50 protein-coding genes and 1 pseudogene (1 of these 51 only partly in view) are annotated in these 56,818 nt (G+C 73.7%); 24 read left to right on the plus strand and 27 right to left on the minus strand.

What is annotated here, in order from left to right:
- Positions 1–2,275, minus strand: the 5' portion of a protein-coding gene (locus ACN267_RS15775) for a glycoside hydrolase family 9 protein (protein ID WP_421489013.1). It extends 698 nt beyond the left edge of the window; 2,275 of the gene's 2,973 nt are visible here — the first part of the coding sequence; its start codon is at positions 2,273–2,275; its stop codon lies off the left edge, out of view.
- Between the two features lie 238 nt (positions 2,276–2,513).
- Here ACN267_RS15775 and ACN267_RS15780 point away from each other — a divergent pair, with 238 nt between their 5' ends.
- Positions 2,514–2,918: a VOC family protein gene (locus ACN267_RS15780; RefSeq protein WP_421489014.1), complete on the plus strand. Its 405-nt coding sequence runs from the start codon at positions 2,514–2,516 to the stop codon at positions 2,916–2,918.
- Positions 2,919–3,173: 255 nt separating this feature from the next.
- On the opposite strand, the gene ACN267_RS15785 is transcribed toward ACN267_RS15780, so the two are convergent.
- Together ACN267_RS15785 and ACN267_RS15790 are read right to left on the minus strand one after the other, a co-directional pair.
- Entirely contained in the window at positions 3,174–4,298 is a 1,125-nt protein-coding gene (locus ACN267_RS15785; protein WP_204957101.1) for a GNAT family N-acetyltransferase, read from the minus strand.
- An 89-nt stretch (positions 4,299–4,387) separates the two neighbouring features.
- Complete coding sequence (locus ACN267_RS15790) at positions 4,388–5,089, minus strand: amino acid-binding protein (protein WP_204957099.1); 702 nt, start codon at positions 5,087–5,089, stop codon at positions 4,388–4,390.
- A 152-nt stretch (positions 5,090–5,241) separates the two neighbouring features.
- Between ACN267_RS15790 and ACN267_RS15795 the strand changes: the two genes are divergently transcribed.
- Both ACN267_RS15795 and ACN267_RS15800 read left to right on the plus strand, forming a co-directional pair.
- Positions 5,242–6,327, plus strand: coding sequence for a phosphotransferase family protein (locus tag ACN267_RS15795; protein ID WP_204957097.1), 1,086 nt, complete (start codon positions 5,242–5,244; stop codon positions 6,325–6,327).
- Positions 6,327–7,538 carry an acyl-CoA dehydrogenase family protein gene (locus ACN267_RS15800; protein ID WP_281899475.1) on the plus strand — a complete coding sequence of 404 codons (1,212 nt, stop codon included), beginning with the start codon at positions 6,327–6,329 and terminating at the stop codon, positions 7,536–7,538. The genes ACN267_RS15795 and ACN267_RS15800 overlap by 1 nt, the downstream gene beginning before the upstream one ends.
- Positions 7,539–7,628: 90 nt before the next feature.
- Here the strand turns inward: ACN267_RS15800 and ACN267_RS15805 are convergent, their stop codons facing one another.
- The 6 genes from ACN267_RS15805 to ACN267_RS15830 form a co-directional block, all read right to left on the minus strand.
- Positions 7,629–8,675 (minus strand): LacI family DNA-binding transcriptional regulator, encoded by a 1,047-nt coding sequence (locus ACN267_RS15805; protein ID WP_145918565.1) that lies wholly within the window; start codon positions 8,673–8,675, stop codon positions 7,629–7,631.
- Between the two features lie 91 nt (positions 8,676–8,766).
- Positions 8,767–10,200, minus strand: a complete 1,434-nt coding sequence (locus tag ACN267_RS15810; protein WP_204957094.1) for a GH1 family beta-glucosidase — start codon at positions 10,198–10,200, stop codon at positions 8,767–8,769.
- A complete protein-coding gene (locus ACN267_RS15815) occupies positions 10,197–11,039 on the minus strand; it encodes a carbohydrate ABC transporter permease (protein WP_204924033.1) in 843 nt (280 codons plus the stop codon). The genes ACN267_RS15810 and ACN267_RS15815 overlap by 4 nt, the downstream gene beginning before the upstream one ends.
- Before the next feature lie 10 nt (positions 11,040–11,049).
- Positions 11,050–12,018, minus strand: coding sequence for a carbohydrate ABC transporter permease (locus tag ACN267_RS15820; RefSeq protein WP_204924032.1), 969 nt, complete (start codon positions 12,016–12,018; stop codon positions 11,050–11,052).
- Positions 12,019–12,136: 118 nt separating this feature from the next.
- Positions 12,137–13,429: an ABC transporter substrate-binding protein gene (locus ACN267_RS15825; protein ID WP_204957093.1), complete on the minus strand. Its 1,293-nt coding sequence runs from the start codon at positions 13,427–13,429 to the stop codon at positions 12,137–12,139.
- Between the two features lie 250 nt (positions 13,430–13,679).
- Positions 13,680–14,225, minus strand: a complete 546-nt coding sequence (locus ACN267_RS15830) for a plasmid pRiA4b ORF-3 family protein (RefSeq protein WP_281899483.1) — start codon at positions 14,223–14,225, stop codon at positions 13,680–13,682.
- A gap of 150 nt (positions 14,226–14,375) precedes the next feature.
- Between ACN267_RS15830 and ACN267_RS15835 the strand changes: the two genes are divergently transcribed.
- Positions 14,376–15,161: a pyrimidine reductase family protein gene (locus ACN267_RS15835; protein WP_421489015.1), complete on the plus strand. Its 786-nt coding sequence runs from the start codon at positions 14,376–14,378 to the stop codon at positions 15,159–15,161.
- Positions 15,162–15,268: 107 nt separating this feature from the next.
- On the opposite strand, the gene ACN267_RS15840 is transcribed toward ACN267_RS15835, so the two are convergent.
- Complete coding sequence (locus ACN267_RS15840) at positions 15,269–16,804, minus strand: M4 family metallopeptidase (RefSeq protein ID WP_204957088.1); 1,536 nt, start codon at positions 16,802–16,804, stop codon at positions 15,269–15,271.
- Positions 16,805–17,247: 443 nt separating this feature from the next.
- On the opposite strand from ACN267_RS15840, the gene ACN267_RS15845 reads away from it, so the two are divergent.
- The 9 genes from ACN267_RS15845 to ACN267_RS15885 all read left to right on the plus strand — a co-directional run bounded on the left by ACN267_RS15845 (position 17,248) and on the right by ACN267_RS15885 (position 28,293).
- Positions 17,248–19,008 (plus strand): ATP-binding protein, encoded by a 1,761-nt coding sequence (locus ACN267_RS15845; RefSeq protein WP_281899487.1) that lies wholly within the window; start codon positions 17,248–17,250, stop codon positions 19,006–19,008.
- 13 nt (positions 19,009–19,021) lie between these two features.
- The gene (locus ACN267_RS15850) at positions 19,022–20,170 is read left to right on the plus strand and encodes an exonuclease SbcCD subunit D (protein ID WP_421489016.1); all 1,149 of its coding nucleotides are present in this window, start codon (positions 19,022–19,024) and stop codon (positions 20,168–20,170) included.
- Positions 20,170–22,644 carry an AAA family ATPase gene (locus ACN267_RS15855; protein WP_421489017.1) on the plus strand — a complete coding sequence of 825 codons (2,475 nt, stop codon included), beginning with the start codon at positions 20,170–20,172 and terminating at the stop codon, positions 22,642–22,644. Before ACN267_RS15850 ends, ACN267_RS15855 begins: the two co-directional genes overlap by 1 nt.
- Before the next feature lie 66 nt (positions 22,645–22,710).
- The gene (locus ACN267_RS15860; protein WP_204957082.1) at positions 22,711–23,676 is read left to right on the plus strand and encodes a hypothetical protein; all 966 of its coding nucleotides are present in this window, start codon (positions 22,711–22,713) and stop codon (positions 23,674–23,676) included.
- A complete protein-coding gene (locus tag ACN267_RS15865) occupies positions 23,676–24,533 on the plus strand; it encodes a spermidine synthase (protein ID WP_204957079.1) in 858 nt (285 codons plus the stop codon). The genes ACN267_RS15860 and ACN267_RS15865 overlap by 1 nt, the downstream gene beginning before the upstream one ends.
- A gap of 82 nt (positions 24,534–24,615) precedes the next feature.
- Positions 24,616–25,320 carry a sigma-70 family RNA polymerase sigma factor gene (locus tag ACN267_RS15870; RefSeq protein WP_088645463.1) on the plus strand — a complete coding sequence of 235 codons (705 nt, stop codon included), beginning with the start codon at positions 24,616–24,618 and terminating at the stop codon, positions 25,318–25,320.
- A complete protein-coding gene (locus ACN267_RS15875; RefSeq protein WP_204957077.1) occupies positions 25,317–26,099 on the plus strand; it encodes an anti-sigma factor family protein in 783 nt (260 codons plus the stop codon). The genes ACN267_RS15870 and ACN267_RS15875 overlap by 4 nt, the downstream gene beginning before the upstream one ends.
- Positions 26,100–26,305: 206 nt before the next feature.
- Positions 26,306–26,977 carry a hypothetical protein gene (locus ACN267_RS15880; RefSeq protein WP_204957074.1) on the plus strand — a complete coding sequence of 224 codons (672 nt, stop codon included), beginning with the start codon at positions 26,306–26,308 and terminating at the stop codon, positions 26,975–26,977.
- Between the two features lie 395 nt (positions 26,978–27,372).
- Positions 27,373–28,293 (plus strand): DNA-3-methyladenine glycosylase family protein, encoded by a 921-nt coding sequence (locus ACN267_RS15885; protein WP_204957072.1) that lies wholly within the window; start codon positions 27,373–27,375, stop codon positions 28,291–28,293.
- Between the two features lie 162 nt (positions 28,294–28,455).
- Here ACN267_RS15885 and ACN267_RS15890 read toward each other — a convergent pair whose 3' ends face one another.
- The 3 genes from ACN267_RS15890 to ACN267_RS15900 form a co-directional block, all read right to left on the minus strand.
- Positions 28,456–28,953 carry a DUF1990 family protein gene (locus ACN267_RS15890; RefSeq protein WP_281899499.1) on the minus strand — a complete coding sequence of 166 codons (498 nt, stop codon included), beginning with the start codon at positions 28,951–28,953 and terminating at the stop codon, positions 28,456–28,458.
- A gap of 167 nt (positions 28,954–29,120) precedes the next feature.
- Positions 29,121–29,543 (minus strand): SRPBCC family protein, encoded by a 423-nt coding sequence (locus tag ACN267_RS15895; RefSeq protein WP_204957071.1) that lies wholly within the window; start codon positions 29,541–29,543, stop codon positions 29,121–29,123.
- A gap of 214 nt (positions 29,544–29,757) precedes the next feature.
- Complete coding sequence (locus ACN267_RS15900) at positions 29,758–29,967, minus strand: hypothetical protein (RefSeq protein WP_204957070.1); 210 nt, start codon at positions 29,965–29,967, stop codon at positions 29,758–29,760.
- Positions 29,968–30,102: 135 nt separating this feature from the next.
- Here ACN267_RS15900 and ACN267_RS15905 point away from each other — a divergent pair, with 135 nt between their 5' ends.
- Positions 30,103–31,218 (plus strand): ATP-dependent DNA ligase, encoded by a 1,116-nt coding sequence (locus ACN267_RS15905; RefSeq protein WP_281903155.1) that lies wholly within the window; start codon positions 30,103–30,105, stop codon positions 31,216–31,218.
- A 33-nt stretch (positions 31,219–31,251) separates the two neighbouring features.
- Complete coding sequence (locus ACN267_RS15910) at positions 31,252–32,832, plus strand: alpha/beta hydrolase (RefSeq protein WP_421489018.1); 1,581 nt, start codon at positions 31,252–31,254, stop codon at positions 32,830–32,832.
- A gap of 53 nt (positions 32,833–32,885) precedes the next feature.
- Here ACN267_RS15910 and ACN267_RS15915 read toward each other — a convergent pair whose 3' ends face one another.
- The gene (locus tag ACN267_RS15915; RefSeq protein ID WP_421489019.1) at positions 32,886–33,383 is read right to left on the minus strand and encodes a potassium channel family protein; all 498 of its coding nucleotides are present in this window, start codon (positions 33,381–33,383) and stop codon (positions 32,886–32,888) included.
- A gap of 83 nt (positions 33,384–33,466) precedes the next feature.
- Between ACN267_RS15915 and ACN267_RS15920 the strand changes: the two genes are divergently transcribed.
- A complete protein-coding gene (locus ACN267_RS15920) occupies positions 33,467–33,910 on the plus strand; it encodes a GNAT family N-acetyltransferase (protein ID WP_421490429.1) in 444 nt (147 codons plus the stop codon).
- 5 nt (positions 33,911–33,915) lie between these two features.
- On the opposite strand, the gene ACN267_RS15925 is transcribed toward ACN267_RS15920, so the two are convergent.
- The 4 genes from ACN267_RS15925 to ACN267_RS15940 are packed head-to-tail and all read right to left on the minus strand — an operon-like array spanning position 33,916 to position 41,551.
- The gene (locus tag ACN267_RS15925) at positions 33,916–34,635 is read right to left on the minus strand and encodes an ABC transporter ATP-binding protein (RefSeq protein ID WP_204957065.1); all 720 of its coding nucleotides are present in this window, start codon (positions 34,633–34,635) and stop codon (positions 33,916–33,918) included.
- Positions 34,632–35,630, minus strand: coding sequence for an ABC transporter ATP-binding protein (locus ACN267_RS15930; RefSeq protein WP_204957064.1), 999 nt, complete (start codon positions 35,628–35,630; stop codon positions 34,632–34,634). The genes ACN267_RS15925 and ACN267_RS15930 overlap by 4 nt, the downstream gene beginning before the upstream one ends.
- A gap of 1 nt (position 35,631) precedes the next feature.
- Positions 35,632–38,322: an FtsX-like permease family protein gene (locus ACN267_RS15935; protein ID WP_281899504.1), complete on the minus strand. Its 2,691-nt coding sequence runs from the start codon at positions 38,320–38,322 to the stop codon at positions 35,632–35,634.
- A 43-nt stretch (positions 38,323–38,365) separates the two neighbouring features.
- Positions 38,366–41,551: an FtsX-like permease family protein gene (locus ACN267_RS15940; RefSeq protein ID WP_421489020.1), complete on the minus strand. Its 3,186-nt coding sequence runs from the start codon at positions 41,549–41,551 to the stop codon at positions 38,366–38,368.
- Positions 41,552–41,691: 140 nt separating this feature from the next.
- Between ACN267_RS15940 and ACN267_RS15945 the strand changes: the two genes are divergently transcribed.
- The gene (locus tag ACN267_RS15945) at positions 41,692–41,985 is read left to right on the plus strand and encodes a hypothetical protein (RefSeq protein ID WP_421489021.1); all 294 of its coding nucleotides are present in this window, start codon (positions 41,692–41,694) and stop codon (positions 41,983–41,985) included.
- 151 nt (positions 41,986–42,136) lie between these two features.
- On the opposite strand, the gene ACN267_RS15950 is transcribed toward ACN267_RS15945, so the two are convergent.
- Positions 42,137–42,325: a hypothetical protein gene (locus ACN267_RS15950; protein WP_204957060.1), complete on the minus strand. Its 189-nt coding sequence runs from the start codon at positions 42,323–42,325 to the stop codon at positions 42,137–42,139.
- A gap of 154 nt (positions 42,326–42,479) precedes the next feature.
- Between ACN267_RS15950 and ACN267_RS15955 the strand changes: the two are divergent.
- Positions 42,480–42,692 (plus strand): annotated as a pseudogene (locus ACN267_RS15955) (hypothetical protein); the annotation flags it as partial.
- A gap of 112 nt (positions 42,693–42,804) precedes the next feature.
- On the opposite strand, the gene ACN267_RS15960 reads toward ACN267_RS15955, so the two are convergent.
- Both ACN267_RS15960 and ligD read right to left on the minus strand, forming a co-directional pair.
- Positions 42,805–42,960, minus strand: coding sequence for a hypothetical protein (locus ACN267_RS15960; protein ID WP_158224222.1), 156 nt, complete (start codon positions 42,958–42,960; stop codon positions 42,805–42,807).
- 320 nt (positions 42,961–43,280) lie between these two features.
- The gene (gene ligD / locus ACN267_RS15965; protein WP_204957059.1) at positions 43,281–44,321 is read right to left on the minus strand and encodes a non-homologous end-joining DNA ligase; all 1,041 of its coding nucleotides are present in this window, start codon (positions 44,319–44,321) and stop codon (positions 43,281–43,283) included.
- A gap of 47 nt (positions 44,322–44,368) precedes the next feature.
- Here ligD and msrB point away from each other — a divergent pair, with 47 nt between their 5' ends.
- From msrB to ACN267_RS15985, 4 genes are all read left to right on the plus strand, one after another.
- Entirely contained in the window at positions 44,369–44,779 is a 411-nt protein-coding gene (msrB, locus tag ACN267_RS15970; protein WP_204957058.1) for a peptide-methionine (R)-S-oxide reductase MsrB, read from the plus strand.
- A 234-nt stretch (positions 44,780–45,013) separates the two neighbouring features.
- Positions 45,014–45,271: a Prokaryotic metallothionein gene (locus ACN267_RS15975; protein ID WP_204957057.1), complete on the plus strand. Its 258-nt coding sequence runs from the start codon at positions 45,014–45,016 to the stop codon at positions 45,269–45,271.
- Between the two features lie 118 nt (positions 45,272–45,389).
- Complete coding sequence (locus ACN267_RS15980; RefSeq protein WP_421489022.1) at positions 45,390–45,851, plus strand: GNAT family N-acetyltransferase; 462 nt, start codon at positions 45,390–45,392, stop codon at positions 45,849–45,851.
- 126 nt (positions 45,852–45,977) lie between these two features.
- Complete coding sequence (locus ACN267_RS15985; RefSeq protein ID WP_204957055.1) at positions 45,978–47,102, plus strand: lytic polysaccharide monooxygenase auxiliary activity family 9 protein; 1,125 nt, start codon at positions 45,978–45,980, stop codon at positions 47,100–47,102.
- Between the two features lie 85 nt (positions 47,103–47,187).
- On the opposite strand, the gene ACN267_RS15990 is transcribed toward ACN267_RS15985, so the two are convergent.
- The 3 genes from ACN267_RS15990 to ACN267_RS16000 form a co-directional block, all read right to left on the minus strand.
- Positions 47,188–48,558, minus strand: coding sequence for an extracellular solute-binding protein (locus ACN267_RS15990; protein WP_421489023.1), 1,371 nt, complete (start codon positions 48,556–48,558; stop codon positions 47,188–47,190).
- Positions 48,555–51,152 carry a trypsin-like peptidase domain-containing protein gene (locus ACN267_RS15995; protein ID WP_421489024.1) on the minus strand — a complete coding sequence of 866 codons (2,598 nt, stop codon included), beginning with the start codon at positions 51,150–51,152 and terminating at the stop codon, positions 48,555–48,557. The genes ACN267_RS15990 and ACN267_RS15995 overlap by 4 nt, the downstream gene beginning before the upstream one ends.
- A 61-nt stretch (positions 51,153–51,213) precedes the next feature.
- A complete protein-coding gene (locus ACN267_RS16000; protein WP_204957052.1) occupies positions 51,214–51,540 on the minus strand; it encodes a CU044_2847 family protein in 327 nt (108 codons plus the stop codon).
- Positions 51,541–51,809: 269 nt separating this feature from the next.
- Here ACN267_RS16000 and ACN267_RS16005 point away from each other — a divergent pair.
- A protein-coding gene (locus ACN267_RS16005; protein WP_282273828.1) for an IS5 family transposase occupies positions 51,810–52,678 on the plus strand; the annotation gives its coding sequence in 2 pieces (ribosomal slippage) (positions 51,810–52,152 and positions 52,152–52,678; 870 coding nt in all).
- Positions 52,679–52,693: 15 nt separating this feature from the next.
- Here ACN267_RS16005 and hemQ read toward each other — a convergent pair.
- From hemQ to hemE, 3 genes are read right to left on the minus strand one after another with little or no spacing between them, the layout of a single operon-like run.
- Positions 52,694–53,407 carry a hydrogen peroxide-dependent heme synthase gene (gene hemQ / locus ACN267_RS16010; protein WP_204957051.1) on the minus strand — a complete coding sequence of 238 codons (714 nt, stop codon included), beginning with the start codon at positions 53,405–53,407 and terminating at the stop codon, positions 52,694–52,696.
- Positions 53,404–54,810, minus strand: coding sequence for a protoporphyrinogen oxidase (hemG, locus tag ACN267_RS16015; protein WP_421489025.1), 1,407 nt, complete (start codon positions 54,808–54,810; stop codon positions 53,404–53,406). Before hemG ends, hemQ begins: the two co-directional genes overlap by 4 nt.
- Positions 54,811–54,813: 3 nt before the next feature.
- Positions 54,814–55,911, minus strand: coding sequence for a uroporphyrinogen decarboxylase (gene hemE, locus ACN267_RS16020; RefSeq protein ID WP_204957049.1), 1,098 nt, complete (start codon positions 55,909–55,911; stop codon positions 54,814–54,816).
- A 162-nt stretch (positions 55,912–56,073) separates the two neighbouring features.
- On the opposite strand from hemE, the gene ACN267_RS16025 reads away from it, so the two are divergent.
- Entirely contained in the window at positions 56,074–56,646 is a 573-nt protein-coding gene (locus ACN267_RS16025) for a DUF3000 domain-containing protein (RefSeq protein ID WP_204957048.1), read from the plus strand.
- Positions 56,647–56,818 lie beyond the last annotated feature (172 nt).

Consider the following 56,818-nt stretch of genomic DNA (forward strand, 5'->3'; position numbering starts at 1 on the left):
CCACCGCGAGCGGTGACGACCACAACGAGCTGTTGCCGGCACCGTCGCGGGCCAGCACCGAGAACCGGTAGTTGCTGGCGGGCGAGAGCGTGGTCAGGGTCAGGCTGTTGGTGGTGGTGCGGAAGGAGGAACGCACGTCACTGCCGACCGGCTCCATGGCGACGTCGTAGCCGGCCAGGCCGCTGCCACCGGTGTCGGTGGAGGCGGGCCAGGTCAGCGTCATGCCGGTGGGGGTGACCGCCGAGGCGACCGGGGTGCCGGGGACGGTGGGCGGGGTGGTGTCCGTCGGCGTCGAGGTCGGCTCGTCACCCCAGACCCGGGTGGTCCCGGCGTACAGCGGCACCTTCGGGTTCGGGCCGGCGGTGGCCTGGTACGACGGGTCGTTGGTCGGATCCCAGGTGCCGCCCTCCGGTACGCCGATCTTGAACTGCACCTCCATCCGGTGCTGCGACTGACCGGCCGGGGCGATCGTGGAGCCGGTGCAGTCCACCTCGACGTACCAGATGTCGCCGGAGAGCTGCTTGGCGGTCGACGGCGACGGGCAGCCCTGGGTGTAGCCGGGGGTGACCTGCACGGCGGTGCTGCCCTCGGGGCGGAAGTAGTAGCGGAACTTCCCGTTGGTCAGCGCCCGCGCCGGGAACGCCGACTTGTTGTAGATGACCGCCTTGAGCCCGGTGGCCCGGGGCTCGGCCTGCATCACCGTGGTCTCCACGGTCAGCTCGGCGATGTCCGGGGTCTCCGCGGTCGGGAAGTTGGCGAGCGGGGTGCCGCCGTACTCCTGGGAGAGCCGGGCCAGGGCGGAGGTGAAACCGGCGTTGTAGTCGGTGGCCACTTCGTTCATCACGTAGTCCGACCGGCTGTCGGTGTAGGCGTCGTTGGCCGACGACGGGCCGCCGACCAGCGCACCGTAGAGCACGTGCCGGGTCTCCACCGGCACCGTCTGGCTGTCCCACCAGGAACCGTGCGCGGTGCGGTGGTGCGGGTTCTTCGGCGCGTTGGCGCCGAACCCGATCATGTAGCTGGACTTGCGTGGGTTGTCACCGAGCGCGTAGTTGACCTGCCGGACCGCGAAGTCGTGGAACCGGGCCTTGCGGGTGGCGTCGGTGGTCTTGTCGCTGTAGACCAGCGCCGCGAAGCTGGTGTTCGCGGCGTACCGCAGCGCGCCCCAGGAGTCGAGGACGGCCATCCCACCCGGCGAGTAGGGCACCTTCTGGCCGTTGACGCCGACCGTCCAGTAGTCGAGCCACCGGTTGGCGTCGTCGACGTACTTCTGCTTGCCGGTCAGGTTGGCCAGCAGCACGTACGCCCCGAACTGCTTGTTGTCCCAGGCGAGCGTCCACTTGTAGGACCGGGTGGTGGACTGCGGCTCGGTGCCGAGCTTGTCGTACTCGCTCTCGGCCTTGGCCAGGTAGGCGGCGTCACCGGTGGCCCGGTGCAGCCAGATCGCGCCCCAGACCAGTTCGTCCTGGTAGCCGCTCCACGACTTGTAGAAGCTGGTCGCGTCGGTGATGCACTCGTGGTAGCTCTTGCGCACCGTGTCGGCGAACGTGTAGAGCTGCTTGGCGTGGGTGAGCAGCTTGTCGGCGTAGGCGGCGTCGGTGGGCCGGAAGACCATCGACGACGCGGCCATCGCCGCCGCCGTCTCCCCCGCCAGGTCCGCCCCGCCACAGCTGGCATCGATCTTGTACGCGGGCCGCGCCATCGGCAGCACCTCGGCCGGACCCCACCACTTGTGGTCGTCGTCGCCCTTGCCGACCTGCCCGTAGAGCACGTTCGCCGAGGGGTGCGCCTTGATGAAGTAGTCGTTGACGAAGCGCAGGTTGTTCAGCAGCGGGGTGAGCTGCCCGGCGGCGACGTACCCGTCGCGGTACTCGACCGCGCCCCAGGCGAGCATGGTGGCGCTGAACGCCATCGGGAAGCCGAACTTCACGTGGTCACCGGCGTCGTACCAGCCACCGGTGAGGTCCACGCCGACGTCCGCGCCGTCGGTGAGCGCGGAGTCGCCCCGCCAGGAGACCCGGTTCCAGGACGGCTTCTTGCCGGACTGCTGCGCCTCGTAGAACAGCAGCGACTTCTGCAACGCCTCGGGGTAGTTGAACATGCCGGTGCCGGCGGCCTCGGCGCGCCCGGCAACGGTGGGGGCGGCCCCGGCGGTGAGCGGCAGGGCGCTGATGGCGAGGGCAAGCCCGCTGGTCAGGGCGGCACCGGCGGCGAGCAGGCGGCGGAGCCGGGGCCGGCCCGCGCCCGACCGGCCGGGCCGGTTCGGGTGCTGCATGCGGAACTCCTGTCGATGGTGCCTCCGGCGACGCCCACCGGACGCGGGGACGGGGGCGTCGCGGGTGGTGGGCGTCGCCGGAGGCGGGTGGTGGTGAGTGGACCGGGGAGTCGCGGGAGCGCTCCCATGGATGTGCGCCAATGTAATCGTTCGGTCATCGGTTTGTGAAGGGGCCAACCCCGACGACACCGGAAGAAGCTCCCCGGACACCGCCGCCCGACCGGACTAGCCTTGATCGATGTCGATGATCGAACAGGTCTCACTCGGCGTGACCGACGACCGGCGCGCCGGCCGGTTCTGGGCCGGGGCCCTCGGCTACGCCCGCCGGCCACCCCGTTACCCCGGCGACGGCTGGATCGTGCTGGAACCGCCGCCCGGCAGCACCGGGGTGGCCCTGGCGATGGACATCAGCGTCAGCCCGGTGACGGACCATCCCCGCATCCACCTCGACCTGCACGCGGGAGACCGGGACCTCGACGACGAGGTCGACCGGCTGTGCGATCTGGGTGCCGAACGGGTCGACTGGCCGCACTACCCCACCGAGCCCGAACCCGGCCAACTGCCGTACGTCGTCCTCGCCGACACCGAGGGCAACCGGTTCTGCGTCTCCGGGCACCGCCGGGCCGGCGTCTTCTTCGGCTGACCGCCGCCCCTGCCGACGCACCCACCGGCCGCGCACCGCCGGCCCGCCGGCAGCGACCCGGGCCACCCGGCCACGACCGACCCGGACCTGCCGCCCGGGACCTGCCTCGACGCGCCGCCCAGAACCGGCCCGGACATGGGCAGGGCCCCCGCACCGGGGGCCCTGCCTGTACACCGTCCTCCGCATCGGAGTTCGGCCACGCACCGGAAGGAAGCCCCCGCCCGGTGCCACACGGGTCGTCTCGGTGATCGGTCGTCAGCAGACCCCGCCGGTCGCGCTCGTCCGCCGGGGGCCGATCACGGCAGCACCTGGCCGACCCGCCCCGTCGGCGACCGGGCCGTCGCCCACCGGGGCGGCCAACGCGACGGTCACGGTGAGCAGGCTGCCGTCCCGCTCGATCGGCGCGGACCGGCCCAGCCGGGCGACCGTACGCACCATCGGCGTGTTCTCCGCCTGGGTGTGCAGGACCAGCGCCGCGAACCCGGCCCGCTCGGCGTGCGCGAGCAACCGGCGCAGCAGCGCGGTGCCCAGCCCACGCCGCTGCCAGTCGTCCCGCACCAGCAGCGCCGCCTCCGCCTCGTCGCCCTCGGCGAGCAGGTTGGCCAGCGCGACGACCGACTCCGCCGCCCCGTCGGAGCCGGTCGTCGTGGCCACCAGGGTCAGCCCCCGGGCCGGTTCCAGCAACCGGCGCAGCCGGGCCGGCGAGGGCAGCGCCGCCCCGCTGAGATACCGCCGCTGCCGGCTGGTCGCCGAACAGCGCTCGTGCAGATCGACCACGCCCGCCAGGTCGTCGGCGGTCGCCGGCCGGACGGTCAGCTCCGCCCCGTCGGGCAGCACCAGGACCACCCGGTCGGCCTCCCGCCGAGCCACCGCCGCCGCCAACTCGACGAGCGCCTGTGCCCGCGCGTACTCCGCCGGGGTGAAGCTGGGCGCCTGCCGGCGCAGTTCGTACGAGCCGCCGGTCGGATCGGTCAGCAGCATGGTCGTGGTGCCCACCGCGTCGTGCCCGGCAGCAGCCGTCGGCCGCCAGGTCACCTCGTCCGCGCCGAGCGTGATCCGGAGCACCTCGCCTGCCAGTTCCGGGTCACCGACCAGCCGGGTGGCCAGTCCGAGCACCCGGGTCGGCTGGTCGGCCAGGCCCCGCGCCTCGCTGCGGGCGACCCAGCAGTCCCGGCCCCGGCCGCGTTCGACGGCGGCGATCAGGTCCGCCTCGTCGAGGGTGTCCGGCGCGTCGACGAGGAAGTCGTCCACCGCGCCGACCTCGGTGGTGTGCACCTGCACGGTGAGGATGTTGACCCCCCGCAACGCGAGACTCGCGGTGAGGACCGACAGGTATCCCGGCCGGTCGTCCACGGTCGCGCGAACCCGCCACAGCGCCATGTCCACTCCTTTCCCCACCACGAAGCCTGCCCGCGGCCTGTTGCCGTGGCGTTGCCCGGTGGTGTCGCACCGGCAACCGTCCGCCCAGGTCAGGTGACGGTGGTCACCGACTTCGGGCCGACCAGGTCGAGCCGGTCACCGAGGATCACCGCGCTGGCCCGGACGAGCTGGGCGAGCCGGTCCACCTCGGTGGCGTGGAACCCGGCGGCGGTCAGCGGCTCGGTGTGGTCCCGCGCGACCACCAGCACCAGCCCGGCCCGGCCGAACGGCGCGATCGCGTAGTGCGTGCCGTCGGCCATGGTCAGGGTGCGGGCCCGCAGCGGGGTCACCTCGGGCAGCCGGGGCGGCTCGGGCGCGCGCCAGCTGGCGTGCCCGACGGTCGCCGTCCCCGCACCGGCCCGCGAGGCCCAGTCCACCGGCACGACGGCCGCCACCGCCCAGTCCGCCGCGAGCAGCCCGGGCACCGCGTCGACCAGGGTGGCCACCCCGTCGGTGGGGTTCGCCGCCACCTGGGCGAGCAGTTCGGCGTCCTGACCGGTGGTGGTCGGCGCGCCGATCGCCCGCCACACCCCGTCGACGCGTACCCCCGGGATGGCGGCGAGGCCCGCGAGTAGGCCCTCGACCCGGGCGGCACCGGGCCAGACCACGGTGAAGTCGTCAACCGCCCGGCCGCCGAGCCGTTCCAGTACCACGACCTGGACGATGTCCGCCCCGGAGACGCCGAGCGTGCGGGCCACCTGGCCGAGTGTCCCGGGTCGGTCCGGCAGGGTCACCCGAACTCTCAGCAACATGTCTGTCCCTCCGCTCGGCGGGCCGACCGCACACGGCCGGCAGGCTGGTCCCCAGCCTGCCGGTTGACCATTTCGCCCCTGTTGCCGTGGCATGTCCCGGGCGGAAAATCGCTGACCTTGACAACCCGGCTGACCTGCCATCAACTATGCGGATGACCGAGCCGGCCGTCGACGCGTCCCACGACGGCGGAGCCCCCGGCGACCGGCCGCCCCCCGGGCTGGATCTCGACCGGTTGGCCGGGTGGCTGGCCCTGCACCACCCGGAGCTGGCCGGCGGGCCGCTGCGGGCCAGCCTGATCACCGGCGGCAAGTCCAACCTGACCTACCTGCTGCACGGTGCCGGGCGCGAGCTGGTGCTGCGCCGCCCACCGCTGGGGCACGTGCTGGCCACCGCGCACGACATGGCCCGCGAGCACCAGGTGATCGCCGCGCTCGCGCCGACCGCCGTGCCGGTGCCCGGGGTGGTGCTGCTCTGCACCGACCCGGCGGTGATCGGGGCCCCCTTCTACCTGATGCAGCGGGTGCCGGGCGAGGTGCTGCGCACCCGGGCCCAGACCGACCCGCTCACCGACGGGCAACGCCGTGACCTGGCCTGGGCGATGATGGACACCCTCGCCGCGCTGCACACCGTCGACCCGGCCGCGGTCGGGCTGGCCGACTTCGGCCGACCGCAGGGCTACCTCGGCCGGCAGGTACGACGCTGGGCCGGCCAGCTCGACCGGTCCCGCAGCCGGGAGCTGCCCGGGGTGGACGAGCTGCGCGACGCGCTGGCCGCCTCGGTGCCCGAGGGGGTGAACGCCGGCCGGATCGTGCACGGCGACTACCGGCTGGACAACCTGCTCACCACGGTCGACCCGGTGTCGGTGCGGGCGGTGCTGGACTGGGAGATGGCCACCCTCGGTGACCCGCTGGCCGACCTCGGGCTGCTGCTGACGTACTGGGACGTGCTCGGCGACAGCGACCTCGCCGAGGGCAACCCGGTCGCCGACGGGCTCGGCCCACGCGCCGGCTTCCCCACCGGCGGCGAGCTGATCGCCAGGTACGCCGAGCGCAGCGGCGTCGACGTGGGGCCGCTGCACTGGCACCTGGCCCTCGGCTGTTTCAAGCTCGCGGTGATCTGCGAGGGCATCCACTACCGGCACACCCTGGGGCAGACCCTCGGCGGTGGGTTCGACCGGATCGGCGAGATGGTGACGCCCCTGGTGGAGCACGGTCTGCGCGCGGTCAGGGGGAACTGATGGACTTCGACTACGACGCCCGTACCGTCGAGCTGCGGGAGCGGCTCGGCGCGTTCCTCGACGAGTGCGTCCTGCCGGCCGAGGCGGTGCACGCGGCGCAGGTCACGGCGGCGGGTGACCCGTGGTCGCGGTCCCCGGTGCTCGACGAGCTGAAGGTCGAGGCGCGACGGCGCGGCCTGTGGAACCTCTTCCTGCCCGATCCGCGCTACGGCGCCGGGCTGACCAACCTCCAGTACGCCCCGCTCGCCGAGCTGACCGGGCGCAGCCCACACCTGGCCCCCGAGGCGGTCAACTGCGCCGCCCCGGACACCGGCAACATGGAGCTGCTCGCCGAGTTCGGCACCGGGGCGCAACGCGACAGGTGGCTCACCCCGCTGTTGGCCGGCGAGATCCGCTCGGCGTTCTGCATGACCGAGCCCGAGGTGGCCTCCTCCGACGCCACCAACATCGCCACCCGGATCGTCCGCGACGGCGACCACTACGTGATCAACGGGCGCAAGTGGTGGTCGTCCGGGGCGATGGACCCCCGGTGCGAGCTGTTCATCGTGATGGGCAAGACCGACCCGGACGCCGACCGGCACCGCCAGCAGAGCATGGTGCTGGTGCCCCGGGACACCCCCGGGGTGCACGTCCGCCGGGGCATGACGGTCTTCGGCTACACCGACGCCCCGCACGGCGGGCACGCCGAGATCGACTTCGTCGACGTCCGGGTGCCGGCGGAGAACCTGGTCGGTGCCGAAGGGACCGGGTTCGCCATCGCCCAGGCCCGGCTCGGGCCCGGCCGCATCCACCACTGCATGCGGCTGGTCGGGATGGCCGAGCGGGCCCTGGAGCTGCTCTGCCGCCGGGCCAACCAGCGGATCGCGTTCGGCCGGCCGCTCGCCGAGCAGGGCGTGGTCCGGGAGTGGATCGCCGAATCCCGGGTACGGATCGAGCAGGCCCGGCTGCTGGTGCTCAAGACCGCCTGGCTGATGGACACCGTCGGCAACAGGGGCGCGCACACCGAGATCCAGGCCATCAAGATCGCCACGCCGGCGATGGCCGAGTGGGTGATCGACAAGGCGATCCAGGGGTACGGCGGCGCCGGGGTCAGTCAGGACACCCCGCTCGCCGGGCTCTGGGCCCAGGCCCGCACCCTGCGGCTCGCCGACGGCCCGGACGAGGTGCACCGCGCGTCGCTGGCCAGGCGGGAACTGCGCCGCTGGTCCTGAACCTGGGCCGTTGGTCCTGAGCCGGGGCCACCGGCGCGTCAGGCCACCCGGCGGCGGGCCGGAGGTGGAGGTCGGAGCTGTCGAAGCGTTTCAGGTGGAGGCACGCTGGATGAGTTCGGTGTCCAGCAGGATGTGCGGGGTGGGGATCTCGTCACCCCGGATCCGGGCCACCAGCAGCCGGGCCATCTGCCGGCCCATCTCCTCCACCGGCTGGAAGACCGTGGTCAACGGCGGGTCGGCCTGCTGGGCGACGGGTGAGTCGTCGAACCCGATGATCGCCACGTCCTCGGGCACCCGCCGGCCCGCCTCGCGCAGCGTCCGCAGCGCGCCGAACGCCATCAGGTCGGAGGCGACGAAGACCGCGTCCAGTTCGGGGCAGGCGTCCAGCAGCCGACGCATGCACGCCGCGCCGCTGCCCTCGCTGAAGTCCCCGTAGGCGATCATGCGGGGGTCGAGCATCCCGACCGTCGACTCCACCGCCTCCCGGTAGCCGACCAGGCGGGCCAGGCCGGCGCCCATGTCCTGCGGGCCGGCGATGGTGGCGATCCGGCGGCGGCCCTGCCGGGCCAGGTGCTGCACCGCGTTGCGGGCGCCACCGACGTTGTCGACGTCGACGAACCAGGACGGCCGTGCCCCGGGGCGCAGCATCCGGGCCGGCCGGCCGCCGAGCACGGTGGGCAGGTCGCGCTCCTCCAGCAGGGTGGGCAGCGGGTCGGAGTCGTGCAGCGACAGCAGCAGGACCCCGTCGACGTGCTGGTTGGTCAGGTGGTTCTCGACCCGTTCCCGTTCGATCGGGGACTGCACCATGGCGAGCCAGAGTTGCAGCGGCGTCTCCAGCAGGCCGGAGCTCACGCCCCGGACGATGCCGGCGAAGAACGGCTCGGTGAAGACCCGCTCCCCCGACTCGGAGACCACCAGGGCCACCGAGTCGGTCCGCTGGGTGACCAGTGCCCGTGCCGCCCGGTTCGGGACGTACCCCAGCTCGGCGATGGCCTGTTGGACGGCGGCGCGGGCCTCCGGGCTGACCTGGGGTGAGCCGTTGACCACCCGGGAGACCGTGCCCCGCCCGACACCCGCGCGGGCGGCGACCGCGTCGAGGGTCGGGCGCCCGAGTGACCGGGTGCGTTGCGTTGTCATCGTCTCTCCTCCGACGTCGGACGGTCCCCGCCGTCCGCCCCCGGGGGCGGGCGGCGCGGCGGGGCCGTCCGGAATGCTGGCTGGCCTCTGCCTATTGTGCGGCCAGACCGTTGCGTCGGATCACCTCGGCGTACCACCTGGCGCTGGACTTGGGGATACGGGCCTGGGTGTCGTAGTCGATCCAGATCATCCCGAAGCGCTTGGTGTAACCCCAGGCCCACTCGAAATTATCCATCAGCGACCACGCGAAGTAGCCCCGCAGGGGCACCCCGGCCGCGATCGCCTCGTGTGAGGCCCGCAGGTGGGCGTCGAAGTAGGCCAACCGGTCGACGTCGTCGACCCGACCGTCCTGGACGGTGTCGACGAACGCCGAGCCGTTCTCGGTGACGTAGAGCGGCAGGTCGGTGTACTCCTCGTGGACCCGCCGCAGCGTCTCCACCAGGCCCGGGGCGTCGATCTCCCAGTCCATGTCGGTGACCGGGACGCCCCGGGTGACGAACCGCACGTCCTCGCTGCCCGGCCAGCAGGACGGCGCCCGCCAGTACTTCTCCGGCTCCTCGCCGGCGACCGGCGCGGCCACCACGTGCCGGCTGTAGTAGTTGATCCCGACCAGGTCCAGCGGAGTGGAGATGATCTCCAGATCGCCGTCGCGGACGTGTCCGAAATCGGTCACCTCGGCCAGGTCGGCGGTCAGGTCCGCCGGGTACGACCCGCGCAGCAGCGGGTCGAGGAAGAACCGGTTGGCCAACCCGTCGATCCGGCGGGCGGCGTCGACGTCGTCCGGGGCGTCGGTGGCCGGGGTCACCGGGTAGAGGTTGACCGTGACCCCGAGCTGGGCCTGCGGCAGCTTCGCCCGCAGGGCCTGCACGGCGAGCCCGTGACCGAGCATGAGGTGGTGCCCGGCCCGGACCGAGTCCGCCCCGTCGGAGCGCCCGGGGGCGTGCGCCCCGGAGCCGTAGCCGAGGAACGCCGAGCACCACGGCTCGTTGAGCGTGGTCCAGTACTTCACCCGGTCGCCGACGGCGTCCGCGACCAGGGACGCGTAGTCGGCGAACCGACCGGCGGTGTCCCGGACCGGCCAGCCGCCCGCGTCCTCCAGCGGCTGGGGCAGGTCCCAGTGGTAGAGGGTGAGCCACGGCTCGATGCCGTTGGCCAGCAGCTCGTCGACCAGCCGCCGGTAGAAGTCCAGGCCCTCCTGGTTGGCACCGCCGGTGCCGCCGGGCTGCACCCGCGGCCAGGAGACCGAGAACCGGTACGACTTGAGGCCCAGCTCCGCCATCAACCGGACGTCGTCGGACATCCGGTGGTAGTGGTCGCAGGCCACGTCCCCGGTGTGCCCGGAGACCACCCGCCCCTCGGTGTGACTGAACGTGTCCCAGATCGACGGGGTCCGGCCGCCCTCGGCGGCGGCCCCCTCGATCTGGTACGCGGCGGTCGCCGCGCCCCACAGGAAGCCGGGCGGGAAGGTCAGTTCCGGCCCCTGGTCGAGTACGCCGACAGCGGGCGGGTGGGTCGGGTTGCTCACGACTTGACGGCGCCTTCCATGATGCCGCCGATGATCTGGCGGCCGAACACGATGAACACGATCACCAGCGGCACGGTGCCGATGGCGGTCGCGGCGAACACCTGCGAGTAGTCGGTGTAGTAGGCGTACGACAGGAACGCCAGCGACACCTGCAGGGTCGGGTTCTCGGGGGTGAGCACGGCGTACGGCCAGAGGTAGGAGTTCCAGGTCTCCATGAAGGTGAGCAGGCCGAGCACGGCCGCGGCGGGGCGCAGCGCCGGCAGCACGATGTTCCAGAAGATCCGGAAGGTGCTGGCGCCGTCGACCCGGCCCGCCTCGATCAGCTCGTCGGAGATGGCCTGGATGGCGTACTGCCGCATCATGAACACGCCGAACGCGCTGACCAGGAAGGGCACGGTCACCGCGTAGAGGGTGTCGTACCAGCCGAGGTCCTGGATCATGCCCCAGAGCGGGATCAGGCCGAGCTGGGTCGGGATCATCATGGTCACGATGATCGTCAGCAGCAGGGCGTTGCGGCCCCGGAACCGCAGCTTGGCGAAGGCGAAGCCGGCCAGCGAGCCGGTGATCACCACCGAGACGGTCACCACCGCGGAGACGATCACCGAGTTGAGCAGACCGGTCAGGAAGTTCGCCGCGTCGTTGTCGAGCACCCGGCCGAAGTTCGCGCCGAACTCGCCGGCCGGGGTGAACGGCGGCGGTACGTCGTTGATCTGGTCGAGGCTACGGGTGGCGATGACCACCATGTAGTAGAACGGGTAGACCGAGAAGAGCACCGCGACGACGAGCGCGATGTAGAGCAGCGGACTGGTGCGCCAGAGGCGCTGGGATGCCTTGTTCACGGCGCGGTCCTCACTTCACCGAACGGCGGACGAGCAGGAAGTTCACCAGCGAGACCAGGGCGATCATGACGAACATGGCCCAGGCCACCGCTGCGCCGTAGCCGGCGGAGCTGAGGTTCTCGATACCGAGCTCGTACATGTACATCGCCAGGGTCTGGAACTCGCGCTGGTCGCCACCGATGATGTTGCCGTTGCCGAAGACCAGCGGCTCGGTGAAGAGCTGGAGCCCACCGATGGTGGACAGGGTGACCACGAAGACGAAGGTGGGGGTCAGCATCGGCAGGGTGATCCGCCAGAACTGCTTCCACTGGTTCGCGCCGTCGATCGCGGCGGCCTCGTAGAGGTCCTTCGGGATGGCCTGCATGCCGGCCAGCAGGATCAGCGTGTTGTAGCCGGTCCACCGCCAGTTGACCATGGAGGCGATGGCCGTCCAGGAGCTCCACTTCTGGGCGTCCCAGTCGACCGCGTCGACGCCGACCAGGCTGAGCACCCAGTTGATCAGACCGAAGTCGCGCTGGAAGAGCATCCCGAAGACGATCGCCACCGCGGCGACGGAGACCACGTTGGGCATGAAGATGGCCATCCGGAACAGCGTCCGGGCCCGCAGGAAGGTGCGGTTGAGCATGGTGGCCAGGAACAGCGCCAGGAGCAACTGGGGGATCGTCGACAGGATGAAGATGCCGAACGTGTTGATAGTGGCGTTCCAGAAGTACTCGTCGGTGAACAGCCGGGTGTAGTTGTCGAACCCGATGAAGCTGTGGTCGCCGATGAGGTCCCAGTCGTGCAGCGACATCCACGCGGTACGCAGCATCGGGTAGAACCCGAAGATGCCGAAGATCACGAAGAACGGCGCGATGTAGAGGTAGGGCGAGAGCTTCAGGTCGAGGCGGTTCAGGGTGATCGCCCGGCTGCGCCGCCGGGGAGGTGTGGGGGGTGGGGCGCTGGGCGACGGCGGCGCCGTCGTGGCCGAGAGGCTCATGCGGGGTCCTTTCCCGGCTCCGGCGGGGCCGGTGAGGCGGGCGGTACGTGGAACGGGGGGACGCCATTGGTGGCGCCCGGGACATGCCCGGACGCCACCGCCGGTGGTGGTGCAGTGATCAGAAGGCGCCCTGGGTCTTGGCGTCCTTGAGGAACTGCTCCCAGGCCTTGTCCTTGGGGGACTGCCCGTTCTCGTACGAGCGCAGGGCCGGCTCGAACGCGTTCTCCTTGATCGCCTGGTGCTTCGGGCCGAGGTGCAGCGGCTGGATCTTCTCGACGCTCTCACCGAAGATCTTGCCGGTCGGCGCGCCGCTGAAGTACTCGTTGGTGAAGCTGGTGAACTCCGGGTTCTTCAGCGCCTCGAGGTTGGTCGGCAGCGGGCCCTTGAGCTTGAACGCCTCGACCTGGCTCTTCGCGTTGGTCAGGTACTCGGCGAGCTTGGCCGCCTCCTTGGGGTACTTGCTCTGGGAGGGCACGGCCAGCCAGGAGCCGCCCCAGTTGCCCGCACCGCCGGGAACCGGCGCCAGGTCCCACTTGCCCTTGTTCTCCGGGCCGGAGTTGTCGGCGACGATACCGAGCATCCACGACGGGCAGAAGGTGGCCGCGAAGGTGCCCTGCTTGAAGCCGGCCGACCACTCGGGCGACCAGGTGGCGCTCTTCGCGGAGATCTTCGCGTCGGACATCGCGACGGCGGTGTCCCACGCGGTCTTCACCGCGGCGCTCTTGTCGGCGATGACGTTGTCCTCCTTGTCGTAGAACAGGTCACCGCCCTGCTGCACCATGACCGCGCTGGCGGCGGTGGTGGCCGAGTCGATCAGGCCCTTGTTGGTGGCCGCGCGGTACTTCTTGCCGGTCTCGATGAAGGCGTTCCAGTCCGGCCAGAGCGCCGCCACCTGGTCGCGCTCGGTCGGCAGACCGGCAGCGGCGAACAGGTCCTTGCGGTAGCAGACGCCGAGGCTGCCGACGTCGGTGGGCAGGCCGATGAGCCGCCCGTCCGCCGCCTTGCCCAGCTCCCACTTCCACGGCAGGTATTCCTTGCTGTGGTCGGCGATCAGCGGCGTCAGGTCGGCCCAGTTGGCCGGGTTGGTCTTGAACTCGTTGAGGATGCCCTCTTCGAGCGCGGTGACGTCCGCGGCGCCCTTGCCGGTGGCCAGTGCCCGGACCACCTTCGGCCGGTACTCGTTGAGCTGCGCGGTCTTGCGCAGCTCGACCTTGATGCCGGTGTCCTTCTCGTACTGCTTGACGATCTCGTCGTATCCGAATTCACCGAAGGTGTCGACGACCAGCTTGCTGGGCTTGCCGCCGGCCTCCTTCGGCTCGTCGTCCTTGCCGCAGGCCGCGAGACCGCCGATGGCGGTTACTGCGGCCAGGGCGGCGACCGCGAACCGGGTACGCCGCGTGGTGACGCTCATCCTGACCCCTTTTCGATGGTGAGGCTGGGTGGGTGTGGTGGGGGGTGCTGTCGCACGTCCCGGCCGGTCCGGCGGTAATCGCCGGTCGGTCTGGGATGGTCGCGGGTGATCCGCGCCACGCCCTTGGGAACGCTCCCATGAGATTGCCGGGAGGTGTCGGGGGTGTCAATAGACCGTTGGGAGCGTTCCCAGATCGTTACCAGGTATCGCGTTTATCCCGCTTGACGTGATGACCCGGCGGGACCGCGGATCAGCAGAACCGGCGCAGCAGGGTGCTCGCCCGCCCCGCGTCGAACGCCGCCGGGTCGTGCCCGGGGCCCACCCAGTCCCGCATCGTGACATGCTCCGGGTGGTGCGGATCGGCCAGCGCCGCCAGCAGCAGGAGTTGCCCGGCCGGGCCGCCGACCCCCTCCGGCGGGCAGGCCCGCGCCCCCTGCGGGCAGCTCGGGTAACGCTCGTCCGGGTCGGCCGCGAGGACGTCCTCCACCACCAGCTCGTGCTCCCACCAGTCACCGAAGTCGTAGACGTAGCCGAACCGGCTGCCCTTGCCGACCACCGCGTCCAGCCGGACGTCCAGCTCGTCGCGCACCGCCGGCTCCGCGTCCGGGTCCGGCTCGCCGTACTGCACCCCGTCGATCTCGAACGCGTGCAGGTGGCAGTCCCGCCAACCCATCGCGTGCTGCACCACCCGGTGCAGCCGGTCGAGGGTGTAACCGCCGGGGACCAGCACCCGTCGCCAGACCGACGGGCGGACCCCGGTGAGGGACACCTTCAGCTGGAAGACCTGACGTGACATGTTGCCCCCTCCACCCACCGCATAGGCTGCCGACATGATCTGCCGAGCGTGCCGGCAGCGGCGGCACGACGACTGCCCCGGCCGGAAGTGGTGCGACTGTCAGCACCGTACCCCCGCACCCACCCCTCCGGTCACCGGTCCGGCCGGCGAATGAGCGTCGGAATCCCGATCTGGCGGATCTGGCCCACGCCCGCCGACGGCCCGCTGGACGACACCGCGCTGACCGCGCTCTACGCCCGCGCCGACACCCCCCGGCTGCGGGTCAACTTCGTCTCCAGCGCGGACGGCGCGGTCACCCTGGACGGCTACTCCGCCGGCCTCTCCGGCGAGCCGGACAAGCGGGTCTTCGGCCTGCTCCGGATGCTCTGCGACGGGCTGCTGGTGGCTGCCGGCACGATGCGGCACGAGGGCTACCGGGCGGTGCGGCTGAACGCGGAACGCCGGGCCTGGCGGCGCGCGCACGGCCTGGCCGAGTACCCGACCCTGACCGTCGTCTCCCGGTCGCTGCGGCTGGACCCGACCCAGGCCGCGTTCGCCGACGCGCCGGTGCGCCCGGTCGTGCTGACCACCGCGACGGCCGTCGCACCCCCGGGCCTCACCGACGCCGTCGACCTGGTCCGGGTCGGCCGCGACGACGTCGACCTCGCCGCCGGCCTGGCCGCGCTACGCGAGCGGGGGCTCGGCCAGCTGCTCTGCGAGGGCGGCCCGCACCTGTTCGGCGCGCTCACCGCCGCCGACCTCGTCGACGAACTCTGCGTCACCGTCGCCCCGCTGCTGGCCGGGGCCGGCCCGGGGCGGATCACGGCCGGCCCGGGCAGCCCGCCCCGGTCGTTGCCGCTGCGGCACACGCTGGCCGCCGCCGACGGCGTACTCCTGCTGCGGTACGCCCGCGACGCGCCGGGCGTCGGCTCGGCCGGGGCCGCGCCCGCCGGCTGACGTCACCCTCCCGTCGGACACGGCACGGGGCGTGGGCCACCCGGTCGGTGTGCCCACGCCCCGTGTCGAGGACGTCGGGGTCGGCGTGTCGACGCCGGCCCCGGGGGTCAGCTGACGCTCACGCCCGACCAGGCGGCGGCGACCGCCTTGTACTCGGCGCTGGTCGCGCCGTACAGGTCGGTCGCGGCCGACAGGGTCGCCGTCCGGGCGCCCTTGTAGTTGGTGGTGGAGGTCATGTAGCGGGTCAGCGCCCGGTACCAGATCGCCCCGGCCTTGGTGTTGCCGATGCCGGCGACCGTGGTGCCGTTGCAGGTGGTGCTGGTGCCGTACGACGAGGTGCCGCTACCCACCGCGAGCAGGTAGAAGAAGTGGTTCGCCACGCCCGAGGAGTAGTGCACGTCCAGGCCGCCGACCGAGCTGCTCCAGCAGTCCGCCGAGTTGCCGTCCTTGGAGGGCTTGTCCATGTAGCGCAGCGGGGTGCCGGTGCTGCGCAGCTTCTCGCCGATCAGGTAGTCGCCCGGGTCCTTGGCGCTGGCCGCGTAGAACTCGACCAGGGTGCCGAAGATGTCGCTGGTGGCCTCGTTGAGGCCGCCCGACTCACCGCTGTAGCGCAGCCCGGCGGTGTTGCTGGTGACGCCGTGGGTCATCTCGTGCCCGGCCACGTCGAGCGAGGTCAGCGGGTACCAGCCGGAGCCGCCGTCGCCGTAGGTCATGCAGAAGCAGGTGTCCTGCCAGAAGGCGTTGGCGTAGTTGCTGCTGTAGTGCACCCGGCTGTACGCGCCGACACCGTCGTTGCGGATGCCGTTGCGGCCGTGCGCGCTCTTGTAGTAGTCCCAGGTCTTCTGCGCGCCGAAGGCGGCGTCGGCGGCGGCGGTCTGCCGGTTGTTCAGGGTGCCGTCGCCGAACACGTTGTTGGTGCTGGCGACCAGGGTGCCCTTGCCGATGGTCCGGCCGTTGAGGTCGTAGGTGCGGTGGTCGCCCCGGGCCGCGTCGGCGAGCTGGTAGGTGCTGCCGGACTGGGTGCTGCCGACCGAGACCGTGCCGGAGTGGAAGGTGTTGCCGGTGCCCTCCCGCTGCACGCCCTCCCACGAGTCGCGGACCGCGCCGGTGGTGGCGTCCACCAGCACGTGCAGCTCGCTCGGGGTGCCGTCGGCGTGGGTGCCGGCCACCACCACCTCGTAGGCGAGGGCGGTCGCGGTCGCACCGGCGTCGAAGACCAGCTGCGCGCCAGCGACCGAGCGGCCGGTGGCGGTGGACGCGGCGAAGGCGATCTTGCCGGCGGCGGCCTCGCTGACCTTGGCCTTCGGGGAACGCTGCGGGGCGCTGGCCAGGCTGTGGGTGGCACCGCGCCAGGAGTCGCCCTTGCCGAGGTGGACGACCACCTCGCCGCCGAGGACGGGCAGACCGTCGGAGTAGCGGTTGAGCCGGACATGCTCGGTGCCGTCGGCGTCGGTCACCACGTTGCGCGGGGTGAACGTCTGGCCGTCGGCGGCGAGGCCGGCACCGGAGTGGGCCTTGAGCTGGGCGACCGCGCGGGTGAACGGGTCGGCGGCGGGCGCGGCGGTGGCCGCGGTGGGCACCGTGACGGCGGTGGCCAGGAGAGCGGCCGTGGCGAGGCCGCTCAGCAGAGGGGTTCGGCGCATGGGGGTTCTGCCTCCACAGGGACAGTCGGGGGGGTGCCGACTGACGATGACCCGACGGTGGTGGACCGCGGGCCGGTCACGTATCCGCAGGTTACGGACGTGACGGCCGGCACCTGAGGAAGAAGATCCTCGATGTCGACTGTGGCTATTCTCAGCCCAACCGGCCGGTTTCTGTCACGCCCTTCGTGAGGGTTTTTTTTCCCCGGATTTCCGCCGGGCCCACCACCTGCGCAAACACCGCCGCCACGCGGAAAAAAGTCGACCGACGGTGAGCGCGCCGTCCCTTGCGGTCACCGAACCGGCGTCGGCGACGGCGGTCGGCCGGGCGTCGACGGCGGCCCGCCGGTGGCGTCCGCCGCGTCGCGTGGCAACCTGTCGCACTCCTCGGGCAGGATGCAGGGCGTGCGCCCTGACCGAGACGACCAGCTGACCGGAGCCCGCGGATGACCGACGACCGGACCGACGGCCGGATCGACAGCCCCGGCGAGCCCGTCGGCCGGGTGCTCGGCACCGCCGACGCCACCCCGTTGCAGTTCTGGACGGCCGTCTCCCCCGGCAGCTACCTCCAGCTCGACGACGTCGTGGTCACCCGGCGCGAGCTGCCCGACCGGGAGCCGGTCACCATCGCCGGGGTGGTCACCCAGGTCCGCGCCCGGCACGAGGGCGCCCAGTTCGAGTCGGACGTCTTCGCCATCGCCGACGGCACCCTCCCGGCCCAGGTGCAGGAGGCCGCCGAGATCACCACCACCCGGGTCGACCCCGAGCTGTACGTGCCGCCCGCGCCCGGAGCCACCGTGCACCGGGCCGAGGGTGACGCCCGCGCCCGCGCGTTGCACTTCGACCGGATGGAACGGCGCATCCCGATGGGGATGGGCCGCGACGGCGTCCCCGTCTATCTCAACGCCGACTTCCTCGACGGCAGCCGGGGCGCGCACGTGTCGATCTCCGGCATCTCCGGGGTGGCCACCAAGACCAGCTTCGCCACCTTCCTGCTCTACTCGGTGTTCCGCTCCGGGGTGCTCGGCGGCGACGCGGTCAACGCCAAGGCGCTGATCTTCAACGTCAAGGGCGAGGACCTGCTCTTCCTCGACCACCCCAACGCCCGGCTCGACGACACCACCCGGGCCGCGTACGCCAGGCTGGGGCTGGCCGCCGGCGCCTTCCCCGACGTGCGGGTGTACGCCCCGCCCCGGGTCGGCGACGCCGCCGGCACCCCCGACGTGAGCAGCCGGCTCACCGGCGTCGACGCGTTCTACTGGACGCTGAGCGAGTTCTGCGCCGACCGCCTCCTGCCGTACGTCTTCGCCGACGCCGACGACGAACGTCAGCAGTACACGATGGTGGTCCACTCGGTCACCGCCCACCTGGCCCGCTACGCCCAGCCCGCCGACGGTGGGGTCAGCGTCGACGGGGTGCGCCTCGGCTCCTACGCCGACCTGGTCGACCACGTCGTCGAGCAGCTCAACGACGACGAGACCCGGGGCGACTGGGCGGGCAGCGCGGTCGGCCTGGGCACGGTCAACGCCTTCGCCCGCCGGCTGATCGGCAGCAAGAAGGACCTCGGCCGGCTGATCCGCGGCGACCTGGCCACCCGCCGCCCACACTCCATCAACACCGCCGAGAGCGCCCAGGTCACCGTCGTCGACCTGCACAACCTGCCGGACCGCGCGCAGCGCTTCGTGGTCGGTGTGACGCTACGCGGCGAGTTCGAACGCAAGGAGAAGGCCGGCACCGCCAAGCCGCTGCTCTTCGTCGTCCTCGACGAGCTGAACAAGTACGCCCCCCGCGAGGGCTCCTCCCCGATCAAGGAGGTGCTGCTCGACATCGCCGAGCGGGGCCGGTCGCTCGGGGTGATCCTGGTCGGCGCGCAGCAGACGGCGAGCGAGGTCGAACGGCGGATCGTCACCAACTCGGCGATCCGGGTGGTGGGCCGGCTCGACCCGGCCGAGGCGTCCCGCCCGGAGTACGGCTTCCTCCCGCCGGCCCAGCGGCAACGCGCCCTGCTGGCCAAGCCGGGCACCATGTTCGTCAACCAGCCCGACATCCCGGTCCCGCTGTGCCTGGAGTTCCCCTTCCCGGCCTGGGCCACCCGGGTCTCCGAGGCCGGCCGGGCCCCGTCGGAGACGCTGCGCTCGATCACCGGCTCGGTCGACCCGTTCGCCGTGGTCGGCTCGGGCGGCGTCGACGACGACATCCCGTTCTAGGGAGCTGGCAGCCATGAAGATCCTGCACACCTCCGACTGGCACGTCGGCAAGGTGCTCAAGGGACAGTCCCGGGCCGAGGAGCACAAGCAGGTGCTCGCCGGGGTGATCGAGATCGCCCACGCCGAACGCCCCGACCTGGTCATCGTCGCCGGCGACCTGTACGACACGGCCGCGCCCAGCCCGGAGGCGACCCGGCTGGTCACCCGGGCGTTGACCGCGCTACGGCGGACCGGGGCCGACGTGGTGGCGATCGGCGGCAACCACGACAACGGCAACGCCCTCGACGCGCTGCGCCCCTGGGCCGAGGCGGCCGGCATCACCCTGCGCGGCGGGGTCCGGGAGAATCCGGCCGAGCACGTCATCGACGGCGTCACCGCCGACGGTGAGCGGTGGCAGCTCGCCGCGCTGCCCTTCCTGTCCCAGCGGTACGCCGTCCGCGCGGTGGAGATGTACGAGTTGACCGCCGCCGAGGCCACCCAGACCTACGCCGACCACCTCGGCCGGGTGCTGGCGAAACTCACCGAGGGGTTCACCGAGCCGGACCGGGTGCACCTGGTCACCGCCCACCTCACCGTGGTCGGGGCGAGCACCGGCGGCGGCGAGCGCGACGCGCACACCGTCCTCGGGTACGCGGTGCCGGCCTCGGTCTTCCCGGGCACCGCGCACTACGTGGCCCTGGGACACCTGCACCGCTCGCAGCGGGTGATCGGGCCGTGCCCGATCCGCTACAGCGGCAGCCCGATCGCCGTCGACTTCGGCGAGCAGGAGAACATCTGCTCGGTGACGCTGGTCGAGGTGGGCGCGACCTCGGCCGCCCGGATCCGGGAGGTGCCGGTGTCGGCGGCGGTGCCGCTGCGCACGGTCCGCGGCACCCTGGCCCAACTTGCCGCGGCGGATCCGCCGGAGGGCTGGCTGCGGGTGTTCGTCCGGGAACAGCCCCGGGCCGGGCTGCGGGAGGAGGTGCAGGAGCTGTTCCCCCGCGCGTTGGAGATCCGGATCGACCCGGAGCTGCTGCCGACGCCGGGCAGCGGCACCCGGGTCGCCCAGCGGGCCGGCCGCTCGCCCCGGGAACTGTTCGCCGACTACCTGGGCAGCCGGGGGCACGAGGACGACGGGGTCCGGGACCTCTTCGACGAGCTGCTGGAGGAGGTGGAGCGCTGATGCGACCGATGCGGCTGGACCTGGCCGGCTTCACCGTCTTCCGCGACGAGACGACCGTCGACTTCACCGACGCCGACTTCTTCGCCCTGGTCGGGCCGACCGGCTCGGGCAAGTCGACGGTGCTGGACGCGATCTGCTTCGTCCTCTACGGCGCGGTGCCCCGGTGGGGCGGTGCGCGGGGGCTGGCCAACGCGCTCGCCCCCTCGGCGGTGGAGGCCCGGGTCCGGCTGGTCTTCGAGTCGGCCGGCGACCGGTACGTGGCGACCCGGGTGGTGCGCCGGGACGGCCGGGGCGCGGTCAAGACCGCCAACGCCGGGCTGCAACTGATGCCGCCCGGGTTCGACGTGACCAAGCTCGACACCGGGCTCAGCCCGGAGGACCTGGGCGAGGTGCTGGCCGGCACCCCGGCCGAGATGGAACAGGCGGTGCTGGACGCGGTCGGGCTGCCGTACGAGCAGTTCACCTCCTGCGTGGTGCTGCCGCAGGGGCAGTTCGCCGACTTCCTGCACGCCAAGCCGGCCACCCGGCAGCAGATCCTGGTCAACCTGCTCGGCCTCGGCGTCTACGAGAACGTGCAGAAGCGGGCCACCGAACGTGCCGGGCAGGCCGAGGCGAAGCTGGAGGCGGTCGCCCGGATGCTCGCCGGGTTGACCGACGTCGACGACGAGACGTTGGCCGCCGCCGCCGACCGGGTCGACCGGGTGCGGGAGCTGGCGGCGGCGGTCGCGGCGGCCGTACCGGAGCGGGAGCGGGCCCGGTCGGCGGCGCGCGAGGCCACGGCGGCGCTGGCCGCGCTCGACGCCGACCTGGCCGGGCTGGCCGGGGTGCGGGCCCCGGCCGGGGTGGCCGAGGTGGCCCACGCGGTGAGCACGGCGCGGGAGGCGGTCGACGCGACGGCCCGCACCGTGGCGCTGGCCGAGGAGCGGGAGGAGAAGCTGCGCGGCGAGCTGGCCGGCGCGGGCGACGAGAGCGCGCTGCGGCTGCTGCTGCGGGCACACGCCGACGCGGAACGGCTGACCGGCGAGGCGGACACGGTCCGGGCGGCCCTCGACGCGGCGCAGGCCACGCACGACGCGGCGGTGACGGCGCTCGGCGCGGCCCGGGAGGCGGCGGCACGGGCCGAGGCCGAACTGGAGGCGGCGTTCAAGGCCCACGAGGAGGCCAAGACCGTCGACCAGGCGGTCGCGTTGCGGGCGCACCTGGTCGACGGCGCACCCTGCCCGGTCTGCGAGCAGCCGGTGCCCCGGGTGCCGGCGGTGCCGGCCGGTTCGGCGGTGGCCGCGGCGACCGCCGCCGGCAAGGCGGCGCGGGCGGCCAGCAAGGCCGCGCTGGTCCTGGTCGACGAGCGGGACGCGGCGGCCCGGGAGCAGGAGCGGACGCTGGTGCGGCTGCGGGCCCAGCACGACCAGTTGCGCGGCCGGCTGACCGAGCTGGCCGGACAGCTCGCCGGGGCGGCCACCCCGGCGGCGCTGCGCGACCAGCTGGCCGAGCACGCCCGGCTGCGGCAGGCGTTGGACGAGGCGGCGGTGGCGGTACGCGCCGGCCGGGACGCCGCCCGCCGGGCCCGGGGCGCGGCCGACACGGCCGAGGACCGGCTGCGGGCCGCCTGGCGGGACTTCGACACCACCCGCGACGGGCTGGCCCGGTTCGGTCCGCCGGCCACCGACCGGGACGACGTGGCCGCCGCCTGGACGGCCCTGGTCCAGTGGGCCGGCGCACAGGCCCGGCAGCGACGGGCCGACCGGGACGGGCTGGTCGAGGCGGCGACCGGGGCGCAGTCGGCCGCCGAGCAGGTCGAGGAACGCCTCGGTGGTCTCCTCGACGCCGCCGGACTGCCCCCCGCCGACGACCCCGCGCAGGCGGTCGCGGTGGCCACCGAGCGGGCCGAGGCCGACCTGCGGCGGATCACCGAACGCCGGGCGCAGGCCGTCGAGCTGCGGGAACAGCGCGCCGAGCACGAGCGGCAGGCGCGCACGGCGCGGGCGCTGGCCGGGCACCTGCGGGCCAACAACTTCGAACGGTGGCTGCTGGCCGAGGCGCTGGACCTGCTGGTCGACGGGGCCTCCCGGATCCTGCGGGAGCTGTCCCAGGGGCAGTACGACCTGGTCCACGACAAGGGCGAGTTCTTCGTGGTCGACCACCACGACGCGGGGCTGCGCCGGGGGGTGCGGACGCTGTCCGGCGGGGAGACGTTCCAGGCGTCGCTGGCCCTGGCGCTGGCGTTGTCCGAGCAGCTCGCCGGAATGTCCACCACGGCGGCCAGCCTGGAGTCGATCGTGTTGGACGAGGGGTTCGGCACCCTCGACGCGGCCACCCTGGACATCGTCGCCGCGACCCTGGAGAGCCTGGCCGCCCGGGGCGACCGGATGGTCGGCGTGGTCACCCACGTGCCGGCGCTGGCCGAGCGCATCCCGGTGCGCTTCGAGGTCCGCAAGGACGCCCGCACGGCCCACGTCGAACGGACCGGCCGGTGAGCGCGAGGAGTGCAGCGCAGCGGAGCCCCGCAGCCGCGAACGAAGAGTCCGACCGGTGAGCGCGACGTGACCGGGCCGCAGCTGTTCGTGGACGCCTGGGACCCGTCCTACGGGGCGTCGTTCGAGGCGACCCCGGGTGGGCCGGTCGCGCCGAGCAGCACCCAGGTCGACACCGACGTGGAACTGCCGGCGGTGGACTGGCGGGCGATCGACCCCCGTCCCGGGGTGACCGCCCCGGACGTGGTGCTGCTCGTCGACGGGGTACGCCGGATCGACGCCAGCGTGTGGACGGCCGAGGAGGACGGTGCGTCGTACCCGGGGATCGCGGCCTCGTACGCGGCCGGGGTGGTCCGGTGCGACCTGGAGCGCGGCGCGGCGGAGCTGGCCGGGGCGCGGGTGGGGCGGGGGCTGTTCACGGCCAGCCCGTCGGCGCAGGAGGTGACCTGCGGACAGGTGCGTTACCCGGTGCACCGGGTCGGCGGCACCGGGGAGCTGAGCAAGCTGCCGGCGGCGGTGCAGGCCCCGCTGACCGCCCTGGAGGTGGCCGTGTCCGATGCGGCCCGCACCGACGGGGACCTGCTGGTGGTGGACGGCCCACTGCGGGCGCGCCGGCAGTTGCCGCGCACCCTGGGCTACATCAAGACGCAGCACAGCCAGTATCTCGACGCCCGGCTCACCACCGTGGTCACCGGGCTGGGCTCCGGCCAGCGGTCCCCGGTGTTCCGGCTCGGCACCGCCTGGGGCGGCTGGTCGTGGTACCTGCGGCTGCCGGTGGCGGTGGGTGCGCCCTGGGCCGGGATCGTCCGGTTGGAGTGCTCGCCGGACCTCGAACCGCAGGACGCGATCACGCTGGCCGACCTGTCGCTGGTCACCCTGCCCCGGTTCGCGTCCTCGCCGTACAAGGACCCGCGCGCGCCGCAGAACCTGGTGCCGATCGCCGGATTGGAGCGGCGGCTGCGCGGGATGCTGGGCGACGCGCGGCTGCTGCACCGGGCACTGACCATGGCCAGCCGCAGCGGCGGGACCCGCTGATGGGCCGCCGTCGGGGTGACGACCGGATCGTGGTGGACGTGGCCACCGGCCGGGCGGAGCTGGTGCCGGACCAGGACCGGCCGCGCTCGTGGACGCTGCTGCTCGACGACGCGCCGCAGTCGCACGTGGACCTGGCCGACCCGACCCACCTGGAGTTCGAGTACGTCAGGCGGCTCGGCGCGGCGCTGGACCTGATCGCCCCGCCGGGTGCCCCGCTGCGGGTGCTGCACCTGGGCGGTGGCGCGCTGACCCTGCCCCGGTACGTCCAGGCCACCCGGCCCGGGTCGACGCAGCGGGTGGCCGAGGTGGACGGCGCGCTGGTGGAGCTGGTCCGGCGGGAGCTGCCCTGGCCGGCCGACCCGAGGCTGAAGGTCCGTGTCGCCGACGCCCGCGCCACCCTGGAGTCCAGCCGTGACGCGTCGTACGACGTGGTGGTCGCCGACGTCTTCGCCGGTGCGCGGACCCCGGCCCACCTGACCAGCGCCGAGTACGCCGCGCAGGTGGCCCGGGTGCTCGCGCCGACCGGCTGGTACCTGGCCAACCTGGCGGACGGCCCGCCGCTGCGGCACACCCGTGCCCAGGTGGCCACGGTCCGTCAGGTGCTGCCCCGGGCCGCCCTGGTCGGCGACGCGGCGGTGCTGCGCGGGCGGCGGCACGGCAACCTGGTGCTGGTGGCCGGGCGGGTCGAGCCGCCGGTGCCGGAGCTGACCCGACGCGCGGCCGGCGACTGGTTCCCGGGCCGGGTGCTGGCCGGCGTCGAGCTGGACCGGTTCGTCGCCGGTGCCGCGGTGGTCACCGACGCGGACGCCACCGACTCGTTGCCGCCGCCGCCCGGAATTTTTTCGGTCCGCCGTTGATCCGCTGGGAAGAGCGGTCCGTATCAACGGTCGGCGCCCTCCCCGTGGGCCCGCTGATGTCGGTGGACAGCAGGAGGTCTGGATGAGTGCGGTCGCGGCCGGCTTGCACGGTGAACTGGCCAGGCCAGGGTGGATGTTCGCCCGGGCCCAACCGCAGTCGCGTGCGTCGAGGTCCAGCCGGGGGGTCGACGCCGGTCCCACCGATCGCCAGAATGGCCCGGTGACCCCGCGATCGACGCCCGGGCGGCACCAGGCCCCGGCGACGACGCCCGAGGCGAGCCACTCCGACCAGCTGGTCCGGTTGCTCTACGCCGAGCACGCCGGCCCGCTGCTGATGTTCGTGATGCGGTTGACCGGTGGTGACCGGCAACGCGCCGAGGACATCGTGCAGGAGACGCTGCTGCGGGCCTGGCGCAACGCGCACCGGCTGGGTGTGCAGGGGCAGGGTTCGCTGCGGCCCTGGCTGGTCACGGTGGCCCGGCGGATCGCCATCGACGAGCACCGCAGCGAGCAGGCCCGCCCACCGGAGACGTACGACCGGGATCTGACGGCGTTCGCCGAGGCGGACAGTACCGACCGGGTGCTGCGCACCATGACGGTGGCGGACGCGCTGCGTACGCTCAGTCAGTCGCACCGGGAGATCCTGGTGGCGACGTACTTCCGCGGGCGGACGGTGCCGGAGGCGGCCGAGGAGTTGGGTCTGCCGCTGGGCACCGCCAAGTCGCGGGTCTACTACGCGCTGCGCGCGCTGCGCACGGCCCTACAGGAGAGGGGGGTGACGGAATGAGCCGGGCAGACCACATGGACGTCGCCGCGTACGCGCTCGGCGTCCTGGACGTGCAGGACACCGAACGGTTCGAGGAACACCTCGCCACCTGCTGGGCGTGCGCCGCCGAGTTGGAGACGATGGTCCCGGTGGTGGGGCTGCTCTCCGACATCGACGGCGAGACGATGATGGCGATGGAGCAGACCGCGACGGATCCGCGGCTGCTGGACCGTACCCTGGTCGCGGTCCGTACCCACCGGCGCAAGGCGCGGTTCCGGCAGGTGCTGTCGATGGCCGCCGCGGTGGTGGCGGTCGGTGCGCTCAGCGGCATCGGGGTCGCCACCTTCGGCGGTACGGTCGGCGGTGGCGACGCGGTGGTCGCCGAGCCGAGCCGGTCCGCGCCGGTGGACGGTCCGGTGAGCCCGCAGCCGACCCGGTCGGGGCCGGCGGTGGGTGGCACCGAGATCGAGGGTGACCAGTTCGACGCCACCGACGGCAGCACCGGGGTGAAGACCACGATGTGGCTGGACAGCAAGGAGTACGGCACCTGGATCGGGTTCAACCTGACCCGGTTGCCCGGCCCGCGCACCTGCCGGCTGGTGGTGGTCCGCAAGAACGACACGACCGAGGTGATCTCCACCTGGGCGGTGCCGGGGACGGGCTACGGCACCACGGCCAACCCGCAGGCTCTCCAGTTGGAGGCGTCCACCTCGGCGCCGCGCGGTGAGATCGCAAAGTTGCAGGTGCAGTCGGTGGACGCCAACGGCGTGGCGAGCCCGCTGGTCACCGTCGTGCCCTGAGAGACCCTCCGTCGGAGACGGCGTCGGCCCGCTGTGGGCCGACGCCGTTTCGGCTTTCCGGGCGCAGGGTGCCACTGCTCGCGCACACGTACGGCCGGCCGGAACGGTTCAACGGCATCGATGTGAAATGCCCCACTGTGGATCGTTCAACCTTGACAGTGGGCGCTCCGTACTACTCGGTGAACCGCCAAGAATGAGGAGGGCACGTGGCAAAGATCAAGCGGACGACCGTCATCGTCGCGAGCGCGGTGGTCGCACTTACGGCCTGCGCGCCCGCAGGCTACGACGGGGCGAACTCCAGCGTCGCCGAGCCGGTCGCCGTCGCCGCGGCCGAACCCACCGCGTCGGTCGAGCCGGACACCTCGGCCTCTCCCGGTGCCTCCGGCGCCCCCGCCGCCGACCAGGCGCCGCCGCCGGCCAACGTCCAGCTGACCGACGAACTCGTCGGCAAGAAGATCGCCCGGATGGGCCGGGTCGTGGTGGACCAGGAGGGCTTCATCCTCTACCGCTTCGACAAGGACTCCGACGACCCGCCGTCGTCGAACTGCGTCGACAAGTGCGCGCAGGTCTGGCCGCCGGCGCTGACCGACGGCAACCCGCAGTTGCAGGGCGTCTCCGACGACAAGGTCGGCACCGTCACCCGCCAGGACGGCACCCGGCAGATCACCATCGGCGGCTGGCCGGTCTACCGCTACATCGGTGACAAGAAGGCGGGCCAGTGGAAGGGCCAGGGCGTCGGTGGCACCTGGTTCGTGGTCGACCCGGAGGGCAAGAAGAACCTGACCTGCCTGCCGACCGGCACCCCGAAGGCGGTCGCCCCGCCGGCGGCCAGCGACTCGGGCGACTCCAGCAGCAGCGGCGGGGACTACACCTACTGATCCTGCGCCAGCCGGAACCCGGTGGCCGGTCGCAGCCGGGGAGGGCGCGACCGGCCACCGTCGCGGATCAGGACCGTCGACGTACCGGCAGCGTCGCACGGTCCGGGCCGCGACGCCGGCCCCTGGTCGGGCCGGCGTCGCGGTACCGCCACCCTCCCCCACCTGCCCCCGGAACGGACATGGGCGGTGGACGCGCCACACGCCAGCGGGCGCGCGCCACCGAAAGGTCCCCCCAACCCCGCACCCACGGCCGCTCGGGCGGCCGGTCCGCTCCGGGATGGAGACACCGCCGACGCGCAGGGCGTCGGCGGTGTCGTCCGTTTCCGCCCCGGTCACCCGCCCCGGCGGTACGGGGCCGGCCGGCCCGTCCCCCGGGACCATGGCACAGTGGCGGGGTGACCTGGGACGAGCCGGCGGCACGCCGGGTGCTGCGACCGCCGGCCGACTACCGGCTCACCGCGTCGGTCCGGGCCCTGACCTTCAGCCCGTACGACCCGTGCGCGCGGATCGTCGCCGGCACCCTCTGGTGGGCCACCCGCACCCCCGCCGGCCCGGCCACCCTGACCCTGCGTCCCGAGGCGGGCGACCTGCTGGCCGAGGGCCACGGGCCGGGCGCCGACTGGGTGGTCGACCGGGCCGACGCCGTCGCCGGCCTACGCGACGACCTGACCGGGTTCGCCGAACTGGCCGCCGCCCACCCGCTGGTGGCCGAGTTGGCCGTCCGGCACCGGGGGCTGCGGATGCCCGCCACCGGCCAGGTCTTCCCCCGGGTACTACGCGCCGTCTTCGAACAGAAGGTCACCGGCACGGAGGCGTACCGGGCGTACGCGGCGACCGTACGGCACTTCGCCGAGCCCGCGCCCGGACCCTTCCAGCCGCTGCTGCTGCCGCCCGACGCGGCGCGGGTGGCGGCGGCCCCGTACTGGGTGTTCCACCCGTTCGGCGTGGAGCAACGCCGGGCCGAGACGCTGCGCCGGGCCGCCGCCCTGGCCGACCGGCTGGACCGCTGCGTCGACAGCGCCGAGGCGACCCGGCGGCTCACCGCGATCCCCGGCATCGGCCCGTGGACCGCCGCCGAGGTGGTCCGGGTCACCTACGGCGATCCGGACGCGGTGAGCGTCGGCGACTACCACGTGCCGAACACGGTGGCCTGGGCGTTGGCCGGTGAGGCGCGTGGTGACGATGCCCGGATGCTCGACCTGCTCGCCCCGTTCCGGGGCCACCGGGGGCGGGTCTGCCTGCTGCTGGCCGCCGCCGGCATCCAGGCGCCCCGGTACGGCCCCCGGATGCCGGTCCGCTCCTTCGCCCGCTTCTGACCAGCCGGATGGCACGGTTCGTCAGATCGCCGAGGTAGCACACGCCTCGATCAACCGACCCTGGTCGTAGCAGGACCGGCCGGCGTGCGGTATCGGAGCGGGCCGACACCGCTGTTTCGGCCTCATCGCGTTGGTTCCGAGTCCGGCGGCCGGTGCGGCCGGTCAGCGGACGAGTCGGCGCAGGGTGTGGGCGAGCCAGCGGGCGTACCCGTGCTGGACGGCGCGACCGGCGGGCCCGGCGGCGGCCATGAACCAGCGGTCCGGCCGGCTGAACGCGGTGACCTCGAAGCTGACCGCGTCGTCGGCGTCGCGGCGGACCAGGAACGCCTCTTCCCCGCGTTCCGGATGGCCGGGCAGGGTGCCGTAGCCGAAGCCGGCCTCCCGCTCGTCGTCGACCACCCAGACCACCTCGCACGGCCCCCACACCCGCAGCGGGCCCACCCCGAGTCCCGGGGTGACCCGGACGCCGGGCGCGGCCCGCGCCGCATCGGTGCACATCCGCACCCCGGCCGCCCGGTGCAGCCGCCAGCTCAGCACCGCCTCGGCGGCGACCGGGAAGCTGCCGGCCGCCAGCGCGAACCGGTGCCGCAGGTGGTGGTAGCCCGCCGGCAACGACCCGCCCCGGGTCGCCCCCACCTCGGGGTACGTCAACTCGGACACCGCGCCTCCCAGGGTCGCTGTCAGCCTAGGGCCGGCACCGCCGACCGGCGACCCGACCGCAGGTGCGGGCGCGGCGGGTGGCGACCGGCCGGTGCCGTCCCGCGCGGTGGTGCGCAGGGACGCCGACGGGTCGCACGGTGCCATCCCCGCCGGGACCCGGTCGGGACTCAGCCGGCTTCGCAGCGCCGCCGCAGGCCGTCGGCCTCCCACCGCAGGTAGCGGCGCACCAGCCGGCCACCGAACCAGCCCACCGGCCCGGCGAGCGGGCCGGTGAGTTCCAGGGCCAACTCCACCCGGACCCGGCCGTCGGGCAGCGCGACGATCAGGTGCTCGCCCCGGCTGCGGACGCCGGGACTGGCGGACTCCCAGACGAAGCCGCGGGGTGGGTCGATCTCGGTGACCCGCCAGGACGTCGGGCGCAGCCGGGGCTGCTCCAGCCGGGCGGTGGACCCGAGCGCCAGCGGCCCGGCCTCACCCCGGCGGGCGGTCCGGACCGACGGGGTCCACTCCGGCCAGCGTTCGATGTCGGTCTGCACCGCCCAGACCGTGTCGATGTCCGCGTCGATCTCGGTCGCCGTCTCGAACCGCATGCCGCCTCCGTGGCTCCACCGGCGGCACCCACGTGCCGCCCGGTTCCCCCGAGCGTGCCGCAGCGATCGTGACCGGGCCACTCTCCGGTCGCCCTCCCGACGGTGCCCCCGCCGGGACGCCACCCCGGCCGCTGCCGGGGCCGGGGCCGGGGTCGGGGTCGGGGTCGGGGGCGGGCGCGGCCCCGACCGGGCCCGGCCGGTGCCGGGGTCGGGGTCAGCCGGCTTCGCGTAGGTCGGCCAGGTCGAGCGGGGTGTGCCGGCGGAGCAGGTCGGTCAGCTCGGCGACGGTGCCCACCTCGCCGAGCACGTTCTTGCCGCCGCCGAAGCGGTCCGGGTAGCGGTGCACCAGCCGGTAGCGGTGCCGGCCGCGGACCAGCTCGACGGTCACCCGCCAGCGCCCACAGCAACCACACCGCCACTCCATCCGGCGAGGCTAGCGCCGGGCCGGGCCGACGCGATCCGTATCCGCAGGGACGGACGGCACAGGCGGAGACACGCCGGACCGGCACCCACGGTGATCCGCCTCACCACTGTCGGTGGTGTCTGGTTGACTGTCGCCGTGGACCTGCCGATCAATCCCCCGGTCGAGCCGATGCTGGCCAAGAGCGTGGCCCGCCTGCCCACCGATCCCGGCCTGACCTACGAGCCCAAGTGGGACGGCTTCCGCTGCATCGTGTTCCGCGACGGCGACGAGGTCGAGCTGGCCAGCCGGGGCGGCAAGTCGATGACCCGCTACTTCCCCGAGGTGGTGGCGCAGGTCCGGGCGCAGCTGCCCGAGCGGTGCGCGGTCGACGGCGAGCTGATCGTGATCCGGCGTGACGGTCCGGGCGGGCAGCCCCGGCTCGACTTCGAACAGCTCGCCCAGCGGATCCATCCGGCCGCCTCCCGGGTCGCCCTGCTCGCCGGGACGACCCCGGCCGACTTCGTCGCCTTCGACCTGCTCGCCCTCGACGACGAGCTGCTGGTCGACCAGCCCTACCCGGCCCGGCGGGAGCGCCTGGTGCGGGCGCTGTCCGGGGTCCGGCCGCCGGTGCACGTCACCCAGGTCACCACCGACCCGGAGACCGCCAGGCGCTGGTTCGAGGTGTTCGAGGGCGCCGGCCTGGACGGGTTGATCGTCAAGCCGGCCGACCTGCCCTACCAGCCGGGCAAGCGGCTGATGGCCAAGGTCAAGCACGCGCGGACCGCCGACGTGGTGGTGGCCGGGTTCCGCTGGCACAAGTCCGGGCCGGTGGTCGGTTCGCTGCTGCTGGGCCTCTACGACGATGCCGGGGTGCTGCACCACGTCGGGGTGAGCGCCTCGTTCACCATGGCCCGCCGGCAGGAGCTGCTCGACGAGCTGGCCCCCTACCGGGAGGGCACGGGCGAGCACCCGTGGGCGCACGGCGACCACGAGCGCGGCCAGCGCATCCCCGGCGGGGTCAGCCGGTGGACGGGCGACAAGAACCTCGACTGGGTGCCGCTGCGGCCCGAGCTGGTGGTAGAGGTCGGCTACGACGCGATGGAGGGCGACCGGTTCCGGCACACCGCCCGGTTCGTCCGCTGGCGGCCCGACCGCGATCCCCGGTCCTGCCGCTACGACCAGCTCGACCGTCCGGTGCGCTTCGACGTCGACCAGGTGCTCCGGGGTGATCCGGCGGCGACCGTGCCGCCGGCCGGCGACACCCCGGCGTAGCCTGACTGCTACCCCGATCATGGAGGTTCGCCGGTGACCAGCACCGCCCGCCGCAACCGCCGGTTCCGGCTCGCCCTGGCCGGGTTCGTCGCGGGCGCACTGCTCGTCACCGGGTGCACCCTGCCGGCGTTCGCCCCGCGTACCGAGGACTCGGCGGCGGCGCGGACCGGCACCGCACCGACCTGGCGGCCCTGTCCCGAGGTCGCCCAGGATCTGGTCGGCCGGGGTGCCCCGGGCATGCGTTACGAGTGCGCCCGGATCGCCGTGCCGCGCAACTGGGGCACCGGCACGGGGGCGACCGCCGGGCCGGGCAGCGGCGAGACCTTCGAGATCGCGCTGTTGCGGGTCCGCTCATCCAAGCAGCGGGACCGGATCGGGTCGCTGGTCATCAACCCGGGCGGGCCGGGCGGGTCCGGCGTGGACACCGCCGTCTACCTGTCGTTCGGGCCGTCGTTCGGGGGGCTGCCCACGGCGGTGACCGACCGGTTCGACATCGTCGGCTTCGACCCGCGCGGGGTGTCCCGGTCCAGCCCGGTCAAGTGCATCTCCGACGCCGACCTCGACGCCAGCTTCGGCTACGACCCCGATCCGCGCAGCCAGCAGTCGTTCGACGGCTACCAGGCGCTCAACCGGCGGATCGGCCGGGGCTGCGGCGACCGCTACGGCGACCAGCTCCCGCTCTACGGCACCGAGCAGGCCGCCCGGGACATGGACGCGGTCCGGGCCGCCGTCGGCGACGACAAGCTCACCTACCTCGGCTACTCCTACGGCACCCTGCTCGGCGCGACCTACGCGCAGCTCTATCCGCAGCGGGTCCGGGCGCTGGTGCTCGACGGCGCGGTGGACCCCCGGCAGCAGTTGGTGGCCGGGTCGGAGAGCCAGGCCCGGGGCTTCGAGCGGGCGTTCGACAACTTCGACAGGTGGTGCGCGGCGAACGCCGGCCGCTGCCCGGTCGCGCCGGACGCCCGGGGCGCGGTGACCTCGGCGATCGACAAGGCGAAGGTCTCCCCGGTACGCGGTGCCGACGGACGGGAGGCCACCTCCGGGTGGGTCTTCTACGCGGTGATCTCCTCGCTGTACACCGAGTCGGGTTGGGAGGAACTGGCCCGCGCGATCGACCGCCTCGACGAGGGTGACCCGTCCGACGTGTTCACGCTCGCCGACTCGTACGCCGGGCGGGGCGAGGACGGGCACTACTCCAACCTCTTCGACGCCAACCTGGCGGTGAACTGCGCCGACGAGACCGAGAAGCCCAGCGTCGACCAGATCCGCCGGTTGCAGTCCGAGTGGCGGCAGAAGTACCCGCTGTTCGGGCCGGCCCTGGCGGTGGGCATGTTCGGGTGTGTCGAGTGGCCGGGCGGGCGGGACCCGTACCCGACCGGCCGGGCCGACGGCGCTCCGCCGATCGTGGTGGTGGGCACCACCGGTGATCCGGCCACCCCGTACGAGCAGACCGCCAGGCTGGCCGACATGCTGGGGGTCGGGCGGGTGCTCACCTGGGAGGGCGAGGGGCACACCGCCTATCCGCAGACCGCCTGCATCACCGAGGCGGTGGACGCCTACCTGATCTCGCTCACCGTGCCCCGGGAGGGGCTGCGCTGCCCCGCCCGCTGACCGACGACGGCAGGCCCCTGGGCGGGTCGACGCCGGACCAGGCGGGCGGCGGGTCAGCGGCGGTTGCGGCGTCCGCGTAGCCGTTGCCGGATCAGGGTCGCGTGGTCCGGTGGGGCCGGTGGCGGCGGCAGTTCCGGCAGCGTGATGCCCTGCCGGGCGGCCAATTCCTCCAGCAGGGCCCGCATCCGCCGCACGTCGTTCTTCAGCTCCTCCTGCTCGACGTGCTCGAACGCGTCGTCGTCGACGATGAGGCGGCTGGCGAAGTGCGCGGTGATCAGGGGGATGACCAGCAGCACCATGGTGGAGATCAGCAGCGCGGCGAGGGCCCGCCCTGGCCAGGTGGTGGGCGAGATGTCGCCGTATCCGACGGTGGAGGCGGTGACCACCGCCCACCACACCGCGTCGGCGGCGCTGCGGTGCTCCACCTGGCCGTAGATCACCCCGGCCACCACGATCATCAGCAGGTACGACGCGATCAGCGTCCGGGGCGAGTTGGCGAAGTACACCAGACCCCGGTAGATCCACCGGAACGGCAGCAGCAACGGCTCCATGTCGCATCATGCTGCACCCCGTCCGCCACCTCCGCCCGTCGATCGACAAGGGTCGCTGTGACAGGCTGCCCGGCGTGACCGAGGTGACCCTGCGCGAGGCGGTCCGCGCCGACCTGCCCGCCATCCTGGCCCTGCTCGCCGACGACGTGCTCGGCCGGGCCCGCGAGCACCACACGGTGGACGCGGCATACGAGCGGGCGTTCGACGCCATCACCGCCGACCCGCGCAACCAGCAGTTGGTGGCCGAGCGCGACGGGGAGGTGGTCGGCTGCTTCCAGCTCACCTACATTCCGGGGCTGGGCCGGCACGGTGCGGAACGGGCGCTGGTGGAGGCGGTGCGGGTCCGCGCCGACCTGCGCGGGCAGGGGGTGGGTGAGGCGATGATGAGCTGGGCGATCGACCGGGCCCGCGAGCGGGGCTGCGGGCTGGTGCAGCTCACCACCGACAAGTCCCGCGCCGACGCGCACCGGTTCTACCGACGCCTCGGCTTCGTCGCCAGCCACGAGGGCATGAAACTCCCCCTCTGACCGGGTCAGTCGTCGGCCAGGCGGCCGTCGCGCAGGGTGAGCGTCCGGTCGGCCACCTGGATCAGCGCCGGGTCGTGGGTGGCGACCAGGGCGGTCATCCCCCGGGCGTGCACCACCGCGCGGAGCAGATCCATGATCGCCCGGCCGGTCTCGGAGTCGAGTTGGCCGGTCGGCTCGTCGGCGATCAGCAGGTCGGGTTCGTTGGCCAGGGCGCGGGCCACGGCGACCCGCTGCTGCTGCCCGCCGGACAGCTCATACGGGCGCTGTCGGGCGTGGGCGCCCAGACCCACCAGTTCCAGCAGTACCGCCACCCGCTCCTCGCGTTCCGCCGCCGGGACCCGGGCCAGCCGCAGCGGCACCCCGACGTTCTCCGCCGCCGACAGGATCGGCACCAGCCCGAAGGTCTGGAACACGAAGCCCACCGTCCCCCGGCGCAACCGCAACAGCTCGTCCTCACCGGCGTCGGTGACGTCGTGCCCGGCCACCCGGACCCGGCCGGCGTCCGGGCGGTCCAGCCCGCCGACCAGGTTGAGCAGGGTGGTCTTGCCGGCGCCGGAACGCCCCCGCACCGCCACCAGTTCGCCCCGGGCGGCGGTGAAGGAGACCTCGCGGACGGCGTGCACGGCGTGCCGGCCCCGGCCGAACGTCCGGCTCACCTGCTCGACCCGTACCACCTCGTCGGTGACCGCCCCGGCGGACCGGACGGCGGGGACCTGCTCGCTCATGCGTCACTCCCGTTCTGCTGTGGCGTCCGGTCGCCGGGGCGGACCTGCACGTGGTCCGGGGCGAGGTCGAGGCGGACCCGGTCGCGCAGGGCCAGGGCCTCCACGAACGGCGTCGGTAGCTGCATCCGGCCGGTCCGGTCCAGCACCGCGTACTCCTCGCTGACCAGTTCGGTGCTGCCGTCGACGCCGATGCGCGTGGTGCGGCGTACCTCGGAGGCGGTCCGGCCGTCGCGGATCGCGACGGTGCGGCGGACCTGGTCGGCGACGGCGTGGTCGTGGGTGACCACCACCACGGTCACCCCCAGTTCGGCGTTGATGGTGCGCAGCGCCGCGAAGACCTCCGCGCCGGTCGCCTCGTCCAGTTCCCCGGTCGGCTCGTCGGCGAAGAGCACCTCCGGGTCGTTGGCGACCGCCACCGCCACCGCGCAGCGCTGCTGTTCACCCCCGCTGAGCTGACCCGGTCGCCGGTCCGCGCAGTACCCCACCCCGACCAGGTCCAGCAGTTCCCCGGCGCGCTGCCGGCGGGCCCGTGCGCCCCCACCGCGCCGGGCCAGCCGCATCGGCAGTTCCACGTTCTCCCGCGCGGTCAGGTACGGCAGCAGGTTGCGGCCGGTCTGCTGCCAGACGAACCCGACGGTGCGTCGCCGGTAGGCCAACCGGCGGCGGGCCGACAGCGACAGCAGGTCGTACTCGGCGACCCGGGCGATGCCGGCGGTCGGGGTGTCCAGCCCGGAGAGGATGTTGAGCAGGGTCGACTTGCCCGAACCGGAGGCCCCGACGATCGCCACCAGCTCACCCCGGTCGATCACCAGGTCGAGCCCCTGGAGGGCGACCACCTCGACCCCTTCGGTCTTGAAGATCCGGACCAGCCCGTCGCAGACGATGTGCCCGCGCAGCCGGTCCTGCCCGCCGGCCCGTTCGGCCGCCCGCTGCGCCGCCCGGCGTTGCAGGTCGGCCAGGTCCGGGACGACGGGGTTCGGGGCGGTCGTGGTCATCTCAGCTCTCCTCTCCGAGCCGGAGCACCTCGCCGAGGCGCATCCGACGGTTGTTCAGGGCCTCCACCGCCAGGGCGAAGCCCAGCGCGACCGCGCCGAGTCCGACCGTGGCGGCGACCGTGCCGGGGGCGAAGCCCACCCGCACCGGGGTGCCGCTGGTGAACGCGGCGAGACCGAGCAGCGGGGTGAGCAGCACCGGCAGCAGCACCCCGACCAGCGCGCCGGTCAGCACCGACACCCCGACCAGCGGGGCCAGCTCCACCAGCAGCAGCCCCCGCCACTGCCGGCGGGACAGCCCGAGGGTGCGCAGCCGGGACAGCACCTCGCCCCGGGCGCGGGCCCCGGCCAGCACGGTGAAGGCGACCGCGAGCAGCGCCAGCACCGCACCGGCCACCGCACCGGTGGTGAACCCGAACGCCAGCAGCCCGTTGGCGCCGCCGCCACCCAACCGCAGCCGGGTCTGCGCCCAGGTCTGCACCGCCACGCCCCGGGGCCGTTCCCGGCCGGTGACCGCGCCGCCGGTCTGGTAGCGCTGCTGACCCTCGTCCCCGGCCTGACGCAGCGCCCCGGCGTCGAGCCGGTCGCCGGCCACCAGGAACCCGGTGGGCACCGGCGGACTGTCCCGCCGGGGCAGCGCCTGCCACGGCAGCACCACGTACCGGCTGGTGTTCGGCCGGGCCAGCGGGAAGTCGGCGACGGTGCCGGCGGGGACGAACTCGTACCGCTGGCCCTGCACGGTGACGAAGGCGGACCGCAGGCCGGCGTCGGCGAGGTCGGCGGCGACCGCCGGGGAGACCACCGCCGGCAGCGGGCCGTCGCCCGGCCGGGCGTCGCGCAGCGGGCCGGGCACCGGGACGTCCCGGCCGGCGGCCCGTGCCGTGCGGGCCAGGCCGGGGCCGTCGACCAGCAGCACGCTGGTGTCGCGCAGCCGGGCGTCGGTGCCCAGGGCATCGGTGGCCAGGCGTTGCGCCGACTCGTCGACCAGTCCGGTGGCGGCCCGCACCCCGGGCAGCCGCTCCAGTGCCGGCCCGGTGTCCGGGGCGAGCCGGTCGCCCCGGATCAGCGCGTCCGCCGGCACCGCCCGGGTGGCGACGTCGTCGCGGGTGTCCTCGATGCCGGTGGCGACCACCGCGCAGAACGCGGCGGTGGCGACCGCGAGCACCACCACGACCAGCGGGGTGGCCGCCGCCGCCCGGCCGGCGCGGGCCGTGCCCAGGAAGGCGACACTTCCCCGGGTACGCGCGGCGAGCCGCCCGGCCAGCCGCACCGGCCACGGGTACAGCCGCAGCGCCAGCACCGATGCGGCGACCGCGACCAGCGCCGGCACCGACACCAGCAGCGGGTCCACCGTGCCGGGGGTGAGGCCGCGCCGCCGCAGCAGCACCACCGCCAGCCCGGCCAGCAGCACCAGCGCGGCCTCGGTGGTGGCCCGCCGGGCGGACGGCCGCAGCCGGCCCAGGTCCCGCCGCCCGACCACCCCGGACGGTACGGCCAGCGTCGCCACCGGCAGCGCCAGGGTGACCAGCACTGTCGCACCCACGGCGAGCGGCCCGGTGCCACCTGGCGCACCGGGCAGCAGGCCACCGAGCAGCCAGCCGAGCCCGGCGGCGGGCGGGACGACCAGCAGCGACTCGGCGAGGCTGCGCCGCAGTCCGGTGGTGGCCCCGCCGCCCCGGGCGCGGATCAGCACGAACTCGGCGCGGCGGCGGCGTACGGCCAGCGCGGCGGCCAGCACGACCAGCCCGGCGAGTGTCGCCAGCACCCCGGCGGCGATGACGGCGAGCAGGGTACGCGCCGAGGTGACCGCCCGGCTGAATTCGCGCAGCGGCACGTCGACGCCCTGGGTCAACTCGGTGTCGGTGGCGGTGCTGGCGCGGACCAGCCGTTGCACCCCGTCGACGAGTTGGTCGATGCGCCGTACGTCGATGCCGTCCGCGCCGAGCCGGTAGCGCCAGGTGAAGGAGATCGGCCGCCCCTGCCCGGCCAGCCGGTCCAGCGCGGCGACGGCGACCGTCCCGACCAGGATGAAGGGTTGACCGTCGCCCTCCGGCTCGCCGACCTGGAGCACCGACGGCAGGGCGTCCCAGCTTCCGTCGGCGGGGTCGACGGGACGGAACAGGCCGACCACGGTCAGCGGGGTGGACGGGTGTTGCGGGTCGGGGGCGGCGAGCCGGAGCCGGCTGCCGACGCGCAGCCCGAACCGGCCGGCGACGTCGGCGGCGAGGGCGACCTGCACCGGGGCGTCGTCGTCGGGTGGGACGGCCGGCCAGCGCCCCTCGACCAGGGTGCCGGTCGTCTCGATGCCGGGGGTGGCGCGTAGGCCCAACTGCACCAGGTAGTTGCCCCGGGCCAGGTCGGGGCCGGTGACCAGGTCACCGGGGGTCTGCGCGGCGTACCAGCGGTGCGCCACGGCGGCGCGCACGTCGGCGGGCATCCGCTGCTGGAACGTGTCGAGGTCGGCGGCCCGGCTGCTGGCCGGTGGCGCGTCGACGACGGGACGGGTGGTCCAGGTCAGGTCGCGGCGGGCGCCGGGTTCGGCGGCGAGGTGTTCCCGCAGCCCCTGGTCGGCCAGCCGGTTGGCCACCCTCGGCACCCCGGCGACCAGCAGGGCGATCACCAGGGTCAGTGCGGCCAGCAGCAGGAACTGCCCGCTGTGGGCGCGTACCCGACGGATCACGACGCCGATGTTCATCGCTGGTCCTCCCCGTGGTGCAGCGGTCCGGTCGTCGTGGTCGTCACCGGTCTCCTCCGGTGCGCAGCCGGGCGGCGGCGACCCGCTGCCGCAGCCCGGTGGCCATCGCCGCGCTGCCGGCCAGCGCGGCCAGCAGCAGCCCCGCCACGGTCCACCCGATCGGGGCCCAGGCCAGGGCGAACGCCGGCGCGGGCACGGGTCGCCCGGCGGCCGGGGTGAGGATCACCAGGGGTGCCATGGTGGCTCCGACCACCGCGCCGAGCAGCAGGCCGACGCCGACACCGATCCCGGCGAGGAAGGTCTGTTCGGCGAGCAGCGCGCGGGCCAGCAGCCGGGGGGACGCGCCGAGGGTGTGCAGCACCGAGAACTCACCGATCCGGTGCCGGGCGGTGGCCCACACGTCGACCACCAGGCCGACGAGGGCGAGCAGCACCGAGCCGAGGGCGGCGGCCAGCAGCCCGGTCCGGGCCCCCTGCCAGTACGGGTCGTCGGCAGCCACGGCGGCGGCCTGCCGGCGGTCCAGCAGGGTCGTGCCGGGCAGTGCGGCGGCGGCCCGGGACGCCTCGGCGTGGGCGGCGGGGTCGGTCCGCAGCCACCACTCGGGTACCGGCCGGACGGTGCCCGAGTTGCGGATCAGCCAGTCGGTGGCGGCGGGCAGGTCGAGCAGCACCCCGTCGCCGGCGGTGGCGGGCAGCGCGGTCACCTCCCCGAGCAGGCGCACCGGCAGGGAAACCCCGGACAGGGTCAGCTGCACGGTCTCCCCGGGCCGGACGTTGAGCGCGGCCCGCACGGCCGGGGTCATCAGGGCCGGTACGGCGGTGTCCGGGCCGTCCGGCACCACCGCGAAGCGGGACGCGGGCTGGTAGGCGTACCGGCCGCCGTCGAGGAACCCGACGGGGTGGGTGGCGGTCAGTCCGGCCCCGTCGGCGGTGGCGGTGCTGTTCCCGGTGGACTCGGCGGCGGCCACCCGCCACCGGCCGGTGGGCGTGAACGTGGTGGACCGGGCGTCCGGGCCGACGGTGCGCAGGTCCCGCACCTTCAGCGCGTACGCGGTGCCGGCGACGTCCCCGCCGTCGGCCTCGAACCCGGCGAGTCGCAGTCCCGCGACGGCGGGCAGGTCGACCCGGAACCCGACGGCCCGCCCGTCGCTGCCGGTGCGCGCCACGGGCAGCCGGTAGGCCAGCCCGTCGGCCCGGGTGAGCAGCACCGACACGGCGATCCGGTGCGGGGCGACGGCCTGGTCGACGGGGGTGCTCACGGTGCCGGTGAGGCTGCGGGCGTCGGCCGGCAGCGGCAGCCCGAGGGCCGGTCCCCGGGCGGCGGTCAACTGCGCGAACAGTTCCCGCGCGGGCCGGTCGGCGAGCCGGTCGCTGAGCTTCGCCACCTCGGCGGCCTGGGCGGTGTCCAGGCCGAGCACGGTGGCCTGCCGGTCGTCCCGGCCGACCCGGATGTCGTCGCGCCAGGCCGGTAGCGCCCGGTCGACGCCGGGCAGCGCGGCGAGCGCGGCGGCCCGGTCGAGGGGGGCGACGCCGGTGCGTTCGACCAGCCGCAGGTCCGCGCCGATACGGTGGTCGGCCTGGTCGACCTGGGACCGTTCCCCGGTGGCGACCAGCGACCAGGCCAGCGTGCTGCCGCCGACGGCGAGGGCGAGCAGCAGCACCGGGCCGGCGTGTGGCCGCCGGCCGGCCTGCCACATCCCGAAGATGGTGGCGGTCCACGGTCGCCGGTCGACGAACCGTTCGGCGAAGCGGGTGGCCGGCGGGAGCAGCCGCAACGCCACCACCGCCCCGGCCAGCACCCCCAGGGTCGGCGCGGCCACCAGCAGCGGGTCGACGCCGAGGTCGTTGCCGGCCCCGGCCAGCGGTGAGGAGTAGCGGCGCAGTTGCACCCAGGCGAGGGCGGCGAAGGCGACCAGGGCCAGGTCGAGTCCGGCCCGGCTGACGGTGGTGACCCGGTCGGGGCGGGACCGGGCGGCCAGGTCGGCCACGTAGGTGCCCGCCCCGCGCAGGGTGGGGGCGACCATCGCGGCGAGGCAGCCGAGGGCGGTGGCCAGGGCCGCCGCCCAGACCCACCGGCCGCCGCCGACGGCACCGCCGAGGTCGACCGGCCCGTCAGCGGCGACCCGGCGCAGCGCCCCACCGGCGAGCAGCGGCCCGAGCAGGGCGGCGGGGACGACCACCAGGGTCGCCTCCCGGGCGGCCAGGCCGGCGAGTTGCCGGCGGGCCGCGCCCCGGGCCCGCAGCAGGGCGGTCTGGGCGCGCCGGTCCTCGTGCAGCAGGGCGGCGATCAGCACCAGCGCGTACCCGCCGAGGACCACGATCAGCAGCAGCGGGGTGGCCAGGGCCGAGCGGCCGGCCAGGTCGGCCCGGCTGATCCGGTCGATGAGCCGGTCGAGGGTGGTCACCGCCTGGGCGGACGAGCCGAGCCCGGCCGTCTCGGGCACCCCGGTCGCGGCGGTGGCGACGGCCCGGCGCAGCGCCGGCAGCCGGTCCGCCCCGACGGCGGTCAGGTCGGGCGCGACCATCCAGGCGGCGGAGACCGAGCCGGGGAAGGTGGCCGCGAAGTCGGCCGGGTCGAGCACGAACGGCCCGTGCGTGGCGTCGCCGTCCGCGTCGGTGCCCAGGCCGGGGGCGAGCCGCCAGTACGGGTCGGCCGGGTCGCGGGGCCGCCAGGTGCCGGTGAGCACCACCTCGGTACGCCGGTCGGCGCTGCGGTCGCGCATCGGCACCCGGTCGCCGGTGCGCAGGCCCAGTGCGCCGGCGGCCTTCTCAGGCAGGGTGGCCTGGAGCGGGCCGGCCCCGGCGGTCGGCCAGTCGCCGTCGACGAGGTCGGCGTGCGCGGCCAGGTCGTCCAGGGTGGCCAGGGTGGCGAAGACAGGTTCCTTGCCGGTCCGGATGCCCGGGGCGAGGGTGCCGGTGAGTTCCCTGCCGGTGCCGTAGCGGGCGGCGGAGACCCGGATCGGGGTGCCTTCGAGGGCGGTGGCGAAGCCGTCCCGGACGGCCCGGTCGCGGGTGGCGTACTCGGTGCGGTCGCGGCCACCGGAGCCGCTGACCAGCAGGCTGCGTTCCTCGACGGGCGCGGCGGTGATCAGGGCCCGCTGCCCGGCGTCGACGGCCCGCCGGTTGTAGTCGGCCAGCCCGGTGACCAGTGCGATCGCGACCACTGCGGCGGCGACCGCCGCGAGCAGCAGTCCCCGCGCCTCGCGGGCCCGCCTCCACACCAGCTTCATCCGTTGCCTCCCCGGGGCCCGGGGTCGGGCCGACGGAGAGCAAGAGCGGTGACCCGGTGGGAAAGGTTCGCACCCGTTACTTGATCGTTACCCTGGCCCGCCGGTTGGCCCGCAGGCGTGGATCTGGTGTGATCGGCGGCATGGAAACCGCGCTGATGCTGTCGACTCTCGCCCTCGTGCTGGCGCTGGTGATGCAGTTCCCGCTGCGCAACCGCCGCGACGACGTGTCGTTCCGGCTGACGGAGATCGAACGCCGCCAGCGGCTGATCATGGAGCACCTGGGCGTCGTGGACCGGGGCCCGACCCTGCCCGGGGTGCGGGAGCACCTGGCCCGGGGCGACAAGATCAGGGCGATCAAGGCGTACCGGGAGGCGACCGGAACGGACCTGCGCACCGCCAAGGAGGCGGTCGAGGCGATCGCCGCCGGCCGCTGACCCCGAGATCGGCTCAAGTGGGCCGAGGTTGCGCGATCAGGGCGAACGCTGACCGAGATCAACTCAGGTGGGCCGATGTTGCGCCCTCAGGGCGGCCACAGACCGCAACAGCAGCGACATTGAGGTGATCATCCCAGTCGGCCGGCCGGGATCAGTCCGTGGCCAGCTCCGGCCGGTGCTCGCGGATCCACGCCTCGACGTCGACCTTCCGCCACACCTTGCCCATCGCCAGCACCGCCACGGGTTCCGGGAAGTTCCGCTGGTTGGCGATCACGGACGCGCGCTGCCGGGAGACGTTCCCGAGCATCGTCCTGATCTCCGACACGCCGACGAGCTCCACAGGTTGACAATGACAGCAGGCACCGCCCTCGACTCCGACAACTACGGAGACTATTGCCGTAGACAACAGACAGGGACACCATGAGGACGTGACCACGTCGAACGTTTCGCCTGTTCATGATCGGCAGCGGCGGCCTGTAGGTGGGCATCCGCCGATGCGCCCGCTGTGGCGGTGCCGGACGTGCGCCGCGCCCTGGCCCTGCCAACCCGCCCGCCTGCTCCTGACCAGGGAGTACCGGCGGGACCTGGTGGCACTGTCGATCTACATGGCCAGCCAGTTGTTCGAGGCCACCGCCGATCTGGTGCGACTCAATCCGCACCCGGCCCCGTCCCCGGCGGAACTGTTCGACCGTTTCCTCGCGTGGACGGCCCGACCCTCTACCCGACCCGCGAACACCCCCGCGCCGGTCGACGGGTGCCGGCCCGGGGACGCGACCCCGCAGCCGAATGCGGAACGGCCTGCCGGCCGACTGCCGGAAACTATCTGACGAGCAGGGTCAGCAGTCCGGTGAGGGCGACGAGGACCGCGGCCACCCCGGTGAGCACGGCCGGCAGGATCTTGAGGTATTCGAGGATCACGGAATGCCGGCCCGGCACCCCGCCGATCCGCTGCGTTCTTCTCGTCGTGGCCGCCATGGTGATTCCCTTGTCCGGTGCCCGCGTCCGGTCGGATGAATCGGAGCCACTGACCGGCGAATCGACTGTCACCGCCGGGCAGCAGTCGACCGGACACTCGACAGCGAGGGCATAAGCCCTGTTCACACGAGTGCAGCCGACGTCCGCGCATCCTACCTTTCATATTCGACCGTAGGCGTCATGACCAGTCGAGCGCAATCATCAGTACCGGAAAGAGTACGCAGGAAAGCCATTTTCACACGTGGGAGTGGCATGCCGCGCAACTGATTTCGGATTACCGACGAACAGTCCGCACCACCGACGCCGCCGGCATTCCGATTTCAGCCGGTGGCGTCGTCGGCCGGACGCTTCGCCCGGCTCGGCTGCACCCGCTTCGGTTCGCCGGGCATCTTCGGATGGTCGGGTGGATAGGGCAGGTCGCCCAGGCCCTGCCCGGCGTCCCGCTCGGCCCAGTCGAGCAGGGGCGTGATGTCGACCGGGTCGTCGTCGATGCCCGCGTGCGGGTCACCCCGCCCGGCCAACCGGACCGGCACCGTACGCAGGTCGAAATCGTCGGGATCGACGTCGGGCAGCTCGTCCCAGGTGACCGGGGTGGAGACGGTGGCCCGCGCGTTGGCCCGCAGCGAGTACGCGCAGGCGATGGTGCGGTCCCGGGCCATCTGGTTGTAGTCGACGAAGACCCGCTGCCCGCGTTCCTCCTTCCACCAGGCGGTGGTGACCAGGTCGGGACGACGTCGTTCCAGCTCCCGGGCCAGCGCGATGGTGGCCCGGCGCACCTCGGTGAACGTCCACCGCGGGGCGATGCGCAGGTAGACGTGCAGCCCCCGGCCGCCTGAGGTCTTCGGCCAGCCGGTGACGCCCAACTCGGCGAGGATGCCCCGCAGCTCGGCGGCGGCCGTCGCCGCGTCGGCGAAGTCGGTGCCGGGCTGCGGATCGAGATCCACCCGCAGCTCGTCGGGGTGGTCGACGGCGGCGGCCCGGACCGGCCACGGGTGGAACACCACCGTGCCCATCTGCGCGGCCCAGGCGACGTGGGCGAGGTCGGTCGGCCGCAGCTCGTCGGCGCCCCGGCCGCTGGGGAAGGTGATGCCGACCGTCTGCACCCACGGCGGCACCCCCCGGGTGGGCACCCGCTTGGAGAAGAACGCCTCCCCCGCGATGCCGTCGGGGAAGCGTTGCAGGGTGGTCGGCCGGTCGGCCAGGGCGCGCATGATGCCCTCGCCCACCGATACGTAGTAGTGGAAGACGTCGGCCTTGGTGAACCCGCGCTCCGGGAAGATCACCCGGTCCGGACTGCTCAGCCGGACGCTGCGCCCGGCCACCTCGACCTCGGTCGCCGTCGTCTTCCCGCTGGCCGCCATGGCGCGACCATATGCGATGCCCCCGACATCCGACGTACGGTTGACCGGTGAGTCTTGACGAGAGCGAACTGCCCCGCACCGAGGACGAGTGGCGGGTCCGGCTGACCCCGGAGGAGTTCCGGGTGCTGCGCGAGGCCGGCACCGAACGCCCCTTCACCGGCGAGTACGTCGACACGAAGACCCCGGGCGTCTACCACTGCCGGGCCTGCGGGCTCGAACTGTTCTCCAGCGACACCAAGTTCGACTCGCACTGCGGCTGGCCGAGCTTCGACGACGCCATCCCGGGCCGGGTGCGGGAGATCCAGGACACCAGCCTCGGCATGGTACGCACCGAGATCCGCTGCGCCCGCTGCGACAGCCACCTCGGGCACGTCTTCCACGGCGAGGGCTTCACCCCGAAGGACACCCGGCACTGCGTGAACTCGGTGTCGATCCGGCTGGAGCCCAAGCAGGGCTGAACCGACGCCGAGGCGGAGCAACCGAACCGGGCCGGACCGATGCCGGGCAGTCAGAGCAGAAGCAGGCTGCGCTTGATCACGTGATCCTCCGGGTCGGGCGTCCTACCGCGTCCAACGCCCGACACGCCGGGGCGAAACGCCGTCCGACCCGACCGATCCGGGGCATTTCACCCTGCGCGACCCCCACCCTGTCGCACCCTGGGGGCAGATGTCCGATTCGGAGAGGTGTGACGGGTGGCTACCTGCGAGGTCTGCGGCAACGACTACTGGATGGCGTTCGAGGTGCGCACGGTCAGCGGTGACGTGCACACCTTCGATTCCTTCGAGTGCGCGGCGCACAAGCTCGCGCCGATCTGCGAGCACTGCCAGGTGAAGATCATCGGGCACGGGGTGGAGGTCGGCGGCCGGTTCTTCTGCTGTGCGCACTGCGCCCGCGCGGTGGAGGCCCTGGGCGCGGAGATCCGCGACGCGGTCGGTGCCCGCCCGGTCTGACCCGTCGTCGGCACCCGCCCGGCCCGCGCCGCCGGTCGGCACCCGCCCGGCCCGCCCCCTGCGGGACCTGACGCCACTGCCGCGTCAGGCCGGCGGGCGGGCCGCCTACCATCGCCTGATGGCACCGCAGACCGTCGACGTCCACGTCGCCAGCTTCACCGAGCTGGACGTACGCACCTTCCACGACCTGCTGCGGTTGCGCATCGACGTGTTCGTGGTGGAGCAGCGCTGCCCGTACCCGGAGCTGGACGGGCGGGACGTCGAACCCGGCACCCGGCACCTCTGGCTGGCCCACGACGGCATGGTGCGGGCCTACCTGCGGCTGCTCGCCGACCCGGGCGGGGTGGTGCGGATCGGCCGGGTGGTGGTGGCCCCGGCGGCCCGCGGCGGCGGGCTCGCCGGCCGGCTGATGACCGAGGCGCTGCGGCTGGTCGACGGGCCGTGCGTGTTGGAGGCGCAGGCCCACCTGGCCGGTTTCTACGCCGGGCACGGCTTCACGGTGACCGGCCCGGAGTACGTCGAGGACGGCATCCCCCACCTGCCCATGCGGCGCGGCGGGGCGAGCAGCCCGAAAGATTGACGGATACCGCTTTCCTATGCAAGCCTGCGGAGGCAGAGCCGTCGTGGGAGCCGCACAGCAGGCACGGGAGGGGCAACTCCCGGCCGTCCGGGCGTCGATCGATCGACCCCTTACCTCGGAGGCTCCATGTCCACCGTCCTACGCAGACGACCCACCGCGCTCGCGGGGTCGCTGCTCACCATCGGCGCGATCATCGCGCTGTTGCTCACCACCGCCCTGGCCAACTCGGCGTCCGCGCACGGCGCGGTGGTGAACCCGGGATTCCGCGCCTACAGCTGCTGGGAGCGCTGGGGCGCCGAGTTCCAGAACCCGCGCATGGCCACCGAGGACCCGATGTGCTGGCAGGCCTGGCAGGCCGACCCGCAGGCCATGTGGAACTGGAACGGCCTGTTCCGGGAGGGTGTCGCCGGCAACCACCAGGGCGCCATCCCGGACGGCCAGCTGTGCAGCGGCGGACGCACCCAGAACGGCCGCTACAACGCCCTGGACACCGTGGGCGCGTGGAAGACCACGTCGGTGGCGAACAGCTTCCGGCTGAAGTTCTTCGACCAGGCCAGCCACGGCGCCGACTACATCCGGGTGTACGTCACCAAGCAGGGCTTCAATTCGCTGACCACACCGCTGGGCTGGGGCAACCTGGAACTGGCCGGGCAGATCGGCAACACCCCGGCGTCCCAGTGGGACAGGGACACCGGCGGCGTGTCGATCCAGATCCCGGTGAACGCGCCGGGTCGTACCGGTCGGCACATCGTCTACACGGTGTGGCAGGCCAGCCACCTGGATCAGTCGTACTACCTGTGCAGTGACGTGGACTTCGGTGGCGGCACCAACCCGACCACGCCGCCCACCACCGCGCCGCCCACCACGGCCCCGCCGACCACCGCGCCGCCGACCACCGCACCGCCGACCACGGCCCCGCCCACCACCGCCCCGCCGACCACGCCGCCGGCGACCGGTGGCTGCACGGCCACCTACCGGGTGACCTCGACCTGGAACGGCGGGTTCCAGGGTGAGGTGGACGTGACCGCCGGCTCCTCGGCGATCAAGGGCTGGACGGTCAACTGGACGTACTCCGGCGGCCAGCAGGTCAGCCAGGCGTGGAACGCCACGTTGACCAGCAGCGGATCGACGGTGACCGCCCGCAACGTCAACTACAACGGCGCGTTGGCCGCCGGCGGGAAGACCACCTTCGGCTTCCTCGCCTCGGGCAGCGGCGCCAGCCCGACCCCGGTCTGCACCGCGACCCTCTGACCGGTCCGGACACCGTGCGGAAGTAGTGGCCTCCCATCACCCGGAGGCCACTACTTCCGTGTTCGGGCCGGCACCGTCACCGGGATCAGCGTCCGCGCAGGGCATCGTTGAGGCGGGCCTCGAAGTCCTCAGGCAACGCCCCGTTACCCTCCAACGCGGTCCGTACGCCCTTGCGGAACACCTCACTGAACGAGAAGTAGTACGGCACCCGGGGCCGGACCCGGGCCTCCCGTACCGCCTCTGCCAGCAGCGCCAGGTAGGGGAACCTGGAGCGGAGGTCCTCGTCGGCGTAGACGTCGTTGCGGGTGGGGGCGAAACCGCCCCGCTCGAACAGCTGGGTCTGGCTCTCCCGGCTGGTCAGGAACTCGATCAGGGCCTGGGCCGCCCGGGGCTGCTTGCTCTGCTTCGCCACCGCGAGGTTCTGGCCGCCCAGCGCCGACGGGCCGGGCAACCGCGTCACCTGGAACGGCACCCGAGGGGTCGACATCCCGTCGGGGGTGTCCAGCCTCGGATAGTTGACCGGCCAGTTGCGCATGAACAGGGCCCGACCACCGCCGAAGTCATCCAGGCTGCGGAGCTCGTCACCCGGGACGCCGAACGCGTCACCGGCGAGCAGACCCTTCCCGCGCGCCGCGGCGACCTCCCGCAGCCGCCGCTCCCACTCCTGGCGTTGGAAGATCACCCGGTTGCTGCTCTCGTCGACCAGGCGCTCGACCCCGCCGTCCCAGATCAGTTCCATCCCGTTCACGGTCAGCCCCTCGTACGGACCGAACTGGCCCGTGTACCCCATGGTGGGGCCCGTGCGGCCCGCCGGGGCGGTCAGCGCCCGGCTGCGTTCGATGATGGTGCGCCAGTCGAACCGGCGCTGGCCGGGGAGGTCCCCGGGGACCCCGAGCAGGTCGGTCCGGTAGTAGAGCAGGCCGGCGTCGGTATTGAACGGCAGCGCCCAGAGGGTGCCCTGGTAACGACCGGTGGCGAGGGCCTCCGGCACGAACTGGTCGAGGTACCCCGCGCTCAGTCGCGACTCGTCGACCTGTCGCAGGTAGCCGGCGGCGGCGAACTCGGCGGTGAAGGTCACGTCCAGGTTGTAGATGTCGATGTCCCGGACCGGGTTCTCCGTACGACCGGCGGCCTGGGCCTGGGCGATCGCGACCATCTCGCTGCGCTGCTGGTCGGCGCTGACCGTGGTCTCCTCCAACCGGGCCTGGTTGCGCGGGTTGGTTTCGTTCCACCGTTCGATCAGCTTGCGCCGTTGCTGGTCGATGCTGGTGTCCCTGCCGCTGAGCAGCACCAGATCCCCCGGTTCCAGATCGGCGCCGCGCGGGGCCACGTACCAGGCGACAGTGCCCAGCACACCGAGCACGGTGCCGGCCACCAGGCCGAACAGGAAGGCGGACGGAACGCGTAGCCGCCGTAGGGTGGCCGACCGGACCCGGTGCGGCTGCCTGTCGGTCATTGCTCGGCTCCTTTCTCCCACAACTGGGCGAACAGTTCGGTGAGCCGCTGGTCGATCGTCTCGGCGGCGACCTCCCGGCACTCCCCGCCGGTGGACCGGGCGGCCTGTCGCAGGGCGCGGTCCCGCACCCGGTCGGCACAGCTCGCCTCGCCGACGGCGAGCACGTAGAGCCGCACCGGCGGTTGCCCGTCGAGCCGGGGCACCAGATCTCCGCTGGCCGTGTCCCGTCCGTCGGTGAGCACCACCAGCGCCCGCAGGTAGCCCTCGGGGTCGCCGGGCCGACGCAACTCCCGGAAACCGTCGTCGATGGTCCGGTGCAGCGGGGTGTCGCCGGACGGCACGGTTCGGCGCAACCGGGCGAGCAGGGCCGCGTCCCGGGCCGGGTCGGCCGGCCCCACCGGCCGGGGCCGTCCGGCGGCACCGGGGTACGCGGTGGAGAACGTCCACACGCCCACCTCGTCCCGCACACCCAGCTGCCCCAGTGCGGTGGCCACCCCGTCGACCGCCAGGTCGAAACGGGTGCCCCGACCTGCCGGGGCCAGCATCGAACCGGAGCTGTCCAGGGCCAACAGCACCCGCGCCGGCCGCCGGGCCTCCCGGTAGCGCCGGTCAGCGGTGTCGAGCACCGCGGCGTCCGCGGCGTCCGCCAGCCGCCACTGCGGATTCTCCAACGGCCAGTCGGGCAGCACCCCGTTCGTCTCGGTCAGCCCGGAGCCGGGCTCGTCGCGGCCGGCGACCCGGAACCCCTCGGTCCGCAGCACGTCCCGGCCGGGGCCGGCCAGCCAGCGACGGAAGTCGTCGGCGGTGGACCGGGCGACCGGGCTCTGCACCGCGTCGGGCCAGTGCAGGCGTACCACCCGGTGCTCGACGCCCGGGGTCTGCTTCGGGTAGAAGGCGACCAGAGACCGGTGGGGCGTGGGCCGCCCCAGTTCGGCGCAGGCGTCGCCGAGCCGGTGGCCGCCGTTGAACCGGACGAGCGCCTGCTCGGTGGTGATCACGGCGGGCGGCATGGGCGCGGACGGGTCCTGAGCGAGTTGCCGCTGCCGGCACAGCACCGCGGCGAGGGTGCCGAGCGGGTAGCCGCGCGCGTCCTGGGTACGCTCCAACGGCTGTTCCACCTGCCGCCGGAGCTGGGTCGTCCCGACGTCCTGGTAGAGGGCCACGTCGACCATCCGGGCCTCCGGGGAGAGCGTGGGGTCGGGGCGTACCACCTGCCAGCCGACGCCGGGGACCGGCCGGCCCCCACCGGTCACCACGGGCGGGTCGGTCGCGGAACGGCTGGCCTTGCCGAACAGCTCCGGCCAGGACAGGGAGCGTTGCCGGTCGAGGTCGTCGCGGTCGGCGTCGACGAGGCCCCGGGGCACCCCCAGCACCAGGGGTGACCAGGCAACCGTCTCGAAGTCCCGCACGCTGTCCAGGTTGCGCAGCTGGTCGTCGAGCGGCTCGGCACCGGGGAACCAGACGTCCGGACGCGGGCCGACGTCGGCCGGGTACCAGCCCGGCACCGCCGGACGACCGCTGCTCGCCGGTTCCCCGGCCGAGGCCGACCAGTCGTGTCGCAGGCCCTTGGCCACCTCCTCGGCCGATGCGGAGTAGACGAACATGTTCACGGTGCGGCAACCGCGCACCGCGGAGGACCGCTGGAAGGCGGCGGCGACCGTCTGGTAGGTGAGCAGGTCGTCAGGGGCCACGGCGACCCGCAACTCCGCCGCAGGGGGACACCCGGGCAACGGTTCGGGCGCGACCATGCAGATGCCGGCCAGCACCGCCACCAGCGCCGCGATCCACCCCGGTCGCAGCCGGCGCGGTCGTGCCGCCGCGTCCGGTGACGGCGTTCCCGCCGGTGCCGGCGTCCCCGGCCGGGCCAGCTGGCCGGCAGGTGGTCCGGAATCGGTACGCCACCGGCTGAACGGCTGCCGCCACCGGGTCACCACCAGCGGTGGGCCGAACGTGGCGGGCACCGGCAGCCGCCGGATAGGAATCATGAAGGCGGCCGGGTATTCGAGTTGGGGCCTGGTGCGCTGGTCGGCCGAGACGATCATCCCGACCACGCAGCGGACCCGGTGGTCCCAGACCGGGGCGCCTGAGTAACCGGGCTGGATCTGGTAACCGGCGTCGGTCGGGTTGGCCAACTGCATCCATCCGCCACCTACCGGCCCGACGACCCGTCCCTCGAACCAGCGGCCCTTGCCCCCCGGGAAGCCGAAAACCCGGCAGACGCGGTCCCGGGTGCCGGACTCCCCCGGTCGGGCCAGCCGGACCGGCCGGATGCCCGCCGGCACCGGCGTCACCAGGCGCAGGACGGTCACGTCACCGGGGTCGTCGGGATCGTCGGGGTCGTCGGGGGGCAGCACCACCGCGATCGCCGGCCGTCCCCGGCGCACCAGCGGGAAGACCACCTCGACCTGCCCACCGCTGAGGGACGCGGTGTCAGCCGGCTCGTCAGGCGTCGGGGAGACCTCCCCGGTCAGGGCCGCCCGGACGACATGGGTGCAGGTCAGCAACAGGTGACGATCGATCAGGAAGGCCGCGCCGACCACCGTACCGGCGGCGTTGCGGACCCCGGCGACGGCGAGTTCTGCGTCGTCAGGCACCGGATGGACCGGCCCCACGTCGGGCTTTCCCCGCGCGCCCATGATCACGACGCCATCCGGCTCACGTTTCCGTGCCGGGCCGGTCCCACTCGACCCGAACGGTGAGATTGGCCTCCGAGGTGCCGCTGGCGATGATCAGCCCGGTCTGGGCCGACACCTTGACCCCGAACTCCACCGCGACCCGGTCCGGTGGCTCGGCGACATCGCGGAGGTTGCGCAGCACGGCGGTGCTGACCTGCCGTAGGTGCGTCAGGGCCGATTCCAGTGTCTCGTGCGCCCGGGTCGCCGCCGCGCCGCCCCGGCCGACCGGGACGGTGCCCTCTTCGGCGGGGGTCTCGAACTGGACCCTGCCGCCACCCTCCAGCGGAAACTCGACGATCTGCGACACCGGCACGCCCCCGTGGATCCCGACGGCACGGAAGTTACCGTCTTGAATCTCTCAGGTTACCGTCGTCATTCCACTCCGGAGCGTCCGCAGCGGGCTGCGAGCCGGACGCGTCCACATTCCGACAGCACCACGCCGGCCGAGCGGCACCACCGGGCACGCCCGGATCGACGCCGGGCACGCCCGGCCGGGCCGGTACGCCGACCGGACCGGTGGTCGGACTAGGGCGTGTCCTGTCGATCTTGTAGCGGTTGGTCGTTGACGATGTGCCGGTGGTACGTCGTGGTGAGCTGACCGATGAGGCGTGGGCGGTGATCGCCCCGCTGCTTCCCGAGCCGGGCGGTGCGCGGGGGCGGTGGCGGGATCATCGCCAGGTCATCAACGGGATCTTGTGGAAGCTGCGTACGGGTGCGCCGTGGCGTGACCTGCCGGAACGCTTCGGGCCGTGGAAGACCTGCCACGAACGGCTGCGCCGGTGGAGCGCTGACGGAACGTGGGATCGGATTCTCGCGGCGGCGCAGGTCCACGACGATGGCACACCGGTGCAGTGGACGATCAGCATCGACTCGTCGATCGTGCGGGCGCACCAGCATGCCGCTGGCGCCCGTAAAAAAGGGGCTCCACGGCAAGTCCGGCGGCACCTGGTACGCAAGATGGCGAGGCCATCGGCCGATCCCGCGGCGGACTGAGCACGAAAATCCACCTGGCTGTCGACGGACGCGGTCGGCCGTTGTCGATCCTGCTCACCCCGGGCCAGGCCGGTGACAACCCGCAGCTGTTGGCGCTGCTGGATGCGATCCGGATCAACGAGCCCGGGCCGGGTCGGCCCCGCAAGCGACCGGAGGTGCTGATCGCGGACAAGGGCTATGCGCATGACTCGACCCGTCGAGCCCTGCGACAACGCGGGATCCGGCACGTCATCCCGGAACGCTCGGACCAGGTCGCCCGCCGGGCCGCCAAGGGCAGCCACGGCGGGCGACCACCGGCCTTCGACAAGGCGATCTACCGCAAGCGCAACGTCGTGGAGCGCTGCTTCAACCGGCTAAAGCAGTGGCGTGACCTGGCCACCCGCTACGCCAAGCGCGCATCCCTCTACCGGTCCGGCCTGGTCCTCATCGCCGCCATCATCTGGCTTCCATGATCGGCAGGACAGGCCCTAGACCAGGCAGTTGACGATGTCGGCGACCGAACGACGCCGGCCGGTGTAGAACGGGACCTCCTCGCGGACGTGCCGCCGGGCCCCGGAGGCCCGCAGGTCCCGCATCAGGTCGACGATCCGGTGCAGCTCGTCGGCCTCGAAGGCGAGCATCCACTCGTAGTCGCCGAGGGCGAACGAGGCGACCGTGTTGGCCCGGACGTCCGGGTAGCCGCGCGCCATCTTGCCGTGCTCGGCCAGCAGCTCCCGCCGCTCGGCGTCCGGCAGCAGGTACCACTCGTAGGACCTGACGAACGGGTAGACGCACAGGTACGGCCGGGGCTCCTCGTCGGCGAGGAACGCCGGGATGTGGCTCTTGTTGAACTCCGCCGGCCGGTGCAGCGCCAACTGCGACCACACCGGGGTCAACGCCCGCCCCAGGGTGGTCCGGCGCAACCGCAGGTAGGCGTCCTGGAGGGCGTCGCTGGACGACGAGTGCCACCAGATCATCACGTCCGCGTCGGCGCGCAGCCCGGCCACGTCGTACATGCCCCGGACCACGACGTCCTTGCCGGCCAGTTCCTCGAAGAGCGACTCCACCTCGCCGGTGACGTTCTCCCGCAGCGCCGGCAGCCCGCCGGTGGCCCGGTAGACCGACCACATGGTGTAGCGCACGGTTTCGTTGAGTTCCCGGATCCGGGCCGCGTTGGACTGCTCGGTGCTCTGCTCGGTCATGGACCCGATCCTCCCAGTGCTTCGATGATCTCCTCGGCCGCGCTCTCGCCGGAGCGGACGCAGACCGGGATGCCGACCCCGTCGAAACCCGCGCCGGCCACCGCCAGGGTGGGGTGCGACGCGCGCAGCGCCGCCCGGACGGCGGCCACCCGCCCGGTGTGACCGGGGGCGTACTGGGGCAGCGCGCCGCCCCAGCGCTGTACGTGACCGGCGACCGGTGCGGGCAACGCCACCCCGAGCACCCGGGTCAGCTCCCGGTGCACGGTGGCGAGCAGGTCGTCGTCGGTGAGCTGGAGCGAGGTCTCCTCGCCGTACCGGCCGACGGAGGCGCGGACCAGGGCCAGCCCGTCCGGCGCGGCCAGGTGCCCCCACTTGGTGGTGAAGAAGGTCGACGCCTTGATCAGCAGCCCCTCGCCCGCCGGCACCAGGAAGCCGGAGAGCCGGGGCAGCGCCGGCGCGGGCAGCGCCAGGGTGACCAGCGCGACGCTGGCGTAGTCCAGCCCGCCGACGGTCGCCGCCTGCGCCGCGGCGAACCCGGCGAGCAGCCGGGCGGTGGGTCGGGCCGGCACGGTCAGCAGCACCGCGTCCGCCTCGACCAGTTCCGGGTCGCGGGTCGGGCCGACGGTCAGCCGCCAGCCGTCGCCGACCGGGGTCAGCTCGCGGACCGCCGCGTTGCGCCGGATCGCCGCGCCGCTGGCCGTGGCCGCCGCCTCGACCAGGGTGCCCAGCCCGCCGTCCAGGGTGCCGAAGACCGGGGCGCCGGGGGTGCGGGGCGCGGCGGCCTGCGCGGCCCGGACCGCGCCGACCAGTGTGTGTTCCACCCGCGCCGCGCGGGCCAGCGCCGGCATGGTGGTGACCAGGGACAGGTCGTCGGCCCGGCCGGCGTAGACGCCGCCGAGCATCGGGTCGACCAGCCGCTGCACCACCTGCTCACCGAACCGGGCCCGGACCAGTTCCCCGACCGAGACGTCCTGGTCCGCGTCGAGCAGCGGCCGGCCGCCGTCGCGGTCGGCGTCCAGGGTGGGCTCGGCGACCGCCGCCACCGCCGCCAGGTCCCCGGGTACGCCGACCAGCGTGCCGCCCGGGACCGGGCGCAGCCCGCCGTCGACGACGAGCGCGGCCTGCCCGACGGTGGGGTGCACGATCCGCCCGGCCAGGCCGAGCCGGCGGGCCAGGGCCACCGCGGCGGACTCGCCCCCGGCCGGGTCCCGCATCAGGAACGACTCCGCGCCGAACTCCACCGTACGGCCGGCCAGCTCACCGGTGCGCAGCTTGCCACCGAGCGCGCCAGACTGCTCGTACACGGTGATCTCGGTGTCGGCAGGGGCGCGGTCGCGTAGCCGCAGCGCGGCGGCCAGGCCGGTGATCCCGCCACCGACCACCGCCACCCGCCACGGCCGCACCGCTCAGCCCTGCTCGTCCCGGCGCGCGGACACCTCGTGCACCAGCGCGACCACCCGGGTCAGCACCTCGGGGTCGGTCTCGGGCAGCACGCCGTGACCGAGGTTGAACACGTGTCCGGGGGCGGCGCGGCCCTGCTCGACGATCCGCCGCACCTCGGCCTCGATCACCGGCCAGGGGGCGAACAGCACGGTCGGGTCGAGGTTGCCCTGCACGGCCCGGTCCGGCCCGATCCGGCGGGTCGCCACGTCCAGCGGGGTACGCCAGTCGACGCCGACCACGTCGGCGCCGGCCTCCCCCATCGCGCCGAGCAGCTCGGCGGTGCCCACCCCGAAGTGGATCCGGGGCACCCCGGCGTCGGCCAGGCCGGACAGCACGGCGGTGGAGTGCGGCAGGACGAAGCGGCGGTAGTCGGCCTCGGACAGGGCCCCGGCCCAGGAGTCGAAGAGCTGCACGGCGGAGACCCCGGCGTCGACCTGCACCCGCAGGAACGCCAGGGTGACCTCGGCGAGCCGGGCGCACAGCGCGTGCCACAGGTCGGGCTGGCCGTACATCATCGCCTTGGTCCTGGCGTGGGTCCGCGACGGTCCGCCCTCGACCAGGTAGCTGGCCAGGGTGAACGGCGCACCGGCGAAGCCGATCAGCGGGGTGTCGCCGAGTTCGGCGACGAGCAGCCGGACGGCTTCGTCCACGTAGGACACGTCGGCACGGTCGATGCGGCGGACCCGCTCGACGTCGGCGACGGTGCGCACCGGCTCGGCCACCACCGGCCCGGTGCCGGCGACGATGTCCAGGTCGACGCCGGCCGCGGCGACCGGGACGACGATGTCACTGAACAGGATCGCCGCGTCGACGCCGTGCCGGCGGACCGGCTGGAGGGTGATCTCGGCGACCAGGTCCGGCCGGCGGCAGGAGTCCAGCATCCCCACGTTGGCCCGGATCTCCCGGTATTCCGGCAGGGACCGGCCGGCCTGGCGCATGAACCAGACCGGGGTGTGCGGGACGGACTCCCGGCGGCAGGCCCGGACGAAGGGCGAGTCGGCCGGCCCGCTGCGGCGGGATTCTCCGTCTCGGGCGGCGGTGCCCGTGGTGTCGGTGGTCATCGCGGCAATCGTGCCACGCACCCGCGCGGGCCCGACGGGCAGCGCCGCCATTTGTGACCCGCACCCCCGGGACGCACCGGTCGGCGGCGGGACACCGCCGTGGGCCGGCGCTTCGGCGTGCCGTGACGGCGGGCGACGGCGCGTCGGCATAGGCTGCCGGTCATGGCCCCCCCGATCGCGCTCCCGGAGACGTTCGCCCGCGCGGTCGCCGGCCTGCGGTCGGTCACCCCCCGGGCGGAGATCGTCCTGGAGGAGGTCGGCGCGCCCCAGCGGCTCGCCCCGTACGCGTTCGCCCTCTCCGCCACCGTGCTGCGCGACGACGACGAGGTGGCCGACGGGCGGCTGATCCTGCTGCACGACCCGGCCGGGCACGACGCCTGGCGTGGCACCCTGCGGCTGGTCACCTACGTGACCGCCGACCTGGAGGTCGACCTGGCCGCCGATCCGCTGCTGCCGGGGGTGGGCTGGACCTGGCTCACCGACGCGTTGGAGGCGCACCAGGCCGACTACCGGGCGGCCGGTGGCACGGTCACCCAGACCGTGTCGACCCGGTTCGGCGAGCTGGCCGGCCCGCCCGCCGCCGGGGACGTCGAGATCCGGGCGTCCTGGACGCCGCTCGGCGAGGACCTCGGCGCGCACCTGTCGGCCTGGTGTGCGCTGCTCGCCTCCACCGCAGGGCTGCCGCCGCCCGGGGTCACCGCGCTCACCGACCGCCGGCCGGCCGGCGCGGCCTGACCGCCGGCCGCCCTCCCGGTAACGACGCGACACGCCCGGAGCACAAGCAGATGTCCCGGGTGCCCTGAGGACGTCCTATCGGACATCGAATGTCCTGCGGTCGAGGTGGCCGTCCTCACCGTCCCGACCTCTGTCGGACACCGGGACGACACACACCGGACCGGCTGCGCAC

Origin of the sequence: Micromonospora sp. WMMD734, assembly GCF_049178975.1 — a bacterium.
GTDB classification, from domain to species: domain Bacteria; phylum Actinomycetota; class Actinomycetes; order Mycobacteriales; family Micromonosporaceae; genus Micromonospora; species Micromonospora wenchangensis.

Bases quoted from the DNA above. Each gene is read 5' to 3' on its own strand.
- ACN267_RS15935 (WP_281899504.1), bottom strand. From the start codon at position 38,322: ATGAACATCGGCGTCGTGATCCGTCGGGTACGCGCCCACAGCGGGCAG.
- ACN267_RS15870 (WP_088645463.1), top strand. From the start codon at position 24,616: ATGAGTGCGGTCGCGGCCGGCTTGCACGGTGAACTGGCCAGGCCAGGG.
- ACN267_RS15940 (WP_421489020.1), bottom strand. From the start codon at position 41,551: ATGAAGCTGGTGTGGAGGCGGGCCCGCGAGGCGCGGGGACTGCTGCTC.
- ACN267_RS15800 (WP_281899475.1), top strand. From the start codon at position 6,327: ATGGACTTCGACTACGACGCCCGTACCGTCGAGCTGCGGGAGCGGCTC.
- ACN267_RS15830 (WP_281899483.1), bottom strand. From the start codon at position 14,225: ATGTCACGTCAGGTCTTCCAGCTGAAGGTGTCCCTCACCGGGGTCCGC.
- ACN267_RS15845 (WP_281899487.1), top strand. From the start codon at position 17,248: ATGACCGACGACCGGACCGACGGCCGGATCGACAGCCCCGGCGAGCCC.
- ACN267_RS15805 (WP_145918565.1), bottom strand. From the start codon at position 8,675: ATGACAACGCAACGCACCCGGTCACTCGGGCGCCCGACCCTCGACGCG.
- hemQ (WP_204957051.1), bottom strand. From the start codon at position 53,407: ATGACCGAGCAGAGCACCGAGCAGTCCAACGCGGCCCGGATCCGGGAA.
- ACN267_RS15930 (WP_204957064.1), bottom strand. From the start codon at position 35,630: ATGACCACGACCGCCCCGAACCCCGTCGTCCCGGACCTGGCCGACCTG.
- ACN267_RS15980 (WP_421489022.1), top strand. From the start codon at position 45,390: ATGGCACCGCAGACCGTCGACGTCCACGTCGCCAGCTTCACCGAGCTG.
- ACN267_RS15825 (WP_204957093.1), bottom strand. From the start codon at position 13,429: ATGAGCGTCACCACGCGGCGTACCCGGTTCGCGGTCGCCGCCCTGGCC.
- ACN267_RS15925 (WP_204957065.1), bottom strand. From the start codon at position 34,635: ATGAGCGAGCAGGTCCCCGCCGTCCGGTCCGCCGGGGCGGTCACCGAC.
- ACN267_RS15865 (WP_204957079.1), top strand. From the start codon at position 23,676: ATGGGCCGCCGTCGGGGTGACGACCGGATCGTGGTGGACGTGGCCACC.
- ACN267_RS15900 (WP_204957070.1), bottom strand. From the start codon at position 29,967: ATGGAGTGGCGGTGTGGTTGCTGTGGGCGCTGGCGGGTGACCGTCGAG.
- ACN267_RS15795 (WP_204957097.1), top strand. From the start codon at position 5,242: ATGACCGAGCCGGCCGTCGACGCGTCCCACGACGGCGGAGCCCCCGGC.
- ACN267_RS15895 (WP_204957071.1), bottom strand. From the start codon at position 29,543: ATGCGGTTCGAGACGGCGACCGAGATCGACGCGGACATCGACACGGTC.
- ACN267_RS15820 (WP_204924032.1), bottom strand. From the start codon at position 12,018: ATGAGCCTCTCGGCCACGACGGCGCCGCCGTCGCCCAGCGCCCCACCC.
- ACN267_RS15985 (WP_204957055.1), top strand. From the start codon at position 45,978: ATGTCCACCGTCCTACGCAGACGACCCACCGCGCTCGCGGGGTCGCTG.
- hemE (WP_204957049.1), bottom strand. From the start codon at position 55,911: ATGACCACCGACACCACGGGCACCGCCGCCCGAGACGGAGAATCCCGC.
- ACN267_RS15960 (WP_158224222.1), bottom strand. From the start codon at position 42,960: ATGGCGGCCACGACGAGAAGAACGCAGCGGATCGGCGGGGTGCCGGGC.
- ACN267_RS15835 (WP_421489015.1), top strand. From the start codon at position 14,376: ATGAGCGTCGGAATCCCGATCTGGCGGATCTGGCCCACGCCCGCCGAC.
- ACN267_RS15790 (WP_204957099.1), bottom strand. From the start codon at position 5,089: ATGTTGCTGAGAGTTCGGGTGACCCTGCCGGACCGACCCGGGACACTC.
- ACN267_RS15875 (WP_204957077.1), top strand. From the start codon at position 25,317: ATGAGCCGGGCAGACCACATGGACGTCGCCGCGTACGCGCTCGGCGTC.
- ACN267_RS15840 (WP_204957088.1), bottom strand. From the start codon at position 16,804: ATGCGCCGAACCCCTCTGCTGAGCGGCCTCGCCACGGCCGCTCTCCTG.
- ligD (WP_204957059.1), bottom strand. From the start codon at position 44,321: ATGGCGGCCAGCGGGAAGACGACGGCGACCGAGGTCGAGGTGGCCGGG.
- ACN267_RS15915 (WP_421489019.1), bottom strand. From the start codon at position 33,383: ATGGAGCCGTTGCTGCTGCCGTTCCGGTGGATCTACCGGGGTCTGGTG.
- ACN267_RS16025 (WP_204957048.1), top strand. From the start codon at position 56,074: ATGGCCCCCCCGATCGCGCTCCCGGAGACGTTCGCCCGCGCGGTCGCC.
- ACN267_RS15850 (WP_421489016.1), top strand. From the start codon at position 19,022: ATGAAGATCCTGCACACCTCCGACTGGCACGTCGGCAAGGTGCTCAAG.
- ACN267_RS15945 (WP_421489021.1), top strand. From the start codon at position 41,692: ATGGAAACCGCGCTGATGCTGTCGACTCTCGCCCTCGTGCTGGCGCTG.
- ACN267_RS15990 (WP_421489023.1), bottom strand. From the start codon at position 48,558: ATGACCGACAGGCAGCCGCACCGGGTCCGGTCGGCCACCCTACGGCGG.
- ACN267_RS15855 (WP_421489017.1), top strand. From the start codon at position 20,170: ATGCGACCGATGCGGCTGGACCTGGCCGGCTTCACCGTCTTCCGCGAC.
- ACN267_RS15785 (WP_204957101.1), bottom strand. From the start codon at position 4,298: ATGGCGCTGTGGCGGGTTCGCGCGACCGTGGACGACCGGCCGGGATAC.
- ACN267_RS15780 (WP_421489014.1), top strand. From the start codon at position 2,514: ATGTCGATGATCGAACAGGTCTCACTCGGCGTGACCGACGACCGGCGC.